This window comes from Oligoflexus sp., from assembly GCF_035638955.1.
Lineage (GTDB): Bacteria > Bdellovibrionota_B > Oligoflexia > Oligoflexales > Oligoflexaceae > Oligoflexus.
Genome location: NZ_DASQYZ010000077.1, coordinates 1 through 53,753, shown reverse-complemented (window position 1 = coordinate 53,753; position 53,753 = coordinate 1). Strand labels below are relative to the sequence as shown.

Genomic DNA, 53,753 nt, shown 5'->3' with positions numbered 1-53,753 from the left:
CGTTTCCATCGCGAGCTTCCTGGTTTGGTGATGAGCCGATAGGGGCCAATCGCGGAGCCTTCGCGAACGGCCATCATCACATCATAGTCATCACCACAAAAGTTTCCGCTGCTGCCGGTCAGGAAGAAATATTCCTGCTTCGCCAGATCCGGGTCATACACATATTCAAGTGCACCGGATTCGGTCCGGTGAGCCCGCCGCGTGATCAGGACGCCGGCTGGTTCCACCTGGGTCGGCCTGAATCCTTCCAGCAATTTCGTATAATTCAGAAGAGGACCGCGGCAGGAGTCGGGTGACAGAATTCCATCTGGGGATTCCGCACTGAGGAGACGGACGCTGTCCAATTCCGCTTCAAAGGGCGAGGTCATACGGCGGGCGAAAATCTCTGTTATCTCCGCCGGCCTGCCTTCGATCATCACCCGCCGGCAAACCTCTTCATGAATCATCCAGAGTTCGGTGCGACCGCTGACGGAAACGTCGGAACGCACCAATTTGAAATTGGGTCCATAGGCATGACCCAGATAATTGCCGGGCAAGGCGGGCAGCTGTCCAAAGCCTATATAATCCGTGGTTTTTGCATGAGCTGGGATCGGATTGAAGGCTGGATTCGGAATCAATTCCAACGTCCCGTCCGGTCGCTCGACAATAGGATGAATCCGACGCCGCCAGTTATCAACGGGGAAGTCACCCAGGGTGCCGTCCGCTTTCAGAGCCACTCCACCGTAATAGATGTCACTGGCGGGTTTGATCCCGTGTCGTGCATAGAATGTTTCGAGATCGGGAAAGGCCTCCTGGAGGTGATGATAGGCAAGGCGAAAAGTATCCCAGATAGCTTCCTTACCCTCAAGCTTGCGGCCACCAGGCAGGTGCACATCGCGGCTGACCCGTTCGTAGTCCTCGCCCTTTAAGAGCGCGCTCAGACTTCGATAACGAAGGAAACAGATCCCGCTGCCGTCGACCTGCGTCCCATAAATACAGGCTTCTCCGGTGTCTTGATCGATAAAGGCAACAGGGTCGGCAGGGGTTCGATCAGGAAACGTGCTTTGATGCGGCCGCAGACTTTTTCCTGTCAGCTGCACAATCCCTGGGTCCGAGAGGGTGAAGGATGTCATATCATGCCCCACGTCGTATTAGGGGATGGAAAGGGATCCCAACTCATAACTTTGCCAGGTTTCGTTCCAGATGGACTGCACGGGAAACCGCAAAATGCGATCGTAATAGGACCAGCGCAGGAAGACTTGGTAATTTCCAGGGGCAAGTGCCGAGGCGTCGGCCAGCATGTGAATAGAGTCCGTCTGCTCGGAGCGCCAGGACCGCGGATCGAGATGTTCGCCGGCCTTTATTTCCAGAGCTCTGGACTCGCCCGCTGCATTGACCAGGAACAATTCAGGTTGAAAGAGTTGATAGGCGGGCGCAAAGCCATCGTTTTGAATGGTCACCTGCAGACTCAGATTTTTATCAGCGGTCAGTGCTGCGGAAGCCCCCTGCAGAATGAAACGATAGCCGAGATGCGAGGCGATCTCCTCATAGCAACCCTCATCTTTCCACCGCTGCAGAACCGCTGTGTTCCAGCCTGTGTTCAGGTAGGTCATGCCGAGTCTTTTCATATCCTGCACGGCTGCCTTGCAGCTGGTAAAGACGGGATCGTCGACACAGGTTTCGCCACCGATGGCTTGGCCCTGACGCGAGAGCGCTCCGATCATATCCTTCCACTGATCCGGCGTCCGGTCCCCATCATACGTTCCCATATCGGTTGCGGAAGCCAGAAAGCAATCATTATGAAAAGCCAGGCGCCTCATATCCGGCTCGGATACTTTGGTTTCCAGTTCCTGACGAAAGCGCGGACGACGCAACATGATCAAAAAATCTTCGGGAAGTTCATCCAAAAGGGCCCGCACCAGATTGAAGCGCAGATCCGGATCTTCCGCATAGCCTCGACCGCTGGGAGCATACTCACTATTCCATTCGCCCCACATGCCGTAGAAACCGGCTTCGAAGAAAGCGATATCCTGCCGATTGGCTTTCAGGATAGGAGCCAGTTGTTTTAGGTGACGGATGGTGATGCCAGGGTTCGCGGCTTCGGTCAGACCACAAGGATTCAGCACACCATCATCCGCATAGATCACTCGTATAATTGCCTGCTTTCCAGGTACAAGGCGCAGATCAGTGAACCGCTTTTTGAGATCATCCGTAACAGCCTTGTCCAGGATCTCCCGGTCGCAATAGGCCGACAGAACAACCCGAATCAAAGTCAGACCTTTATCAGCGTCCGCTGTATTCCAGGAGTAAAAGCCTCGGCCTGGGCTGACCACGCTGCCAGGATTTTCCTGATAGGTCCAACTTGCTCGTGCGGGTGGATCGACCAGTGGCGCCGGCAATTCCACGCTCTGCGGACGCGTGATAGGTTTCCCTGGGCGGTGCACGCGTTGTGTACAAGCCAGAGCCAGCAGACTCGCGATCATGATGATGGTGCTGAAATTGCGCAAAGGAAGGCCTCCTCTGCATGGTTATAACGAACTTTGCTGCCGGTAACAAAACCCCAAAGGCACTAGGCTCCCGATAGCGACAGTGTCCAACAATCGGGACAAGGCGCCAAACCAAATCCAGAAATATGGACAAACCAGCAAGGGGTTCGCCTGATTTTTTCCAAAGAATGTCCTGTTTCGCGCTTGTCTGTCGCCGGCATGTTTATTGCTCACGGCCTCGCTTTATGAAACGAAAAGGTTGCGTGAGACGCGGTGAGGTTTGACTTATGAGTGCGCATGGTAAACGGATGACAGGGTCGTGGGAATGGTTGGTCCTATTTCTTCTTTTCGCAGGTCCAAGTGCTGCGCAGGAGGTCGTGAATCCGCAGGTCGAAATCGATCCGCGATTCGGTTCGGCTTCTGTCACTCTGCCTTTGCCTGAGCTGCCGTCGAGAAATGGATTGGATCCTAACCTTGCGCTTGTTTATCAGCAGAGCCTTACGGATGAAGGACAGGGTTTTGGTCTGGGCTGGGGCCTGACCACTTCGTCCCTGCGCGTGGATCATGAATTCGGTACGCCGCATCCTTACTACAACATGACTCTGGATGCCAAAACCAAGGATACGTTTTATCAGTTATCCCTGGATGGGCAACCTCTGCGCTATGTCGCCCAGAGGAACGGAGCGGTCGAATACTCCACGGAGTCCTTCGAGAGCAAGGTGCAGATTCTGCGTTATGATGCGCCTTTCAAAATTCAGCTGCGTGATGCTGAAGGCAGACTCGAAACGCGAGATATCAGTTCAGGCTTTGAAGTCCGAGCCGCGGATGGCTCGCGCCGTATCTATTCCGGTGACTCCACTGTCGCTGAGGCCTATTTTTATCAGACAGCACCCACCATACCCGAGATTCAACGCAAGTTTGTCTCGCGCTGGCCCCTGGTCTATGAAATCCGGCCGGGAGGCGATGCCATCGAGTATCGGTATCTACAGGACCAGGGCCGTTCGTACCTTAAGGAAGTGGTCTTTGCCAGTCAACGGTCACGCTATGTTTTCCATCTGGATGCTGCCCCCACAGGCCCTGTGAGTTTTGCTGCCACGTTTCGGCAGGAAGCACGACTTTATTATAAGGGTGTGGTGGCCTGTCTGGATGATCAACCGCAAAACACCTGGCTGTTTTCCTATAGCCGTTTTCCCGTCCAAAGTTTTGCCGCTCTGTCCTGCAACGAGGCTCAAAGTCGCAGGCTCGAAGTTGAACCAAACCCAGCCTCCTTGCTGGCCGAAGGTGCTAATGTCGACCCCGGTCTTGCGACCCGAGCCTGGCGGGCTCTCTCGCAATGGTTTTCTGAACTGTTCTCATCCGAATCGGAACGCAACACTGAAAAGGCCGACTCCCTTTACCTGGCCCGTATCTATCGCTTCGGTCAAAAGGTGGGGGACCCCACTGATGTCACCATCGCTCGTGATTCCACCGTTCAGATCTCCTATAAAACCTGGCAAACACCGGCAGGCGATGCTGTGGTCAGCTTTAGTCAGGACGCACCCGGACCCCTGACTGGTCTCGGTTACCAAAACAATGGAGAACTTCTGGATGCCAACCAGGATGGTCTCCCGGATCTTGTTGTTCATGATAAAGCCAAGGGTGTGAACCGCGTATTCTATAATCAGGGTTTCGCCCAGCAGGATGCTCCTTTTGTCGAAGGCCCGGCGTTGACCATCAAGCGCAAGACCTCGACCGGTTCCCAAACTGTGGTCCCCCTGCTCAATGACAGTGCGACCAGGAACGGATTTCTTCATAGTGATTTGAACGGCGATGGTTGGGACGATCTGATCGAAATTGCCGGTGATGGCACCTGGACCGTGTTTTTCAGCCGTCGACCGATGGGCGGCGAGGGCTTTGAGTCGACGACGGCGAAGGCGAAGCTGGAATCCAATGGCCAGCTGATCGACCTGAAAGTCGACAGCAGCTTTTTTACCAATGGTCGTGGTTATCTGCGTGACCTGAACGGTGATGGCCGTCCCGATATTCTTTATCCGGCGCTCGGCACCGATGGAAATGCACAATTTCAAGCCTATATGAATACGAGTAAAAGGGGATCCGATCAAATCTCCTTCGTGAGCCGCACCTTCAAATATCCTTTTGCGACCTCGGCCACGGGCACGCTCGCCCAACCCGAATACCGATTCATTGATATGAATCGCGACGGTTTGATCGACCTCGTCAAAATCGTGGCTCTAGCCACCGGTACCAAGGGCCTATGCCTCTTCGAAAATCAGGGGCTCACCGGCATAACCGGTTCTTACCTCTTCCGACAGGATAAGCCAGCAGCTGGATTGACTTGCGAAAGCCAATATTTCTATCGCATCGATGACCTGGAGATTGAACAGTCTCTGACGGAAACCATCAACGGGATGCTGCTGCTCGATCTCGATAGCAACGGCGTCCTTGACTTTGCCCGTATCAATGACAAGAGCCATGAGCTTGAATTCTGGCTGGGCAAAGCCAGTGAAAAGGGTTTTGCCAAAAAACAGACCATGACCATTCCACAGAGCATCAGTCTCTCCAAGAATAAATACGATACGCTGTCGATGGACGTCGATCAGGACGGCTATGACGAAATCGTGACCTGGAATGCCACGACAAAGAACCTGCAGATCATCGATCTGAATCGGAAAGGGGAGGGGCAGGATCTCGGTACGGGTCTTCTTTCTCAAGTCTCCGTCGAAACCGGTTCGATGCAAGCTCTGGAGTTCACCAGCTATGCGGCCTTGCGTCAGGCTCGCAAAGATCCATCAGGGTCGGCCCTCATGCGTCCTCTTCCGGTTGCCATGACGATCGCTCAGCAACGGGTCACGCAGTCCCGTGATTTTACGGCCGCGGCGGATGTTTTCGCCATCACGAGCTTTGCCGAATATAACTATGAGGACGCCCGTTGGGACAACGAGCGGAATAGCTTCCTTGGCTTCGACAAAGTCAAAATATTCCGGCCTGGCAGCGTGCTGAGTGGACGAGTGGTTGCCGACGCGCAGATGGATACCTTCGATTATGCCTTGGGTCTCACGAGCCTTGACCAGCACCGTTACCTCGGAGCCTTGGTTAAAAAATCCGAAACGATCGAGCTGCCCTGGGACTCTGCAAAAGAAGACAGCTTGCGCCAGCACGTGCAGGTTGATCCGGCCCACACTCGTACCGTGCTTTCGCTTTTTGAATCGATCTATGGTTCATCCGCGCAGACAGGCCTTAGTCTGATCATGCAGAATAAAACTTACAGTTTGCGCCCTCTGCAACCTGAGGTCCCCGCGACCACGCCCAGTCGCGCGGCCCACATCCGACCACGTTACTTTATCAAAAATGATCTTCAGGAAGAGCTTCAATGCAGTGGACTGGAGGCCTCCTGCAGCGAGGCCAGGATGGTGCGAACCAGTCGGACCTATGATGAGGTTCAATTCCGGTTGGCCAAGGAACAACTGGACATGAATGAGATTCAAGGACCACGCGAACAAACTCTGTCGGCGCGATCTTTGGAGACCAGCCTTGAATACGATGTGACGTCCACCCAGTCCGGAATCCTGACCAACATCAGCCAACGCACTGTGAAGAGCCTTGGCAGCGGCAGAACTGTGGCCTTCTATGAAGCCGTTTATCATCCTGTCTGGGGCAAACCCATTCGCGAAACTGAAAGCACTTATGTCTTCGAAGATGACCGTGCGCAACTGCCTGAAGCTCTCGCGCAGTTGATTCCTACCGAAACCACACGTACCCTTATCACCAACTATGATGCCGATGACGCCGGCTTTGGTATGATCACATCCATTCAGGATGATTTGGGTCTGATCGAAAGTTATAGCTATGGACCGGGGTCCTTATTCCGTATTGCCACAAAAAATGCCAAGGAGCACACATCCCACGCATGCTATTCGGACAAGGATTGTCTGGTTCTGGATCGTAAGCCCAAGGCCGGCGCCTCACGTTATCCTCTGCTGACCCAGACACCGCAAGGGTATTGGGCTGAAATGGAACGCGATGCTTTGGGTCGACCTCTGAAAGTCATCAGTGCTTTGGGCGAGGAGCAAACCTTCCGCTATGAACAAGGTTCTGTGCAGCGACCTTCGCTGCAGGAAGTCAGGCTCTTCGATGCGAGTCTGAAATCGATCGTGCAAAGGAAAAGCGATCTGCTCGACGCTGAAGGTCGACTGCTGGCGCAGGTGATCGATCGCGATCAGGAACCGGCCTGGGTCAACGCCCGCATTGCCTTTGACCGTGCGGGCCAAAAGGTCTGGCAGACCAGTCCCTATCAGGTCTCATCGTCCTATGATGTGGTCCTGGCTCAGAGCAGCGAAATTTTCCAACATGCCGGTCCTGCCTCATGGCAGATGTTTGACGGCACAGGCCGTTTAAAATCGCAGTCGTCGGTTGGTGAGGCCGAAACCACAAGCTTTCAATATCCAGCCTGGGGCCGGATTGAAACCATCACGGGAAAAGAAGGTTCCAGGACCAGGCAGATCGTAGCCCGGGATCTCCAGTCTCCTGACGCACTTATCGATGAAGAGGAGCATCTTCATCTCTACAAGCGCAACGAACTCGGCATGCTGCGGGAAATGCGCACGGAAGATGATAAGAAGCCCCGTTCCTATGTCCATGATAGTCAAGGCCGTCTCCTGGCCAGTGTCATTCCTGGTGTTCAAACCCAGGTGATGGAGCGCGATGCCCGTGGGCGCGTCACGCGGATCCATAGTCTTGGCTTCGATGGGAAACAGCAGCGGACCATCGAGCAAACGCACGACAGTTTGAATCGCATGACGCACGTTATCGATCGTTCGGCGGCTGCACCGCAGCTTCTGACCGAGCTTTATTATGATCAAATCACGGATCCTGAAGGAACGCTTCATGAAATGGCCGGGGCCTTGCTGGGTTCACGGACTTATGATGCGAAGGCGAAGCTGGATACCTTTGATGTTTTCCAGCGTGACCTTAAAAATCGCGTGGTGCTTGAGAAGACACTTTATCTCAAAACCGATGGAACGATCGCTCAACGTTCCGAGGAAGCCAGGACCTGGCGCGCCGATGATCAGGAGGTTCAACTTCAGATCAACGGTGAACTTACGGTGAACTATGAATACGAGCGTGCGGGTGGACTCAAGGAAGTCAGAGCTTCCTTGCCGGGAATGGAAACATGGAAAGTCTTTTCAGAAGCCCACTGGGCCCCTCACCGGCAGATCACTCGGGCCCGCCTGGCTCAAGGCGCCATCGGCAGTGCCTGGGGCTACGATGAAAATTATCTTTGGAATGAGGCAAGGGATGTCTGCCTCGCGGGTTCTGGTTCGTCCGTGGACAATGCTTGCGCGACGGGCGAATCTCTGGAAAACGAGTCCTTGGAACGCTATTCCAATGGTTATGTCCAGAGCCGGAATGATTCCCATACTTACACCTATAGCAAGCGCGGCGAACTTACAGGAGCGCGACAGCCTCGACTTCATGAACAATGGAACTATACGGCCGCCAGCCACTTTCAAAATTTTGATGGGCAGTCCGTTCAGGCTTCTGGTCGATCGCCGCTGCTGCCGGCCACGGGTGCAGAGCGTACCCTGGAGCTTGATGAATGGGGTCGTGTGACGGAATTTGCCGGGGTGCGGGGTTTTTACAATGCTGAAGACCGGCTGGTTCGGACCGAAAAAGGTCGGGAATCGATCGAGTATGGTTATCACGCGCATGGTCTACGAAGTTTCAAGCGCATGCGATCCGCCGAGGGTCAGGAATCCACGCTCTATTTTCCCAACACGCATTTGACCCTGGGGACGCAACGTCAGGTGACATTGCAACTACCGGGTCAGCTCGTGGCTCAGATCGATTTGAACCGGAAAAGCATGAGCCTGATCCTGACTGATGGCGTGGGCACACCTCTCAAACGCTTCGATGCGGAGGGACAACTTATCGAGTCCTGGGAACGGGGTGCCTTCGGTCAGCTCATCCAGCACCACGCAGCCGCCGACGGTTCGACGACGCTGCTGTCATTCGGCGGGCATAACGAAGATGTGGAAACGGGCTGGATTCATATGGGGCAGCGAATCTATATCCCGAGCCTGGGGCATTTCGCAACGCCGGATCCCTTGTTTCTGGCTGATCCTGAACGCTGTATCAGCGGCAGCTGGCAGGAGTGTGAACTCTATACCTATGTCGCCAACAATCCCGTGAACTCTAATGATCCCGACGGTCTGACCAAGGGCTCGGGATCAACATCCCCAAGTTCCAAGCCGTCGCACGGGTCGTCTAGCTCATCGTCGAAGACGTCCAAGCCGTCCAAGCCAAGTCCAACGAAGCAGGTCCCCAAAGCACTTCCGGCCTTGAAGGGCCCAGGTGATTATCATATCTTTCGAACAGGCAATAATAACGCGACTGCGTTGACGCCACGACCGCAGGATCATACGGGCTTGTCGTTTACCATGGTGAGGCCAGAGGGGAAATCCTTTCACGTGACGACCATTGTCACAGTGAATGGCACGGGGCACCTGACCGCCGTCAATGATCATGGGAAACATGTTTCCGTGTCAGCGGCCGCCGGGCACGAGGCGATGGCGAGCTGGATCGCTTCGAGACCGACCGCCACGACCAATCCTCATCAACTCACGGTTGTCCTGATGAGCATAACCGAGTTTCACAGGTAGGTAAGACATGAGCCAGGACACGAAAAAGTTAATCGCAAGTCTCGACGCAAATCAGGACCAGGGAACGCAGAATGGTGCCATGACTCAGCTCCTGGCTATGCAGGATCATCTGGATCTGACTCAACTTTGCCAAAAGGGGCCCAAGGCCCTTTGGCAAAACGAGGCGCTGGTCCTGCAAAACATTGGTTTTCCGCGGCTCAATGCCCTGCTGCCCGAGCTGCTTGTTTGGGTTCAGGACATGAACTGGCCGGGCGCATGGACGATCATGCGTCTTCTGAAAGCTGCACCATCAGAGCCTTTTCAAGCGGCTTTGGCCTCTGCCATGAAGATGGCTCAGGAGACAGATGACGAGGAATGGTTGAATCATCTCAACCTCGCCCGGGGGATTCAGCGCCAGGATCCAGAGGCCTTGATCCAACTGCGGGACTAATCGGGCAGGACGACGGCAGTTTCTCCTGCCGTCGCTTCACCCTTCACCAGCCTGGTGCTTTTTCCGCCTGCCATTCGGTGTCCTCTTGCGGACTTCATCGCAGGATGAGTTTGACGTTTTAGGTCCAGGTGGTACTGTCGTTCTGAGGGGCATTGATATCCGATGGCCCCCTCTTCCTGAAAGGACTCACCGTTGAAGCCAGCTAGCACCGAATGGCGCGAAATCATCGCGCCCGATGAACCCCAGCGTTTTAAACTCTATACGCAGCAATTGACTCAACTGCAGAGTAAGCTGTCCAAAAAATTCGGAATCGGCCGGGCGCTCCACCGTAAACAGGTGTTAGCTATTCGTGCAGAATTTGAAGTCCTGCCGCAGCTGCCTTCGTTTGCCAGTCAGGGACTTTTCAAAAAGCCAGGTGTTTATCAAGCCCTGGTGCGTATCTCCAATGGCAGCATGAATATTCAACCTGATCGCATGCCGGACATTCGAGGATTCTCTTTCAAAGTCCTGGGCGTGGAAGGCACCTCGGCTTTAGGCGGCGCCGCCAAGGCTCAGGATTTTCTGTTGATCAATCGCGAATTCTTCGGCCTTAAAAACAGCGATGAATTCATAGGATTGGTGATGGCAGCTACCGAAGGAGGGGGCGCCCTGATCGCGCATTTCTTCAAGCGCTATGGTTTTTTCAAAGGTCTGGCCCGATTGAAGTCCGCGCTTGCGGGCATGCGCCGGCCGTTCACCGGGTTTGCCACCGAGATGTTTTATAGCTGCGTACCCATAGCCTGCGGGCCTTATGCAGCACGGGTTCGGATGCTGCCGGCCAGCCGCAAGCCCAAGCCCGGTGCCGAGCAGGATTGGGCCGCGGATTTGCAGGAACGTTTGGCTCAGGACACCTTGAGCTTTGATATCCAGCTGCAATTTTTCGTTGATGAAACCACCACTCCCATTGAGGATGGAACGGTGAATTGGGAAGAGTCCGAGGCACCGTATGTTACGGTCGCCAGACTTCGCCTGCCCCGGCAAAGTTTCACGAGTGATGCCGATCGCGCGTTTCAGGAATCCGTAGCCCGGAATACGTTTGACCCCTGGTGTGCCCTGGCCGAACACCGACCGCTCGGTGACATTATGCGCGCCCGTAAAGACACCTATTTTGGCAGTCAAAATAACCGTAAATCCTAGGCTTGGAAGACCAACCATGCAACCCAGGTCCATCCCGTCCGTGCGCACGCTGGTTCTTATCCTGGGCAGCCTTACGTCTGGTTCTTTATGTTCTGGCCTCCATCGGATGCTCCATCGCCCGCGACAGTGATGCTTTGATTCTGGCTCGCTTTATTCAGGCCCTGGGAGCCTGCGGCGGCATGGTCGCATCCCGGGCTGTGGTGCGTGACCTCTTCAATGAACGCGACTCGGCCCGCATTTTCTCGCTGCTCATGCTCGTTATGGGTGTGGCGCCGATCCTGGCTCCATTGATCGGTGCTTATCTCAGTCAAGCCTTCGGTTGGCGCAGTCTGTTTCATGTGCTCGCGGGATTTGGCTTTCTGTGCATCGCCGCTGTCCTGGTGTTTTTTCCAGAAACGAAAGGACCGAATCCAAGCGTCCGCATCCGCTCGGCCCTGCAAACGTCCTGGCCAAACGTTATGAAAGTATGCGCAAGGTCATCCTGTCTGGCAAGGAACCCGCAAGCATTCTGGTACTCCAGGAAAAAATTTTCCATAACCTGGATGATCAACGTAAAAAGGGATTTATTGAGTTTAACCTGATGGATTCCGGCTTTGTCGTCAGGGACGATGCTGCTGCAGAAAAATTATACTATCGCATATTTGATGCTGGAGTGGCAAGGAAACGCGATGAAAAAGAGGCAGGGTAGCAGGGCTGCCTTCAAGCAGCCCTTGGAAAGATGACAGCGATCAAGGGGTGAAAGGGAATGCCTTGTAATAATACGTGACTCCCTGACCGGTACCGGCACCGTTTTCAATACCCTCGCCCGTGACTTCGCCCGTGTGTTCCGAGCGCTCGAAAGCGTCGAAGCCATGATCCACAGATTTGATTTTCAGACTTCCATCGGCATTGATTGCAAAGGCTGTGACCGAATTCGCATAACCTGAAACACCTTTATCACCCGAACCATAGTCCAGCGTAGTTTCGGTGTAAGTGTTGCTGAACGAAGCCCAAAAAGGCTTGCTGGCATCATCTTTGATGACTTTCACGAGGACATTGACATCGGCCAGGGCCAAACCTGTTGACGAGGTCTTGGAGTTGGCGACTTTGTAATACTCGACCGTGGGCGTGGTCTCGCCAAAGTAGGGAAATACGCTTGGATAGGAGGCACAGAATCCAGGCCCGCCGGTGGCGCCTGTTGCAATCGCACAACCGCCCATGCCGCCCGAGATGTTCGGACCGTAATAGGTCTGATTATACAGGTTGGAAAAAAGTGTCATCGTCACCGTGGAGCCTTCAGGAGCTCCCTCCTGAGTCTCGCTGCTACTGCCGCCGACCACGAGAGGCTTGGCCAGTGGCATCGTAATCCCGCAACCGGTTATCGGTAGTTGAACAGTCCCGGCCTTGGTGAGATCGGACGTGACAGGGTTGCCATCATTGTCCTCGGGATTGGCCGTATATTTGATATCACCATTGCTCAGGGTCGTCTGACCTTTGACTTTAATATAACCGCCCGAATCCGGGGAACAGGAGAGCCAGACCTTGGTATAGGTTCCTGTCGAGATTTTTAATGCGCTCAGTTTGGCTTCAAAAGCCGCAATCGAAGTCTCATCCGCAAGGTCGACTTCGCAGTCCGTCTCGGAACTTTCGCACATATAGAACTGGTTTGAGAGGCCATCATCGTTTTGTAGGACGACTGTGTTAATCCAAAGCTTATAGGATTCCGGGGTAAAAGACAGGTTACCCGCGATCGAGTCGATCAGCGAAGAACTCTGTTTCAAGCTCTGAGCCGTTGGGCCGGCATTTCGAACTTTCAGTGTGAGTTTAGTCTCTTTTGCTTCATCTTTTTCGCTGCAGCCTGTTGCGGCATGCCCAAGTGAAAGCACAGCCAAAGTCGTCAGTATCTTCCTTGCGGTCGTATGCATAAGAGGCTCCACCACTGATTGATTTTCTCTCCTAGTTTAACAGTGTGAAGCCTCTTTAAGGTCAGGCAGACTTTGCCGGGTCAGCCGGGTGCAGATGCCGGAACGCCGGCATCCAGCTCTTTAAAGGACGGCCGGCGCCGTGAAGGCGAAGACCGTGCCCTGAGGATTGGCTGGAGTTTTATTATAAATGATCTGCAGCTTGCCGCTGACAACGTTCAGATCACAACCCAGCTTCCGCCAATCTTCTGTATAAGGATGTTTAAAGGCAATATTTTTGCAAAGGAAGATCAATTCTTTGGCCTGCGAGGTTGATTGCGACTGATTGGGGCTTTCCGCAGTGGCCGGGTCGCCTGGATGCCCGCTGATCGCCATCGGAACCCCGTCCTTTTCACCTTGCTCAAAGGAATGGCCCTGATAGACCTCGGGAAGACCGCTTCCTATTTTATACTCAAGCGTATCGCCCGAATAAAAAATGGACGTCAGCTTGAAAACCGATCCTTCCGTAACGACATCGCTGTATTTCAATCCCGGAGTCGAAAGGAATTCGACATATTCGCCTTCCATATCGATGGCCCCGTAGAGCTGCAGGCTCAGTGTCTCCGCCAGCCCAGCCGCCTTGCTCAACAATCGGAATTGCCGTTCCAGGTTTTCATGATTTTTGAATCCTCCCATGACCTCCAAGGTGCGTTTGGCAGGATCAACGTTTGTCCCAATATCATGCAGCTGACTCGTCGACGGAACTCCGCAACTCACAGCCGTCAACGCAAGCGTAAGGGTTGCCACAGCTCGTAACATCCTGGTTCTCCCATCGTTAAAAATATGCAATTGATCAAGGTCAACCTTGTTATTGAATGCATGTTTCAAGAAAATGAGGCGGCTGTCAAGGTGGGTGAGGTGACCGGTGGAAGCAACCACCGGTCTCGTCTCTTTCGAGTGGGCGTTTTGATCAGATCGTATTAATTGAACTGAATGGTGAGGGATCCCGGAATCACGGCCGTCTTCGTCAGCGAATCCATACCGCCTACGAGGTGTGCGGTCACGGGTGCCAGAGGTTCCCGATCGGTTCTCGCGAAGTGGTATTCGCAATCAAATTCGGTCATATCGCAACTTACCGCTTTGACTTGCAGCAGTTGAGCATTCTCCAGGCGCAGTGCGAAGTGCTTCGAGGCATAGAAATAGTAGGCGAGTTCCGGCCCACCTGAAGGCAGCGCATTGAAGTGCTCGGCGTAGTTCAGTTTTAAAGTATAGTTATCTTCTGAGCCGGCATCACGAACGGCCTTGACCACAAGATTCTTTTTAAGGCTCAAACTTGGAGCGGCACGCAGAATAATCTCGGCTTGCTGGGACGTCTTTTCGCCCAGTTTGACCTTATAAGGAAGCTTCAGTTCCTGGCCCGCGGTCAAAGCTTTGGGGAGCTTAATCTTCACCTTGAAAACGTTGAACAGTGAAATGGCGTTGGCGGTCACGCCTTCCGGTACTTCGATGATGATCTCCTGCGAACTTGACGACTGACTATTGGCAGGAATTTCAAATTCGAATTCTGCGAAATCTGCAGGGATCGAGACCCGGGTGTCGATAGCCAGAGGCTCAGGATAGCGGACCGAGACAGGTGTCGTGATGCTTACCTTGCCAGCGGCATCGATGAGCTGGTAGCGGAACGTATCCTGGTAGGATAGGGCTTTGATTTGAAAACGGCAGCGACCCTGATCGCATGGGACATCCAGAGTTGTGGCCGCGGGCGCATCGGCAAAAAATCCTGCAATCGCATATACACGCATTGTGCTGGCGGGTTCGTCCGCATTGTAACCCTTGGCATCCCCGCGCTCGATAACAACTTCAAATCGACTGGAACCATTGTCCTGCAGCGCATAAGCCACAAGATTGGGCTGGAAGGGAGCGAACTTTTCACGAATCAATCGAACGGTCCTGGCCTGGCCTTCACCGAATGGGTTCTTCAAGACCACAGCTATGTCCACGTACCCTTCCGGGCTGGTAAAACTGCCTTCGACCAGGCAGCTGCCGGTATCATCACAGGGAATTTTATTTCCTGCGACAAAGGTGACGCTCGCCGCACCGATGACACTCACGCTGACTTCCTGAGCTGGGAATGCAGAATCGTAATCTTTACCGTGCTCCAGACGTACCGAAAATTTGTCGACCGTCGCATTCGATTCCTCACCGAAGCTCATGGTGAAGGGGTTGGGATCTTTGAACTTGAATTTGTCGCGCGAGAATTGCAGTTTCTTTTCGATAGCGCCACCCTTGACCGTGGGCGTCACCACTTTGAATCGCAGGGTCGTTTCTGTGACGTGAGAGTAAGCCCTACTGATAAGGCCCCGACAGACACCCTGCTCATCACAGGTAAAGATTTTGGAGCGGTTGGTATCATCCAACGCCTCTGCCTCGGGAAATTTCAATTGCCAGCTGCTGCTTGCGACTTCGATCGAAGTCGCCTTGGATGCATCGATGGTTTGATAATCACGACCAGGACGGATTTCCACAGTATAGGTTTCTTTCTTATCATCCCAAACCTGAAGAATCGAATCCGTATTGGAAACCTGAGCCATTACTTTAAGAGTCTGCTTGGGGCTGCGGTACGTGCCAGCAAGGAGGGAATAGTTCAAGAGGACGAAGGGCTGCGCACCAGAATACATGATCTGAACCTTGCAGGTCCCAGCAGCTGAACACGAGCGAGTGCCCAGCGAGAGCCCCGCAATGCCGGAACCCGTTTCAATATCGATCGCACTGGCTGGTACGCCACCTTCACTGGTGTAATCTGTTCCCGCTGTGAATGTCACGTCTGTGTAAGTGTCGCTATTCAAGACTACTTCCTTGGCCGACGGCGTGATCAGTGGCGTAATCAAATTCCAATCGACTCGACCAACAGTGGTGTTCTGACCAATCTTATAGGTCAACCACATGGGTTGCGTTGGAGAAAACTTGACATAATCAGCCAGACAGCCCGTCTGCGAGCACGAGAAAGAAGGGTGTGATAGACCGGATACCGATACGGTCTGGACATATGTTGCGGGTCGCATCCATGATGACGTGTAATCGATACCGTGCACCAAAGCTATGGACGTCATGCTTTCATAGGCGGACTTTTTGGATGGCAGATACTGAATGACTTCCGCTGCCGGTTTCAACTGAACCTGAGCGCCGATGGCTTCAGGCGTACTGAATTGAAACGTGATCAAAGGGTTCAGGGACGAGGTTTTGTAGAGATAGTCGAATTCGCAGGCGGCCGTTGTGCAACTCGATTGGACAACCTCACCGCCTTGGGCTGTCACAGACATGATTTCCGGGGCTGTCGTCAAACCACTGCCGTCACGATTTTTGATCGGAACAGAAATTTTCACGGTATCGCCGAAGCGCGGCGTGAACGTGAAGTCAGCAGGAATCTGTGGTTCCTGGGCTTTGACGGTCAGACGACCTTGAGCCCAGTTGCGACCCTGATCATCCGTCAAGTGGTAGACAATGACAGCGGGCGCTGCCACAATTTTTTCGGTCTGAACATAATCAATCGTACAAACGCCATCGGCGCATTGAGCGTTGCTGACTTTGATGCGAGCGGCATCATCAATAAACACGCGAACCGGCTTTCCGTCCGCCGCATAAACCAGGTTCTGTTGATTGTGCGCAGCGGCCACAGGCGTCAGGGCCAGGGTCTGCGGAAGGTCGACGCCACCTTTAATGTCTCCACTCGGGCTCCGAGGTCCAGGAGGGGACTTTTTATCGTTTTTGCGGTCACAGGCGGACCCTAAAACGAGAGCAGGGAGCATGGCAAACATGGCTAATGATAAGTTATGTTTGGACTTTTTCATTATTTTCCTCAGCTGAAGCCGTTTGAGCGGATGGGATTCCGCGCGGGAAAGACGGTCTGAGGACAAAAATATTGCAGTATTTGATGCCAGACTGGAGCTCAGCTTTCTTGCGCCACTCCTTTCCAGGTCTCGAGACGAACCATGGCTTCATCCGCACGCAGTTCATAACCATGGGCACGCAGAATGCCTTCAGCTTCCTGGACGCGCTTGCGCGCTGATTCCTTCCGGCCCAGAAACCACTCGGCAGCCGCGACATCCATATTCTTCGTCGCTTCATCATAAGGCGACGTTTCGATTTTCAAAGTCCGCAGAGCCACCTCAAGCGCCACTTCACCCTGCCCCAGATTCAGCAAGGCAAAGACCGTGTACTGGCAAGCGTCAGGGTGGTGACCCAGGGCCTCGATTTCGCTCAGATAGCGGAGAAGTTCTTCACAGCAACCCTGCCGAGGCGATGGCTGCAAACTCTCGGCATAAACTCCGAACACCAGGGACAGCAGTTCGCTAAAACGATATTTTAATTCCCGGGCCATCACCAAACCGCGCTGAATGTAGTCCTGGGCCAGCTCGTTTTCTCCGAGCGAAAATGCAATCAGCATGGCCACGCGCAGTGCCGTACAGTTGGATGTATCCGTACGGCCGGTCGAGGCCCGCAGTCGGTCGTGAATGAGCAGAGCCTCATCCACCAGCAGGCGCGCGTCTTGAAAATGGGCCATCATGAAAAGGGTATGGGCGTGATTCGAGAGGCCCTTGGCCAAAAGCAGTTCGTCATCGCAAGCCCGGGCCAGCTCGACCGACACTTCCATGGAATCCAAGGCTTCGCGCGGTTTGGACTGCAGGCTCAAAACATTCGCGAGGGCCATGCGTGCGCGCGAGCGCAGGGCGAGATCGGACGAATTCATCAGGAGCTTCAGGGCCTGCTGGGCGTTTTCTTCGGATTCCTTGTAACGATGCTGGCGAACCTTGGCATGCGCCAGATCCAAAAGCAAAACGGCCAGCGTATCCGGTGGCAGATTCGGATCGATCGAGGCACTGACCAGCGCCTCCAGCAACGCATGGTTGTGGGTGGGTTCCAAAAGGTCTTTCAAACCCTTCTGTCGGATCAACTCAGCCGCCATCGCTTTCGGTTCCGGGACCGCGACCGGCGCTGGTTCCTCCTGCAGGCACAAATCATCAAAGGCGCATTCCAAAAGATCAGCCAAGGCCTGAATATTTTCCCTGGCTGCCGCCTTCACTGTTCCCGCCAGCCACCGCGAAATCGTTTTGCGATCCACTTTGATCTTCTCAGCGATCCACCAGATCCTGAGTTCCTTCGTTTCGATTTCGCTTTCGAGACGCCTGCTGTTAATCAGGAACTGACGACGTTGCCGATTCATGACTGCGCCCTTCTTTCCACCAGTCTTCTCTAGACCGTCAGTCTTTGTCATTCCTGTCCAGCGCTGTTTTTCTGACACAGCTCCACCTTTGTTGTAAGCCATAGAGTCCCTTTCTACAGGACCTTATCTTTGGCCTCAATCAAATAGGGGTTGGCCAGCCGGAACCTGTTCTCGCCAGACACCTTAGGGCGATCGAATCTTTGGGCTGTTAACTATACATTTATATGGTATATATAAGTTTATGATTTCGTGAGGTGATTTTATGCAGACCGACCTTCAAAAACGCATCCTGGCCAATGTCCTCATTGATTCGCGACCAGAACATGTTCTGACGCCCCAAAGGCAGCGGATTTCCATGAGCACCCTGGTGTCGATGGCTTTTGCCGTCACTGCTGCGATGGGACTTGTGCTCCTCCTGATTTCCAAGCTGCAGCTCCTGCACTGATTCTCATGGGGAGACCGCAAATGTGCAGTCTCCCTCAGCCTCGTTCGAGGCCTTGATGGCGCGAGGGCTTAATCGTTCACGGCTGCCAGTAGAATATCTTCAATCGACCGTGTTTCCAGGTCCTCAAAGGTTTTGGTATCGACGATATCGAATTTCGCACCTGCTGATTGAAGCTCGTCATCCAGCTTTCTTAAAAATGCTGCCGCCCCTTTATCCTGTCCAATTTGAAAAAAGCTCACAGCCAGTTCTGCATCACCTTCCAATCGATTCGCCGTGCTGACCAGAAGTCGTGCCAAGTCTTTCTGACCTTGAGTCCCTGTGCTGGGCTCGCCATCCGTCACGATCAGGATCGTCGAGGGGCGATCAGACTGAAAATGTTTGTCAAAGGCATCGGCAAGGACGGGAATGAAATCTGTTCCACCCATCGGCGACACCTCGCGGAAAATTTGGGCGACCTTTTCAGCTGTGGTGTTCGGGAAAAATTGAAAGCGCGTGTTAAACGTATAGAGGTCGATTCCGTCCGGATCCAATTCCTGACACTTGCGCGCTACCGCGATAACGGATTCGCGAGCTGCATCCCAGCGTGCTTGATGGCTGCCGCCACCCACGGCCTCGCCCATGGAACCGGATCTGTCGATGATAAGAATAAAATTACGCATGAGTCATCCTTATGAGATTAAAATCGACTGTCTCGATCAGGAAAAGAGAGAGTCGATGGAGGGATGGGCTGACTGTTTTTGGGCCGTTCCAGGTTCTTTAAGAAGCTCCTGGCCCTGGGGTTCAACAAAGATACGATCCAATTTCACAGCTTCATCAAACGACTGCAGATGTTTCGAAACACGGCCAGCTGTTGCGATCCGATTTTCCAGTTCCTCATGGGGCGGGTGCGTCAGTTCATTGGAAAGGCGGGCGACAGAACGCGCTTTTTTGCGAGCCTCACGGATAGCGTCCAGATTCCTGCCTTGAGTGTCCACGGCCAGGCCTTCCAGACGGCTATTCAGTTCGGCAATCTTGCGGCTGGACACGATTTCGGCAACAGTCTCAGATTCCTCTTTTTTGAGGTTTTCGATGCTCTGCTGCAGGCTCCGGAGCTTGTCCTTATAGGTTTGAATCAGCTTGTCTTGATTTTGAATGTCGATTTCGAGTTCATCCACCCGCTCTTCCATAGCCTCTTTTTCTTCGGCAAGGCGGGCGTAGGTTTCGCGCAGACGTTCGTCGTGAGACGTTTTATACAGCTCGATCGCACCCTTCATGCTGGCCATCTTCTGATCGAGATTTTTTTGCAGCTGGATCATTTCCTGGGACCTAGTATCCCGGATGGTGCAGAGGTCGGCGACCGCGGACTTCATCTGGTCGTAATCGCGTATCCAGTCCTCCTTGGTTTTCCGGAACTGGTTGCGAATGGCTTCCGGAGATGACGTGAGGATGGTATCCGTCGCTCGTTCCGTGCCACCTTCCGCCAAACCAAAGACAGTTTGAACCAATCGAATCAGGCTCCGCATCAATCCCACAATCAACCTCCCCACTGTTTCTGCTGACCAACAGCCTAGGCTGCTGGCATGTTTGTAAAGAAAAATTATCTTTTCTGTCAATCAAGGCTCGCCTGCTGAAAACAAATATCGTACTCAGACCTGGGCCCGGCAACATCACCCAATGACCTGTGAAAAAATAATCTCCTGTGGACTTTTTGTTATGCAGCCTATCAATACCTATGGCTGTTCGCTTTTAACCCGTGACACCAGCTCCTGCGAAGCATCCCGCACCGCCCAGGGTCTTTCCGGCTACTGGCTGAAGTTTTCCTGTCGGGTCACGTTGACCAAATCCGGATCCAATGTCACGGTTACCACAGATAGTCAGCCTGATTATAAAACCGCTTATTTCGGCAGCACCCATGCCTGCTATCAGACTCTCACCGCTACCGGTCGAGGCACCAACCCAAGCACACTCTCGGCTCAGTCCATTGCCATGACCGTCCCTGTTGCGGCGACCAAGGCAGCCTCCACGACCACAGTATCGGGTCAGATCATCGGTTTGACATTGAACGGTATAGCTGTCTTCGGTAATTACGCCGACAGACGAACGGAACGGACGTTGCGTACTTTATCACCGCAGGCAAATTTGCCGGCACACTGGGCACCTGCACCGGTTGCAACTGAGCCATCGACGGCCTGCGCTGATCTGAAAGAGGGCCTGTGTGGCCCGGGGACTCACACGGATGCACTTCCTGATATTCCTCAGTTGCCTGGTCTCGTCTTCCGCTTTATCTCTGACCTTGGTGGCCCATCGCGGGGTTCACCAGGGTTTTTCCAAAGTGAATCTTACCGCCGATAGCTGCACAGCCCTCCAATCCGTGCCCCCTGAACATGAATATCTCGAAAACACAGTATCCTCTATCCTGCGAGCCTTTGAGCTCGGGGCCGATACCGTGGAAATCGACGTCCATCCTACAGCACCATCGGATCCTGATGGCGAGCGGCTGGTCGTCTTTCACGATTGGACTCTGGATTGTCGGACGGAGGCACGCTGCGAGAATGGTTGCCAATGCAGCCAGGAGAAAACCTGTGTCACGGATCAGCAAACCTGGTCTTATATGAAAAATTTGGATGTGGGCTATGGCTATACTGCAGATGGAGGGAAAACATTTCCTTTTCGAGGGAAAGGCCGCGGCCTTATGCCAACATTCATTGAAGTTGTCAGCCTCCTGCGCGATCAGACCAGCAAGAGTCTCCTTGTTAACGTGAAGGATCCTCACACGCGGACCCAGGAACTTCTCCTGAAGGAACTTGGAACGTTTGACGAGAGTGTACGCTCCCGTGTCCTCGTGGAGTTTCCGCCCGCATTTCGACAACGCTTCCATGAATTGGGTACCCCCGAAGCGATCTGGCAAGGCTCCGGCACGAGGCGATGCTTATCAAAATACATAGTCCTGGGTTGGAGCGGCTATGTGCCCGAAGGATGTCGCGATACGCGATTCTTCATTCCCCTGCATCAGGATCTTGGAATCCTGCACAGCTGGCTCTCCGGCATCAGCGTCACCGACCTGATCTGGGGCTGGCCGGATCGCTTTCAGAAGCGACTGCAGGGCCATGGGAGTCAGGTTGGAGTTTCTGAGGTGGATAGCCCAGAGGACCTGATCTGGGCTCAGCAGCAAGGCTTCGAGTTCATCATGACCAATAAAATCGAACTCATTGGCCCCATTGTCACAAAGAAGCCATAAATGCTGACACGGCCTTAAAACAGTTCGGCATAATGCCCCGTGGCTTTATTCGTAATGGTCGTATCATCATGCGACCAATCCGTCGGATCAATATTGAGCGCCTTCAAGGCTGTCAACGCAGATCGTACCGGCGTGGAAGCCGCGGCATCAACGTGATAACCCGTCTTGAAGGCCGTATTGCCAGCACCACCAATCATGATAATCGGCACGCGTGTGAAGCGGTGGAAGGGAAAGGTTTCCTCGGAAATCGCGTAGACCAAAGTCTGCTGCAGGAGTTTATGATCCCCTTCAACAGCATTGGCGAGCGATGAGACGAGCATACCCAGGTGACTCATAATAATTCCGGAAATACCGGAAACTTTCACGGCATCACTGCGATGTGTCAGTTCATGATGATGATTGACCGGGTCGATCGTTGGGTAAATCTGGCTGCTGGCCGGCGCCGAATGCAGAATGGAAACAACGCGGGTTAAATCGCATTGAAACATATGCGTGGTGATCGCTGACATCAACTGCATGCGTTCATCCAAACTATTAACGTCGACCTTGGCTGGAACCCTGATTGCATTGGGATCACAGGTGCTGTTGTATTTGTCGTCGATCACCTTGCCAATATCGTTGATCCGACCCAGGAATTCATCGATGATATACTTGTCGTTTTTGCCGACCACGGACATCAGTCTTTTGCTGTCTTCCTTCAATGCATTTATCATCAGCATTTTGGCCATGAACTCCCGCTTGTCAGGAACACCACCAAAAATGCGGTTGAATGCCGCCGCAGGATCAATCTCGGGCGGCAGGGGCACAAGTCCAGTCTGTCCGGGAATCCTTTGATAGGAAAGGATATCCGATCGCTCGACGATGCCATCGGAATCGGTTGAATTACTGATCCGCAGCTGGACCGATTTATAGGTTTGCTTCGCGGAAATCTTCTCCGCAATGTACTGATCCAGCGTTGCATAGGAATGAGCTTCCGTACGCGGGCTGCTGCCGGAAAGCTGCATAAAGTATTTGGTGGCATGAGGGTCCAGGCCACGATTGGGAACCGACACGTTAGACATGATATTGATTTGAGCCTTATGAGCGGCGAGGGCCTGCAAAGGCGTGGTCATTTGCCAGGTGTTGCCAAAGGCCGTCGGGAAGAAATCGTTGGAAACGCCAGCCCCAAAAAAGAAGAGGACAAATCTTTTGGGTATTTCCTGACCTTGGGCCAGAGCCGTGCCGTTATCGTTCAGCATCATTTCAAGAAGGGGCAGGCTCAGGGTGACCAAGGATCCGTTGATGGCGCCGCGTATGATTGTGCGGCGATCAAGTCTTTTTTGCCGTAAAAACATAGTGTGCTCCTGCCTTGGCTTACATGATGCCGTTTAAAAGGTGAAAGATAAGTTCATTGAGAGATTTGCTCGTGCCGGCCTGAAACGCTTCAACAGCTTTTTCAATCGCTTCCTGCTCTTCGGGCGTTTCCTTTTTGCCAAGGCCTATGCGCAAAGCGTTTTTGGCAAAACAGGCGAGAACTTTCTCGTTTTTAACCAGCAGATTGCTCAGCTCGGCGCCACCGCTATAGGGCTGATCGAAGACGCTGGCCGCCAACTGATAGGTTGCGATATTGGGGAAGGCTATCGTCTGTCCATTCGGGCCGTAACCCTCCAGCCCGATACCGAGAGGATCGAGCTGGGCATGACAGCCTTTGCAATTGGGGTTGTCCAGACGCGCTTTGATAATTTGATATTTATCATCGGTATTGGGCACGCCATTGGTCAGATCAAGGCCAGGCGGTGGAGGCGGAATGTCCTCGCAGAGAAAGTGGCCGCGAATATAGTGGCCTCGCTTGGTTGGCGACGTGGCTCCTGTACCGGCTCGCAGGAGAAAGGCGGAACGGGTCAGAAATCCGGCGCGATCGGTGCCCGACAGGGTCGTGGCATTGGCGGCGACGCCGTACACCGCCGCGAGGTTTGCATCGAGAACGGTCGCGTTGGAAGTCAGAAAAGTGCCGAGGAAATCGGTGCTTTCGACGCTCTTGCTGACCAGGAAATCAAATTCAACCAAGGCAGCCTTGGCGATTGTTTCCTGGGCGTTGGTCGAGCTGGCCACTTTTTCCACCGCATGCATAGCCAACCAGTCATCAAAGAGGGCCTTCATCCCGGCCTTGAATCGGTTGGGATTGTCGACCATGGAGCGGATGAGTTTGATCCGTGCTTCAGGATCTGCAAGAGCCCCTGATTCTGCCAGGTTCATCAGCTCGCGATCCGGTGGGCTATTCCAAAGGAAGTAGGACAACTGATTGGCCAGGCTGGTACTAAATTTTTGTTTCTGAATATCTGTGGCGAGGTTGCCTGAAAAAGCCAGGAGATTGTCGTAGTAGAAGCTCCGGGGTGAACCTATCAACGCGGCCAGGACTGTGCGGACGCCTTGGCAATTCATTTGCTGTGGAGTCAGGCCGCCGACATCTTTGGTGAGTTTCGCCAGGACATCGTCGAACAGCTGCCCATAGAATGCGCTATCCTCAAACTGCCCATGGAACAGCACCGGACCAATTCCATCCAAACCCTTGCTCAAGCAGGCTTTTGTCATGTCACCGCAGGCGCATTCGAAGCGTGTGCTGAAAAGAGTCGGGGAATCCACAAACTGTCCCGCCATATCCCAGCCGGCATTGCTGTAGAGTTCCGCATCGCGCAAAGAAAACACGGAGTCTCGTGTGGCGATCGCAATGAGTTCATCTTTGGTCGGGTCATCCGGTAAAGGGGTCCTGGATGTAATGTCGGCACCCAGTGCTGCACGCACCGTGTTGAGGTACTGTGACTTGGTGATGCGCCTCAGGGTGGTTGGAACTTCATTGGCCAGGCTTTCGGCCGTTGATGTGCCGGCCTGTGAAAAGTATTTCTTTTTTCCATCCCATTTCATGCAGCTTGCCAACATGAAACTCAGTGCGAGAGTAACGATGATTCTTATCATGTGCGACCTCAGGATTTGAGAGCGCCTATGCAACTAGAACGCCAGAAATTAAAATTTGAATTTTCGCTGTGATTCCAGGCAGGCTTTGGCATTCGTTCGTGGTTTTAGCGGGGCGAGCGGCGTGAAGTCTAAAGAGAGAAGGCCGGATTGTTTAGCAGTTTTAGTGGTTTACAAAGTAATTTTCAATTTTTACCGGAGGGAAGTATTGTCCAACTTCAGGTCACCTGGGGTTTGATAATTAAAACCAGCCTTTGAGAGAAAAAGGCCCGGCCTCCTGGTTTCCTGGTTCACACCTAAGCCGAGCGAGAGGTGGTCACGTCTCGAACAGAATTCCGACGCGACCCGCCCTATTTGAATTACGGCAGGCGGTTCAAGAAATCACGATGATTTCTGGAGAACTCAAAATTATTCTTCGCATCCCAGTTAATGGACCAGGTCATGAGTCCCCGCAGTGCTGGATAACCCGAAGGTTTCTTAAGCACGTACTGGCCACCGAAGGATTGTCCTTTGGCCAGGTAGAGGAAAGCCTTCTGAACATCCGCGACAGACGTGAAACCACCGGCTGGGGCCGCAGGACCAACTGCAGGAAGTCCAAGGGCAACCTGCTCGGGTTTAAGAGGCGGGAAGACAGCGTTGGCATTGCGGCCCACGGGAAAGCCGGCGAGCAGCATCTCGGCCATGGCCACCTGAAAATCAGCGGTCCCCTGCGTATAGGCCCGATCATCCAGGCCGATCATGGAGCCCGTGTTGTAGTGCTGAACATGAATGAAGGTCAGCAAGTCCCGAAGGCCGTGGATGACGGGCAGGTAAGCGCCCCAGGCCTGAACATAGTTACCATAACCACCTTGCACGTAGGCTGTCTCCGGTGCCATGGTCAGAATCAATTTGCCATTGAGGCGAGTGTGGAGTTCCTTAACGGCTGCAATCATGTTCTTGACGCCAGGTGTCGTGGGATTGCGAAAATCGGTGTCACCCGCAGCCAGAGTGAAGGAACCACCTTCCAGGTCGAGGTCCAAACCATCAAAGCCATAGGTCTGGATGATGCTGAGCATACTCTCGACGAAGTCCTTTTTCATCTCGTCTGTTTTCAGTTCAAGATGAGAGTTGGCCCCACCAATGGAAATCAGAACTTTTTTGCCTTGGCTCTTCAGAAAAGCAACATCGGATTTAAACTGTTCGGTGCTGGTCAGGCGCCCATCAGGAACGAAATTCATCTTCGCCGATCCCGGTGTGATGGGTTCCGCAAAGGCAATCTGAATCACATCCCAGGCTGTGGCCACATCCTTGAGTCGAATGAATTTGACTTCAGGGATATCCCAGTTATGCCAGTAACCAATCAGCAGACGCGCTCCAAGGTTGGCACCTGTTCCACCGCCAGGAGCTGGGGTGGGCGAGGGCGTTGGAGCGGGCGTGCCAGGTTGGGGTTTATCCTTATCACCCGGTACGGGCGTGATCGTGACTTCGCTGGTTGGCTTGATCTCGACCGAGCCGCCTGGAACGGATCCCTCTTCGAGGCAAATTTTAATTTGTGTGCTGTACTGAGGTGTCTGGATATCGTGGATTTTCTGGTCTTGGTCGGCACAGGAGCGATAGAGGATTTTACCGTTGTCGTCTTCATAGGTCAGGCGCAAGGTATAGCCACCATAGGGCACTTTAAGAGCGAGGTCTTCGGCTTTGCCTCCATCAAAAGCGGATTTTGGAAAGGATTTTTCCAGAACATCCTGCTTCGGCGTCTTTTGATCGAAACGAACATTCAGCTCCGCCCAGGAGGGCTTACCGGGAGCAGGGATGTATTGTTCGATCGTGAGGCTGGCAAGTTTGCTGGAATTGTCCACCTGCGGTGATCGGTTAGGGCCGCAGGCACTGAGCAGGACAAAAGCAGTCCAAAAGGATAATGGAATAGGTTTCATGTTCACTTCCGCACAAGGGGTACACATCAAGAGCCACAAGGAAAACAGATTCGACGCCAGGGGCGCCGATTGAGTGAAATTATGGCAGAAGTGTGACGAGAGAACGTCGTTGAGCTTGCGCGCAAACCATTAGTCTGTTTGGAGAGTCTCACTTTGAGGGGAGGCGGGGGCAGGGAAAACCCATGGAGTTTTCCCGTTCCGAACATGGCGGTTCCATCAAAGACCGGTTGAAGGTTCCTGCGAAGGTGTTTGTTCCAGCGACTCGGCCGAGAAGTTTTTAAAGGCTTCGAACGACCGTCGATCTGTGACGGGGTTGTAAGCGGAGCCTGTGCTTGGATCACTGCCCGCACTCTTGTCTGTGAAACTGTGTACAGTTCCTCCGTATTTCACAAGTTGCCAGTCGACCTTATGCATCCGCATTTCGTTCTCAAACGCAGCAAGGTTGGTTGCGCTGACAGTCGGATCATCTGCCCCATGCAGAACCAGAACCTTGGCTTGAATCTGGGCGCCGTCATCGGGAGTTGGGCTGTCAAGCCCGCCGTGGAAACTGGCAACTCCCACAATATCGGCGCCGCTGCGGGCGAGTTCAAGCACACCGGTTCCGCCGAAGCAGTATCCTACGGCAAAGAGCATGTCTGTGTTCACGTGCTCCTGCTGCTTTAAGATGTCGAGTCCCAGATTCAAACGCTCGCGGAACAGTTTGCGGTCGCTGCGGTATTTGGTCGTCAACACTCTCGATTCTTCGACCGTGGTGGGGCGAGAGTCGCGACCATAGATATCAGCGGCAAAGACGATGAAACCGAGATTGGCCATTCGTTCGGCCTGATGCTGGGTCTCGGCCGTGACTCCCATGCGGCTATGGATCATGAGAATAGCGGGGGTTTGAGGCTTGATGTTTTCGGGTGAGACCAGCAGGCCCTCAAAAACTTCGGCATTCTTTTCATAGGTCACGGTTTGAATTCGATTCGCGCTCAACGCGACGCTACTGACCATAAGGCTTATGCAGGCGATCATACGAGTGGTCGTGAGAAACACGTCTGGACTCCTTATATTGCAGAACAGATGGCGTTCGCAGAAGGTTCGCACAAACCCGCGTCGGCAATCAATCCTTAAGTCGCCTCGATCCGTCTTTCGGCTGATGTCATGAGCTTGATTTCACCCACGGCTGTTGCTTCTGGAGTCGTCCGATGGGGGAAGATTTGCGTGGAGATCGGTGTTATGAGGGGGGACGAGCTGAATCGCGGAGCCCAGACGCGCAAACAGCGCCAGTGTTCATTCCTGGCGCTGCAATTAAAAAATAGAGACTAGCCTGCTTTGCGAGGCTGTTCCTGAACGGAGGACTCTACAGTGTCCGTTTTCTTTTGAGCTTTTTCCTGCTTCACTCGATTCACATCGGTAGCGTGCTTGTCATGTTGCTTTTTTTTCTTTTCTCGATCTTTGGGACTTTTGTCACCCATATTGAATACCTCCTATAACATCATTAACGAGTGTTTGGGTGACGGTCTTGAGATATTCCTTTAAATGGCTGAAAATTAAGGGAAAATTGCTGTCCATTTCAGCAAGGGTTTGGGCTCGGCAGCTGGCAATTTGGGCGAACAGGATGAGGATAGGTAGTCGCCTTACCTCGCCTGGGAAAAGCCATTCGCAAGAAGCGGAATTTTAATCGTAAAATTGCGCGGGATCAACCCGTTCTGTCTGATGAGACTGAGACTCAGGTCGGGATTGAGGGCATGCAGGCTTTCCACGCTGACACCAAAACGCTTGCTCAGATCGCGGATGCGCATGGGTCGGTCCAGTGTCTCGTTTCTGAAGTTCAAGCTGGCTAGAATCTTTGCGTCCGGAAAATGCTTGTCGGCATGTTTCAATGCGTAAAGGATCGCTAAAAACTCGGCGTAGAAATTCTGTGATGCGAATCCAAAACCACGGCCATTGTAGGAATCGATCAGAACCGCGATATCGCTACTTTGAGCCTTTTTCACAGCTTGTTTGATTCCATAGGGACCATGATTATAAGCGGTTATGGCCAAAGGCCAGCTGCCCAGAAGCTCATAGTTGAACTTTAAAATCTGGGCCGCTACGGCGGCTGACTTGATAGGATCGCGGCGCTCGTCGATGGCTGCGGTCAGCTTCATATACTGCCGGGCGATAAACGGCATGATCTGGTATACGCCTGAGGCTTTCACTTTGGACACAGCCTTGATGTTGAAAGTCGACTCGACAAAGGCCAGGAGTCCCAGCTCAGGGGGGATGGATCGGGTTTTGAATTCCTGCTCAATGTGCGTGAGGTAGAGCGAAGAATTCTCCAGCCCCTTATGCATGAGCTCCCGCTGCCCTTTTTGATTGCGAAGATCAAGGGTAGCCATCCTAGACTTGCCGGGGATCGCTTTGAGCGCAGTGCTCAGCCGCGCGGCCTCGATATGCTCGCTGGCCAGGGTTTTACCCTGATCCATGCGTCTGAAAATCTCTTTGTAGTGCCGTTGACGGGCTTTCAGAATGTTCCGGGCTCGACTATCGATCGTGCCGAGAGCGTTGAGCCAGGGAAAACGCACGACTTCCAGGACGATATGAGGATGGTCGCTCACATGGATGACATAATCTTTCACAGAAAGCTGCACAAAGACCTGATGCCAAAAGCGAACCCGAGCAAAAAGCGAGGGCGGAATGGAAAAATCACCTGTCAGTGGAATATCCTCAACGGACGGCTCCGGGCAAAGGATATGATGGATTTCTGCATCCTTGATCTTCTGAACGAACTTGATCTCACAGGGCTCCATTTTGCGTGTATCGGGCTGCCCTTGAGCCTGGAGGGCCGGCGACAGGAAGTAACCGAAGGCCAGAAAAAGACAGACGATAAATCGATGTGTGGCCGCGCGGCGGCAAGCCTTGAGATTCAGTTCAAACATTGTATGCACCCGCAATCAACTCAGAAGTTTATCAACAGCAACAGCAGCAAAAGGTCTTTACAATCGAGCAGCGAACATCATTCTAAGGTTTCAATGGAACCTCAATATTTTTATGGCAGCCCATGGGAGGACTGCGGAAAGCGATGGACTGGCTCTGGCTTGTCACGAAATCGTCTTCGCCGATCAGCTCTTTATCATACATAAGCTGAAGCAGCTGGCGCAAACGCTTGTCCCATTCCTTGGATACATTGCCCCGGCAGTAGGAACCGAAGTGACGCCTGGGGCTATAGATAATCGAAGCCAGATAAACAGATTCCAGCGGGCTCAGGTCGGCGGCCCGCTTGCGGAAGTAGTGCTCCGCGGCGGAACCTATGCCGAAGATTCCTGGCCCGAATTCAATCACATTAAGATAAATTTCGAGAATACGTTCCTTGCCGAGAGTACGCTCGGCATAATCCGTCAGGAAGAGCTCTTGAATCTTGCGTGATAGCGTCTTTTCATGGCTCAGAAAAACATTTTTGACCATTTGCATGGTGATCGTCGAGCCGCCCATGGCAAAGCGATTTTCCAAAAGATTTTGACCGATAGCCAGGGAAAGCGATTCGGGCACAAAGCCGTGATGTTGGAAAAAAGAGATATCCTCGGTCGCGATGAAAGCACCGCGGAGTGCATCGGAAAATTGGGTGAATGGGACGTAATGAGGGTTTTGCGGTCCCACCTGAAAGGTCTGGTTGATCCCAACCTCCAATCGGGTCCTATGCTCAAAGCTGCCTAACAGATGTTTTTGGCTCAGATGAGATGGAGCTTCGGTCGTCTGGCAATCACGAAAGCCACGATAACCGGTCAGCTGGGTTTCCTGCAGCTTGTCAAAATCTATCGCGAGCTTGTATTCTGCCGCAAAATTTCCCGCAAGCTGAAAACCTTGCAGGTCAGGGATCAATCCCTGGGGCAGAGCGTTGAAGAGTGTCTGGCAAGGAACAGTCGGAATGATGAGTGCCAGCACCAGACGCGGTTTGGTTTTAATCTGCTCGATCTGACCCGATAGGATCCCGTCCAGGCCTTGGGTACTTAATTTGACTTCATCAATCTGCAGCCTGGCGTTGGCTTTATCGTAAAGACCAGCAAACTTGAGGCTGGCGTGGATATTATCCAGTGGCAGGCTGGCTATCTTCGGGTGAAAAAAATGGAGACCCTCGCCTTGGATGGCGCCGCGCATGTGAACGAGTGAGGGCTGTTGGTCCAGTTCAATCGTTCCTGACAGTTGACCTGGATTGGACTGACCTTTGAAATGAAGCGCGAGGCCGGAATCTTTCATAGGCTGAATCGAGGCTTCGATGCTGCTTAAAGCTGGCTTGAGATGGGGAAGCACCGCTGCCTGGTTGATGGTCAGCTGATCCACCTGCACCGACCCACGGATCAAGGCTGCAAGGTTGGGTTTTGCCTGGACACCGCTGAGAAGAAGTCCGAACCCGTCTTCCTGTCCCGCGGGCCGAATTGTTATCTGATCGATATGAACGCCGGCCAGGTCCATTGAGATGTGACCTATTTTAAAAGACAGGCCTTCGATTTGCGCCAGTCTTGCTTCAACAGCCGACACCAGACGTTTTTCAAGTTCCTGGGAAGCCGCGATGAGGACGAGCAGCACCAGGACGATCACAGCCCCGATACTGAGAATAATTTTTTTGGATTTTGATACGGGCGAGGACTTTCCAGCATCGACTGTCATAAACCACCTAGGCAACAGGTCCACGAACGCCCCGTCCATTCTGCAAATCTCATCCCCTCAGGATCGCGCCAGCGGTCCGGGAAAAAATGACTGAAGATCAGAACGTTAGAGCTTTGCAGCGTATGAGTTTCCTGTGCAGTTTATCAGGTTCATTGTTGGAAAGCCCGCAGCTGTCAAATTTTTTGACAAGGTTCGCCTAGCGGAAGTCGACTCCATTAAGGTATTGGGATAGACCCAAGGGGGCCCGGGTTGACCCTGAATCATGGCATTGGTATCAGGACTTACCTGCGCTAATTTTGCATAGCAATGAAGAAGAGAAGAATGCGTGCGATCAGCCTGAATTCACGACGGAAGCTCAAGGCAGTTGATGCAGGTCGTTTCACAGATGTGGAGCCGCCTCTCTTTGCCGAACTCGCGAAGGTGGTCTGCCGAGCCGGAATGCTTCCGCAAAAGGAACTGCATGAGTGCTGGCAAATGGCCAATATCGTGCACAAAGCGTTTCCGAAAAATCTTCATATCGCTGACCTCGCAGCAGGTCACGGACTGCTGGCGTGGATCCTTGTTCTTCTGGCAAGGACGAGTGAGGTGCCGCTCCTTCGAACAGCTGTCGCAGTGGACATCAAGCGTCCAAAGTCAGCGGATGCTTTAGCTGCGGTGATGACGGAACACTGGCCCAATCTTACAGATTCTGTTCAGTATGTTGAAGGAAGCATCGATGCCGTCACGGTTGAGGATGGCCCTAAGACTTTGTTCGTCGCGGCCCATGCCTGCGGCAGCCTTTCGGATCGGGTGCTCATGGCAGCCATCACCAGCCGAAGTCCTTTGGCGATCATGCCTTGCTGTCATTCGTTTCGTAAACAAGGTCCCACATTATCGGCCCTCGCCCATGTCTCCAACCTGCCGATCCATTCCATCGATAGCATTTCGGTTTCGGCAGCATCGGTCGGTCAGCCGTCAGCCATTGACCAATTCCGCATAGATGCCTTAACGGCCCTTGGTTACCAAATCAGTGAAGGCTTCATTCAGAAAGAAATCACAACGTTCAACCGTATCATCATGGGCCTGCCTTCCGAGGCGAGCGATCGTATCCCGAGTCATGACCATGAAACATTCCCCAAGCCTTCCGTTGGAGGTGCCTTCAAGCGCATCGGAGAAATTCGCGCCTATGAAAAGGTTCAGTCGTTGAACGTTGCCGATATTCAGGAAGCGCAGGTTTTGTCCCGGCGACCGTCTCGCGAATGGGTTCGTACCTTTGACCTAAGTTTCTGGGTTGAAGATGCCTCCGTCGGTCATCGCCTTGCTAATGATCTTAATGGTCTTACGCGGCAATTCATGGCCTGTGACCCTCACAATGGAATTGAAGCCAACATCACGGTCCGTGATCGATACACGGATCCTGACACCAGCCAACTGGCTTTCACCTACCGGATCGAAATCAAGAGTTCCACGGTCAGTATCGCCAAGGCCGATGCCATCCTGTTACGAAGCCGCCTATGCCATGCCTTGAGTGAACTCTCGCCAGGTCCTTCCGCAGATTTTGCGCTACGAGGAAATTGATAAGTTTTTTCCTGACGTGCGACATCATGGCGATATCCGGGGTGCAAAAGCCCGACAGAGATTTCATTGAACATGGATCTTGCATAGGACTCTGAAGGTAATGGATGAACGCTTGAATAAGGAGTTTGGCATGGAACTTAGAGATATTATGACAAAATATGTACACGTCGTTTCGCCTGCAACCACCATTCGCGAGGCTGCCCGCAAAATGCGCGATCTCGATACGGGGATCCTTCCCGTCTGTGATGAGCAGGCCATTATTGGTCTGCTCACAGACCGGGATATCGTTGTGCGGGCTATTGCAGAAGGCAAGGATTCCGCTGATAGCCTGGTGACGGAAGCGATGACCGGCGATGTGGTTTGCATGTATGAAGATGACGATGTGGAAGAAGCAGCCCAGGTGATGGAAGAGAAGCAGATCCGCCGTCTGATCGTCCTTAGCCGCGATCAGGAATTGGTCGGCATCGTCTCGCTCGGCGACATCTCCCGGGAAACAGGCGATGATGAACTTTCCGGCGAGGTTCTGAAAAACGTATCCGAGCCCGCAGGCAGCCAGCCCTCTTAACAGTCGATTGATTTCCCAGGCCGGCAGCCACGTCTTTCGCCATTGCTCGCCGGCGTCCTTGCCTATGACTTGTCTCTGTCTGTAGCCATGGTTTGGGGCCAGGTCTCAGGCAGCAGAAAGCCTCGCGTCACTTCCAGCCAACCGCCATGAGCGCCCGCCCGAACATAACCTACGGCAAGTATAGCCCGCCCTGTCTCTTGAATTTTGCGTCGGGATATGTCCCAAAAATGTTCAGCGTCTTGAAGGTCCGGGTCATCACGATCTCGGTTTTGCCGGGATAGCCACTCGAGTCGTGGCAAGTCCGACCATTGATCAGCAGGCAGCTGCGACCAATCGCGCGGCGGCACCTGGTCCATGCGGATCCACCAGCCGATCGGTGCTGTGCTCATGAGTCCTGCAGGAACACGAGGTGCCTCCGATCCAAGCCAGACCTCGAGCGGATAGAAGAGCCCGCCTTGGACAAAAGCCTGCGATAGGATCGGTACGTTTTGCAGCTCGCGAGGGATGGCGCGACGCCCCGCTTCCGTTTCCAACAGCCGAAGCTGCTTTTGAAAGAGCCGATCGAGTTTGATATCTAACCGATCCTGAGCCTTCGGTCCTACAAAATCGCAAGGCTCGACTCTATCCTTGGCAACTTGAAGATAAAACTTGATCGCCAGTTCAAAGTGGAAGCCTTCGCCTGTATCCTGATCGAAACCAAGGATATCCAGTTCACCAAGAGTCCGATGATTCTCAACAACGGGTCTGTGCCCATGGAGCGAGGTTATAGGACCAAGGTGACTCAACCAGAACAGAAAAAGCTGTTCAAAATAATAACCAAGCCTATGCGACGGCCGATGAGCCACCCAATCCAAAAGGGGAGAGGGATCATGAACGAGCTGTTCCAGGAGCGTCACCGACCGGTCATGCATGGTCCGCTGCCAGGCCGAGGAAACTGTTCGGCCGGCGAAGGTGGGAAACCGTTCATCAAGCAGAAGGGGATTTGTGATCAGCGCTTGAAGATCCTGAAATGGAAAGCGTGACGGACAAGTCTTGTGTTCCATGAAAGCATACCCCGCGGGATAAAGGGTCATGGGAAGTCCGACCCCTTATCCTAGCACAGGGCAAACCCACTTCAAGGCCGCGATCCCTATGATTTTGAAACACGCGTTCTAAGACTTATTTCTCACGTCGATCCCCCCAGGACCTTGCTGCTCGCCTTATTGACTTCGCCGAAATTCGTTTTTCTTGACGTTGCTCATCGTTATAAAATTTATTAAAGTACTCATCAGGTCAAAGAGGCCGTGATAATCAGGTAGGAATATATGGGAAGAAAGTCTGCTAAAATAGCCGTGCGCAAGGGGGCTGCCGATAAGGCCCGGGGACAAACTTTCACAAGGGCGCTCAAAGATGTTTTTAAGGCATCCAAGGGAGGCAGTGGCGAGCTCGCTAACAATTTTCTGCTCCGAGTCGCAGTGGAGCGCGCCAAAAAACTGAACGTGCCAAAAGATAATATCGAAAAAGCGATAAAAAAAGGCCAGGGCACCGAAGGCCCGGGCTATGAAGACGTCTGTTATGAGGGCTATGGACCGGGTGGTGTGGCCATATTTGTTGAAACGTCCACGGATAATCCCACTCGGACAGTCGGCAATGTTCGGAGCTATTTCCGTAAATATGACGGTTCGCTCGGAACCACCGGTTCTCTGGAGTTTGTTTTCAGTCGTATTGCCTTGTTCGTTATCCCCAAAGAAGCGGTTCAGTCTGAAGATGATTTTACACTCGCAATGATTGACGGTGGCGCTGAAGAAATCGAACGCATCGATGACCATTACGAAGTTTCGGGGCCCATGTCGGAATTTGGCTCAATCCAGGAAAAGCTTATGGAGTTGGGTGTTACTCCTGACGAAGCCTCCCTTGTTAGAATTCCTTTAACGAAAAAAGAAATCACAGATGAAAGCATCCTAACTAAATTGGAACATCTGATTGATGTTCTTTCGGAAGATGACGACGTCGCGACTGTGTATCACAATCTGCTGGATAAAGAGGACGAGTAAGGCCTTTTCTGAAAAATAGCCCCTGGAGCGACAGATTGCTCCTCTCCAGCGGGCTGAAAACCGGGTTGGTTTCACGTTTGCACGCGACACGGCGTGGCCCGCGTTGATGTCCACAAATTTGACAATTTGTTCCATGATAGACACTTTAACCCCAAAGTTATTGGTTAAAGTGACGGAATTGATCCTGCATATCAGCCCCGAACTTTGCTGAGGAGTGTTGGTATGAAGTTCCTTTTCTGTATCTCGATGGTGTTCTCTCTTCTGGCTACTCGTGCCCTGGCATTCGATGTCACCTTGAAAAAAGCAGACAATAGTAATAATCGGATGCTTGTGGAAGGTCGTACGGATGATACTCAGTTTTTAAGTGACGGTGATACACTGTTCCTGACCGACGGCACCCGCTACCTCAAGGTCAAGGTGGTGAGGGTCATCAATCAAAGTCTTATTCTTTTACAGTGCCCCGCTGGTCAAGGCTGCCAAACCATAGCAAGCGAGAGTCTCGCCCTGTATCAATCCAATGAGCTGCCAGCCGCGGTGAACCCCATGAAAGAAGATCAGGAAGTCTTTCATGATTCTCACGCAGTCCAGGTGTATGGAAAAAACTTGCGAGAGATTGGTCGCTATATCCAAAGTGAAGTTGATGTTAAGTTACCTGCCGGTAAAAACCTCCAGGACCGCTATCATCATCTCGTCCGTAAAGAGGATTTCGGAAGAGTGGTGAGTTATCCGCTTATTGGCGCAGGTTTTGTGGGTATGCTCCTCTACGGTTTGGTCTCACCGAGCTCCAATGAGCAAGATGATCGCACGGAAAAGCAGAAGGATAATGCCTTTAAGCTCGGTATGGGAAGTCTGGCGAGCATCGGTCTGGGTTTTGGTCTGTATTTTACCTTGCGCCCGAGCGATCAGGAGATTGAAGGGTTAATCGATTCGATCGAGGAAAACGAGTCCCGGGCGAGGAAAGTCTCGGTATCGTCATGGAACCTGCGACCGCATGTTTCCTTCGAAGCGCGACAGTCGACACTTGGCTTAAATCTGAATTTTTAAGCTGGCCTACTCGGGGCTGACCCGAGTTTATCTTTCCAACCTCGACCGATCTGCATGACGAAAAGTAAATTGAGTTCAACCTACCAGTGCGAAGTATTAATAGACAGGACGATCATTAAAGTCACAAATTCTCAATCTTTCATTTCCCTTCGCAGTGGAGACTCAAAGCTATGCGCCTATTTTTAGAAGCGAGCGTTGTTGCTGCCTTATCCCTGGTGAGTGTGAGTGCACATGCGGAAAGTGCTGAAGACGTCAATCGTGCCGCCAATGAAACTATAATCATTGGCGACAGCATCTTCGCTTTGAACGGTGTTATCAATAGTGAGTTGGAAGAGATCTCATCCCTGGACATCGATTCCTATGCCCGCAATGGAGCCATCATGAGCGGCATAGTTCGTCAGTATCAGCAAGCGCGAGCGAACGGCATTGCGCGGACCGTTATCATGAACGGTGGAGGCAATGATGTTCTAGCCAACATGGGGAATTGCCGAGCGTTCAATCAAACCTGCATTAACGTGATCGAGAAGGCTACGAGTCAGGGCTTGGATTTGGTCAATCAGATGGAAGCTGATGGCGTTGAACGCATCTTTTTCCTTGGCTACTATTACACGACCTCGCTTGCTTCGGGCCTGGAAAAGGCCGTTGATTATGCGATGTCCCGCGCTGCGACGCTTTGTGAAAATACAACGGTTCGTTGCGAAGTGGTTGACACGCGAGACATTATGCAAGGTTCTGGCAATCTAAGCTGGGACGGCATTCATCCGAGCCGGACCGGGTCAATTAAGATGGCCCAGTTGCTCTGGGAGAGAATGCAAACCATCGACTGATGGCTCCATCGGATGGAGATACGGGCCCGCACTCAACCTTGCGGGTCAATGTAACAAATTGAAAATATAAATTTTTTTAAGCCTGGAGGACTCGAGAGCCTGACGGAAACTCAGCAATGGCCGCAAGTTTGGACCGGTTGGTGACGGTGCGGTCCTGCACGTCGGCGGTGATGAATTCCTTCCATACTTCAGCTCCACTGCAATAATAATTGATTTCGAAGCTCTAGAGCTGATCAAGTGCGGATGTCAGTGAAGGAACCCCGTCATGAAAATTAAGGCTTTTGCGATCCTCGTCCTTTTCAATCTTTCCATGCCCGTGTTGGCTCAAACCTCCGGTGATTCCGGTCGAGACGAAATCACTGCTTTGAAAAACATCGTCGCTCTTCAGGCTGCGCGTCTCAGTGCCCTGGAAAAGAAGCTCGAAGGTTTAAAGACTCAAGGCGATGCCCTTTACTTTAAAGACCAAGCTTTGGCCTCTCATGAAAATGGCAACATTATCTGGAAGGGATCCCCCAGTGGCCTTAAAGGTGACAAAGGCGACAAAGGCGATAGGGGTTTGGATGGTGCACAGGGTCCTTTGGGTCCGCAAGGCGCCCAAGGCATCCAAGGCGCTCCAGGACGTGACGGTATGGAGATTTGTGGTCGCATGATCCGAATACGTACTGGCGTTCAAGATGGACGGGGTCATACCTGGCTTTCGCTAGGTTGGGGCATCGCGACGACCGATGCCCGCGCTGACTGGCCTTATCTGAACAACTATCTCGAATGCCTATAAACGCATCAACCCGCATGATCAAAGCTTTCCCCCTGAGAGGGTTCCATGAAGAAGCAGGCTTCACCAGGCAGCCTGATGTCCATATGGAATGGAACGAAATCAAGGACGGAAGGATTTTCCTTCAAGAGTGTCAGGCCGATCGACCCTTGCAAGCGGCTCAAATATTGCTTCACGGCATCCAGACCCACGCCGCGGCCCGAGAATTCTGTGAGTCTCGAGGCCGTTGAGAAGCCGGGTTCAAAAATCATCGACGCGATCTCCAGGACGTTAAGCTGATTGTGCTCGTCAATTAATCCTTGGATGACGGCGATTTCCCGTATCTTGCGAATCGCAAGACCGCGACCGTCGTCGGATATGATGAGCTGAAGGCCATCGGATCCGTGGAGCGCCTGAATTTGCACTGTACCTTTCGAAGATTTGCCAGCCGCCACCCGCTCAGCCGCGGTTTCGATGCCGTGATCCATTACATTTCGCAGGATATGAACGAGGGAACTGCGCAGTGTTTCTGCCGCCTCAAGCGTGAGGAAAAGCCCGTCGGCATCGATGATGCGAAGGTGAGGTTCCTCTTTCATCAGATCCTTGGCAAGCTTTGCGAGAGGTATCTGGTTTTCGAGCAGAAGTGCGGACAATGGCACAAAGAGTTGATGCACGAGCTGCTCGTCGAGGCTTTTAAGCACTGAATGAAACTGTTGTACGGGGAGAACCCGCAGGATCCGTTGAATTTCCCGATGCCACTGCATGAGTTCCTTGCGGCTTAGGTTGACATAATTGTTTTGATGATCCTGCCGGTTCAGTTTTTCCTTATTAACTGTCGCGTACCGATCGAGGATTATCACAAGTTCCCGATGAAGCTCATCCATGCGATTTTGATTCCAGGCTTGCTCATCGTGCTGGGTCAGACCGAGCTCGGTTTCCAGCTTGTGGCTCCTGTCCGTTAACTCCGTCAAGCCCAGGGTTCTGGCCGAACCTTTGATCGTATGAATATTTATGAAAAGCACCTTGACGATTTCTGGAGCGAAATTTCGGTTGGTGAGGATCAGTCGGAGGTTCTCATCAAGGAAATGACGGCTGCTGTGATAAAAGCGCTGGAACTGATCCGCTGCTATATGGATCAGCTGCGAGATGATCTGCAGTTCGGCTTCCTGCACCTCCGCATGAATCCGAACAGCCTCGATTTCGGTGACATCACGGCAAGTGATCAGGATCTTGGCGACCTTTCCATGCCGGTCCTGGACCGCTGTCCAGTCAAGGTCGATCGAACGCTGTCTCTCATCGGGCCATGTCAAATGCATGCGATTCGGAAAGTTGCCACAATTCATCTCGAAGACCAGAATATCCTCGTTCATACTCGCGAGCATGGTCTGCTCCACTCTGGCCATGGTATCGATGCTGAGGCTGCTGTAGCGAAACAGGATGGTAAGGGCTTTCTGCCCTTCCAGTTCGCGTTCAGCCAGTATGTCCTCCAGAAAAGGCGAGTACTCACGATCAATCACGAGGTTGGGTCCAACGACCGCCATGATCCCCAGGTGACTGCTTTGCAAGAGAGAGCGGATATCGCGCGTTTTCTCCTGCACCTTAAGCTCGAGATTGGTGAAGTAGGAGATATTTTCAAGCGCCATCGCTAGAGACTGCAGAACTCCAGAAAGGGTAACCTTATCAAGATCAACCCAGCTGAACGGCTGATCGGCTTCCAGAACCAGCCAGCCTTCCGTCCTTTCCCGGCCTTCCACTTTAAAAAACCAGGTCCTGTCATTATCCTTGTCGAGATCACTGGCAACCAACGCCACTGGCAGGCGAGGAGTGGGACCCTTCTCTGGACCTGATGGCTGGGATAATTGTAAAGCCTGAGATTGCCCATCCTCGTCAATGAAGAGAGCCCGATGCAGTCTAAGTTGCGGCATCACTTTCTCGACGAGGTTCAGGGCGATCTGCGCAGCTTCGGTGGCCGATCGTGTGTGGGCAACCTTGCGGGTGAACTGAAGCAGAAACTCTAAGCGGTCCTTCAGCGAAGAAATCTGTGTCCATTGCTCGGCGATTTTCTGTGATTGCTGAATTCGGGTCTTCTGCAATTGATTGATGCGGTCGGCCAAACCCATGGCCAGTACGATGCTCTCCAATGCAGATCCTATCTGACTTCCGTACGTCGACAGAGCGATAGGAAGGGGCAGGCCACCGAGTGTGATGGCTGCACCCAGGGCGATGAACATCAGGAAAACCGACCATCCCATAAGAAAAAATTTCGCCTGTCGGTTGCCTCGAACGGCCAACAGAAGGCTGATTGTGAAAGCTGCGACGCAACCAAAGGCGCCCGCCATAAACCCGAGTTTCTGAACAAGGTGAAGAGGAAGGCCGAGACAGGCGATAAAGACGAGAACATGAAAGACGATGATCCCTCTCCAGATTTGGAAGACGCGGGGCATGGTCTGTTTCAGGCCGAAGAAAAAAATCTGGAAGGCATACATGGAAGGGGCGAACAGATTTCCAGCCAGGGACCAGCCTCTTTGAGCCATGAACTGCGAATTCCCCCAGAAAACTTGCATGCCAAAGCCGGTCCAGGCCAGGTAGAACAGGATGCTGGATGCCATGACAAGCAGGTAAGCGGCATAGGAACGGCTGAATCCGGTCGAGACGTAGATAAAAGAATTGTAGAGGAAAAGGGCTGCGAGCGCCCCGAAGTACAGGCCGAAGATGAGTTGCTCCTGCGCCACATGACGAACGAGCGCATCTTTTTCCCACAGAGCCAAAGGCAGCGTCAAGGCACTGCTGCTATGGGTTTCCATAAAGAAAGTTCGGGTCGACCGTGCCGGAACCTCGATGGCATAAGTAAAGTGCCGACCCGGCAGGAGCCTGGAGGCATAGGGAAAAACATCGCCGCCCTCCTGTTTGCTGATAAGCTGCCCATCATGCACTGTGTAAAGTCCAGCGTAATCGAGCATGGGGTAGGTGAGCGCAAGAATCAACGACAGGGGTTTTTCATCGGGGTTCCTGATTTCCCATTGGATCCAGAATCGGCTATGGGTGTAACCAAAAGCGAGGCCTTTCTCAACGCGCTTGAACGGATGGGCGTCCTCGCCTTTCTGTAAGAGCGCTTCAATTTCAATGCTATGACTGGGATCTTCCCGATAGGAGGTGAATTTCTCGATCGAAAATCCTGTGTCCATGGCATCAGGATTGGGAACAAGGGGAGGGGCCTTTTGAGCCAAAGATGGGCGACTCCAGAGCAGGAACACGATAATGATGATCATCGGCCATGACTGGGCTTTTCGCATGGGTGGCGTTCTCCGAGTTTGCTTTCCTTTATGTTACAACGTTTTCAGAAAGCAAAACACGGTATGTTCCCCCATTCCCTGCGGTAAGGAGGAAGTAAAGGCCACCTTGGCAGCGGACTGATCCTGGTTCGTTCTCAGCGAAGCCGGCTGTTTACCAAGAGGCTATGACCTGCACGCGTTCTGGACTCTGCCTCCAGTACTTGATGGCGCCCGGATGCACGATCAAGTATCCATTGGCCGAACCACCCGGTGCGGTGATGCTGATGCCGTTGTCATAACTGATATAAGCATCTCCCGCAGGCCCAGAAAATCGCAAAGAGCTCACGATCTCATGACCGCTGATAACATTTGAAAGGCGATCGTTCACATTGGAGCTTTTCGTATCAACAGCGCTAATTTTTGTCTGAAGGGTATCGTGATTTGAACTGACCGTCTGCTGAAGCTCCGTCTTCGCGGCAAGGATCTTCTGGTCCGTGGCAGCAGTATTCGCCATGACCTGCTTCTTAACGTCTTCCAAGGCTGTACTGAGCCTTGCGATCTGTGCTTGCTGCATCGTTATAATCTTCTGCAATTCGTCCACTGTGGCTGCAGAGCCGAGGGTGCTGGTCAACATCATTGCAAGGCCGAGCATGACAGATATCCGGGAACGAAACATTTTTGACTCCATAAAGATTTGAGGGATCGCGTACGCTAGACTTGGTTTACTTCCAGTCTTCATTGAGCTCGGATGATAAACTGAGCGGCAACATTCGTAGGGCGGGTCTCAGGTGCTCCGTTGAGAACGGTCTTCCAGGTGCCGCTTCGAACATGGAAATAGACATGCCGCCCTTGGCCGTGATTGAGATTTTCTGTTGCTCCACCCCAAGGGTAAGCTTGACCATCATTCCCAAAACTCCCATGTCGTACAGAAGGAATACCGACGGTTCCGCCCTCGGTCGACCATTGGTGTCCGCCGCTATTGACGCTATACCAGTTGTTGCCATCAAAAGCCTCGATCGCTGCAGGGCCTATGAGGTCCGTTCGCGTGTCAATCCCGCTCGCAGATGTTGCGAAGGGTTGCGTCGTGCCTAAACTTCTATTGGCATCAACCGTCGCTGTCGGGCCTGCGCCCATTCCTGACCATCCGCGGAGAAACTGCCCGCGCAGGTCGGGAAGACGGAAGGAGTCGGCAGTGCCACCGTATGTATAACCCAGCTTCGCAAAGAGAGTCGGATACGATGCTTTCGTCACCATGCGGCCATCACAAGGAAGGTAACCATTCGGAACGGCAGTACCTGCAAAGGTTTCAATCAAACCGATTTGAGACGCTTTCAGCCCCTGAACTTCTGCGTGCAGCAAGGTGACCAGTTTTTTCAACTGCTCGACGTCGTTGGCTGCACCAAACGCATCGGAGTGTGAAGTAAGCAGAGCACCCACCAAAACCAGATTTTTGACCCACGCGTGTTGAATCATGATGCCTTTGCATTGCCTTTCGATTCCAAATATTAAAACCCGGAGCACAAACCTTGAGGTCAAGGATGGGAAGGGCTGTGAAATGTTGCAGGTATCGTTGAAAAAAATTCTGCCATGCCAAAGTGGTTGTGGCGTGCCATTTGTGTAGGGCATTCACGATGTTCGAGGACCTGAATGCGCAGGAACCGAGTGTGTTTCAGGGTGTGTAAGCTTGGAAGCATGCGTGACGAATGGCCGCGGGACGGCCTAAGATTCTCAACTCACCGGACGCGTCCAAGAGCTTGGCGTGTACGCGGCCAGCGCAGCTCGCGGATCTCCCATTTATTCATGGGATAGGATTTCACTGAAACGCGGTTGCTCTGATTGCCGCCTAGGATAATAAGGTGCTCCTGATCGTCCTCGACTATGCGATCCAGATAGAATCCGACATGATACCCGGACCGGGTGTCTTCGCTCGTCCGTTCGGTATCGTAGATCACGATGATGACGCCGGGAACCAACGCGTCTTCGGTGAGCTCCTTACCGTATAACTTCCATGTCTGCGCGCTTATCGCTCGAAAACTTCCCATCCTGGGCTTTGCAATGGGCTCTCCCGATTGCAAGAGGCTCCAGCCCACGAAGGCTCCGCACCACGGAGTTTCGTCACTCTGGATCCAGGAGTCGCCGACTGAACGGAAATACTCAAGGATGCGTTGATTGTGCTGACCGCTCCCTCGCTGCTCGCTGACACCTAATTCAGCCTTGGCCACCTTGAGCCATTCGGGATCGGCTTCCTGGGGGATCGTGTAACGAGAGTCTCGAACTTCGTAACCGCCGGGATCGAGGCCGCAGCCCTGCAACAACAGGAACAGGACGCTTGCCATGGGAAGCATCATTGGTTTTTTCATGGGGTAGCTCAATGAAAATGGGATGCCCGGAATGCAGGATCCGCTTGGGTGTTTGCTAATTCGCGAACCGAAAAGCGCCTGAAGCACTTCGGTCCAAGGGTAATGGCAGTCGAGGTGAAAGTCACGCTTTTCCCGGCATGAGGGTTCATTCTTCGCATGTGAATGCCTTGGTGTTTGGGCTGGCAATTCTGGTAGTGGTCCGGCATTTTCCCTTTCGATGGCAGGCTGCCGGATCCTCATTACAACCATTCACAGGTCTACGTAGACAAAGGACCTGTTGCCTCGAAATTGGGTGTAGCAAGTCTCCGTTATCAGGTTTTCGAGGTCAATCCGTTTTTCGAAGACGACTCGACGGACGCAGACGATAATACGATCGCATTCCAAGAGGGAATTTTTCAGCATTTATGTGGCTCCTTGCCCTCTGTATGAAACCCCATGAGCATTAGGAAATTCCGCTTCCGGTCACAATTCCGAGTCAATTTATGCCATCATGGCAAAGTGGCATATATAAAGCCTAACAGTAATAATATATCGATAAACGATACTTTTTTATTGCAACTTACAGCTGACTCCTGATACACCTGGATCGTGGTTCTTATCAGATCCAGGAGTCAAACATGTCACCGACCGACCTCGCGACGCTCAAAAAATACTTCAAGCGAACCCGTTTTCTGCTCCGGATTGTTTCTGGAGTGCTGACCTTTATTGTGTTGTCTGACATTTTTTCCGGTATGGTTCAGGGCCTTCTGGAATCCAACTCGGTGGCAGGCAACGGCAAGGATATCCGAGGAATCCTGTCTTATCTGAATGCGAGCATGTCTTTGGAATTCAACCTGCTGCTCGTTGCTATCATCAGCTATTTGATGATCGATATCCTGAAGGAATTTGAAAGCGGTCGTTTTTTTAACGCCAAAGTCTTGTCCAATATGCGGAAGATTGGCATCTATACGGAAATCGCCTGCTATTTCTTTATTCCTTTGGCGGTCGTGGTCGACATGCCGAATCTCGCAAAGAGCGATATGCCACTGCAGTTTGTCTTCAGCATCAGTTATGCCGGGGGCGCTGCGGGGACATTTATCCGTTATTTTTCCAAATTGATACCAATCGGTCGAGCATTGGAAGAAAGCTATGAGCTCACAGTATGATTATCGTGAACCTTGATGTGATGCTAGCCCGACGCAAAATGAAGTTAAATGAACTCTCGGAACTGATCGGCATTACGCCGCAGAATCTTTCGGTGTTGAAAGCAGGACGAGCCAAAGCCATCCGTTTTTCAACTCTGGAAGCGATCTGCCGACATCTCGACTGTCAGCCGGGCGATATTCTGGAATATACGGCTGAAGCGTCCCAAGATGCCGATGATGGATCTCAGCGCGAAGATTCCTGAAGGTAAAAGACGCCGCCTTAAGTTCCCAAAGTCGCAGCCATTCACCTATGACAAAAAAGCATTGAGTCTGCAATAATTGAAAAAATTTGCAGTTTAGAATCGCCACTTCAAGCTCCGGGATTTTATAAAGGATGCTCCATGCATTGGAATCGAATGATCGCTGTGGCTTTCATACTGCTGCTGCAGGCCTGCAAAACAACCCACAGTTCGGTGTCGGCGCAGACAGGTTGTCAGGATGCAGGCTTGCTGGAAAGAGTCCTCAGTCTAGTGGATCCAGAAGCGGTTCCGCCCGATCGAAGAACCTGCATTTTGCAAACGTTTCAACAGGAACTCGATCGGGAAAAAGCCACAACCCAGGACAAAGCAGTCCATGATCGATTCGATTTCGCGGAATTACAGCAAAGCAGCAGCCAGCTGCAGGGATATCTTTACACCAAGGACAATATTTTCGATCGCAAAACCTACATCAAAGGTCCAGATAACTTTCAAGCCCATAGACGTCTGATTGGTCAAGCGCAGGAAGAGGTTCTATTTCAAACCTACGTTTGGGAATCGAAATCTGATTCAGCCAAGGAAATCATGAAGGGATTGCAAGACCTGGAACAAAACCGCAAGAAGTTCTGCCCGGACTGTCGACCCGTTGTGGTGCGCATTGTGGCTAATTTCGGACCGACGGCTTTGGATGTGATTGGAGCGATGACCAAGGGTGAGCGCGTGGTTGATTACGGTGCGGATGCCAGGAATGCTATCAACGCCTTGGGATTGGATCCCAAGGTGCTCGATATTCAAGTGCTGACCTATACGCACAAAGCCTTTGGAACCAATCATGTCAAGTCCATGGTCATCGATGGGCAGATGGCCATGATCACCGGAGCCAACGCTCAACGATTCAATGATGTAGATGTGAATTGGTACGATGTTGGCTATATGATGGGAGGTGCTGTGGCCCGGGGACTGCGCTATGATCTGATCAATAACTTGATCAGAGCCAGTTCTGGAACCGAGAAGGATGCGAATACCAAGCTTGCCGATGGTTTGGGCACTCCCTACAACAAAGTTTTCAATACGATTTATCCTATCGAAAAAATGATGGCGGATCCCTTTCAAGATAAAGCCGGAGTGCCCGTGGTGATCACCAGTCGCAACGGCAATGGAATCCCTTCACAAAGCAATAACAACAGCCAGAACCGCGCGTTTCAAGCGATCATGCAAGGGGCACAAAGGAATATTCGCATTCAAACACCCAATTTCAACGATGATGCGGCCGTCCGCAGCTTGGGAGCAGCCGTCAAGCGTGGCGTGAAATTGGAAATGATTAACTCCAAGCTCTTCAATTGTCAGAGCGAGAACCAGGTGGGACAGGGTGGACAGAACGAGAGAGGGATCCTGCGCCTGGTCAAAGAGATAGGCGCACCAACTCCCCAAGGTCCGAAGCATGAACTTCGCTGGTTTGCCATGATGAAAGACGGTCAACCCACGCGCGTCGTGGACAATACCAAAGGGAAAAATCCAGAAGAACGGCCGAACAACTCTCATGCCAAGTTTATGAGCGTGGACGATGCTGTGGTGGTGGTAGGAAGCGCAAATATGGACACGCAGTCCTGGAATCAGTCGCGTGAATTGAATGTTCTCGTGTTTCACCCGGAAGTTGTGCGTGGCTGGCAGGAACAGGTCTTTACGACAAATTTTGCGATCGCTGTTCCCGTTACGGCGGATGAGATCCGGGACGAGTCGATCAGCTGTGACATGACTTTTTGAAGATAAGGATGCCGGGATAGCCCATGTGAGGAAAACATCCCGGCATTCATCTTATCGCCTAGAGTTTATTGCGACAAATAGGAAGATTGTAATCCGCCTTCGACGCCTGTGCGCCCGAACTGGGAAACCATTGACCTGCCATGATAAAAGCCAGGGAATCAGCCTGCAAGGCTGGGACCCAATAGGGGTCGAGCTTGGGTGCATCGGATTTGGGATTGATCATGGAATGGGGGACGCCTTTAGGATAGAGACAAATGCTGGCGTTGGTCGCAATTTTTTGAAAGGCGGCGTGGATGGCTCCATTGTCAGCCGTGGGATCCGCCTCGGCGCCTACAAATTGAACGGGGATTTTGATACTTGCAACGCGCTGCGCAGCGTTCACTCCATAGTTTGTCATCGCGCGAATGGATCCAATGGTCAAGGAGCAAAGCCCTGCACGGCCACCCTCCACAGCGCGATTGGCCCGACATTCGGGGCCCCAGTCATTGACAAACCCCGGCATCACCTTGTCCAGGACCGCAGAACCGACACCACTAATTCCGGGATTTTTATAATAAGGAGCGTAAAGCAGGAGACGAGTCCAGATGTCTGGACCCGCTTCGACTGCGCCCGTCGCCAGACCGCCCCCTCCGGAAAGGCCAGCCAATATTTTTTCACCCTTGGATTGTCGGGCCATCTCATTCATGCTTTGGACAAAAAATTGCAGCCTATCGTTTTCATCATCACCTGGCTTGTACTCAGCTTTATTCTCGGTGGAAGGAAGATCCTTGTGATTGTCATCCTGTCCCTTAGGGCCATCAAAAGGCTCACGGCTTTGACCTGGCATCAGGGGAAGATAGACGTCGTAGCCCTTGGCCGCGAGCAGCTCACTGATGGCAAAGTATTGCTGAGGGCAGGCGGTGAAGCCATGAAAGAACATGACCATACCGCGATGTTCAACCTGGGATGAAGCCGGGTAAAACCTAGGCATGCACTCGGGTTGAATTTTCTTTCCGGTCGTCTCCAGTTTGATATGAGCTTGCCAGAGGCTGCTGGCTGCATTCGATGGTGCTGACTCGTGCAGCCGACTGCCGGTAGTTTTACAGCCAGCCAGTAGGCTCCCAACGACGAATAGCTTTCCAATCGAATGCATAGGTGTGGCCCCAATTTATTGGTAATTTGTAGGAGTATGGTAAGGGCAAAGGAGCGGTCAAGCAACTCTTATCAGACGTCGACCGGGTGGGCTCTAAAGGTGAGATGCGATCTCAGGCAACGCCTTCTTGAGGTTCTTCGATATCGGAATCGCATCCATGCGAATGAGAATGGATCGGTCCACGATGCTATTGGACGATAGAAAAATCCTACCCGCGTAGCCACTATCCCGTAGCCATTGGATGCAGGAAAGTCCATCATTGGTACGGTCGTTTTCAAAATGCCGGTCCACGACCAGAAAATCCGCAGACGTCACCTCATCCTGGTTGTCGGCAAAGGCTTTCATAAATTCACTCGGGCAGGCATAGGCCCGAATAAGCTGGGCTTCCTTAACCAGGGACCATTGGTAGCGTAGAAGCGGACTGTCTTCAATCAACGCAAACCTTGGAGCATCCGTCCGCTCGGAACGCTGCGATGCTCTCAAACCTGGAAGCGTTTTCGTATCGCCTGGAATGGATCGCAGCATATCCGGAATGCTGACGGTCATGCGCTTGGAAGGAATGCAGGTGGTTTTCAATGTAAAGAGGATCCTGGTCCCTGTCTCAGGGTCGGACTCGCACCAGATCTCGCCACCATGGGCTATGACGATTTTATTTGCGATCGCGAGTCCCAGGCCTGTCCCGGATGCCTTGCCATGGGTATAAAAAGCAGTAAAAATTCTCGTTCTGCGGTCCGCTGCGACAAAGCTTCCGCTGTTGCCGATGACAAACGTCAGGGCGTCGGGGCCTTCATGGGTTTCTACCCAGAGCCGCCCTCGGCCATGCATGGCCTCGACGGCGTTTTCTATGATATTGACCAGGACTCTTGATACTTTATGTTGATCAGCCAACACCTGATGCTGGTGATGGAATGCATAACTCAGGACGACATCGCGCGCCTGGACGCGGCGGAGCCCAACCCTTACGGCTTTCTCGATGAGCTCGGCAGGTTCCACCGCTGCCAGGCAGGGCTTGGCGAGACCTCCCACTTCCAGGACGTCCGCAATCATGCTGTTCACATCGAAGAGTGAACGATCAATCTCGGGGCCGAACTCCTGAATGAGGCAGGCTATCTCCTGTTCACCTTGCGCCTCGCGGAGCAGCTCCATCAGGGATTGGGTCAGGGAGAAAGGCCGCCTGACATCATGGGCCAGCATCTGAGCCGTCTGAGCGATGGTGGTCATGGTCGAGATCCCGCCGATCCTTTCGTTCATGTCACGGATCTGCTTTTGGGAATTCTCCAGACTGATAATATATGGGCGCAGATGGGCCAGGATTTCCCTGATAAAGGAGGCACGATCATCAGGCAGACCTTGGAAGACAAGAAAGTGATCATCCACCTTAAGGATAGGATCGGAACCGCAGATCAACGGATCGTCTTTCTGAATGATGATGTGGGGCCAGGAAAAATGCGTCATCAGGATTTCGCGGAGATTGTCCTTGAAATGCTCCGGCTCCGATATGAAATCCTTAAGGCTGAGAATCAAGCGGGTCAAAAAATAATTGACGTGAGGCCCCGCATTCTGCTGGTTAACATAGGGCCTCTGCAAAGGCTGCTGGAAGTCGAGCATGGTTCGGCTTTGGGCATGCCGCCTGATTTGATTGTCAATCTTCTGCCAGGAATGGAAACCCGACTGCTGACGGTATCGGCTGGCCCGGTCGATGCTGATGAGCGCTTCGTCGTATCGATGCAATTGCAGCTGGATGAGGGCCGCAACGCGGAAAAACTGGGAGTTGATTGCGGGGTCGCTGGCCTCAATTTCGTGATTTTTAAAAATCGTCTCGAAACGCTCTTCGATCATGTAGGCGTAGCCCCGCAAAGCGAAGGGCAAAAGAGCGATGATCAGGGCGATGGGTCGATATCGAAGAAGTTTCTTTTCCTGATTGAGTTTCTGAAAGTGGCTGCTGAAAATCTCACAACGCACGATATCCCCTGAATACGCGAAAGCATAGAGGCAGGAGACCTGGAAAATGGCGTGATAGTAAGGGTCCGAAGGCATGATGGGCTGAATTCTATCCAGCAGGCGGGGGATGTTTTCGAGGCGACCGCAAACAAAATTCGTATAAGGAAAGGCGGCCACGATGATGTTTTCGGCAAACTTCGGCAGCTTTCTGCCGGAACTCCGCCTTTGCATGGTCAGGCGGAACATAAGGCTCGCCACGGCAAATCCCAGGCGCGGCAACCCACTGATGGCGCTGAGGTGTCCGAAGAGGAAAATGCCCGTGATCCAGGCTTTGGAGTAGGGGAAAAAGAACGAGATGCAGGTCATGCGCCAAAGGGCGCGATACGCTTGACGGTGGTCGACCCAGAAGTAATAAGAAAAGAGCGCATAATTGAAGACGAGGTTGGCGAAGCTGTTCCAGGCGAAGCTCGCCTTGGTTTGAGGCAGACCCAGACCGATTTTAACGCTCAGCAGGACGCGATCGGCCTCGACCAGCTCCTTCAAGGGCCCCGGCAGTGCCCCCACATCCATCGTGGCCCCATACTCCTGAGCTTCCCGCAGCTGCCCGGACCAGGTCAGAGCCCAGAGTTTCTTGAGCGGCTCAGGCACCGAGGCATCGGGCAACGCTTCCAGGTCCTGAGCCAGATAACACTCATAAGCTGCGCGCGGCTGATGCCCGGGTTTCATGGCAAAAGGCTCGTTCGCAGCGCCTGCAGCAGCTGAGCTTTTTTCTCAAGGTAAGGCATATGCTCGCAGTCTTCGATTTCAATCAGGCGACTTCCCACAAAATATTCACGGAGTTTAAGGGAATTGCCGTGCGGCATCAGCCGATCATTCCTGCCTGAAATGATCGTGATAGGAGGACGTGCGCTTTGATCCTGGAAAGCCTGCTCCGTGGCAAAGCCGCGAAAAGCCTTCATCTGTCCGGCAAAGGTTCGCCTTGGGGTGGCCTTTTCCATCTGCTTATCATGCAGAAGCTTGAGCCGTTCCCTATGCTCGTCCATGGCTGCATCCGAGATGCAGAGCCTCCACATGGAGAGAGCCATCTCAAAAGGGCTGCTGCCTGTTGGGTTTTGCAGATCGGCAAGAAAGGTCGCACCGGGTGGAACATAGAGTTTGCCACCGCCTGTTGTCGACAGCAGCACGAGATGCTTGACTGTTTCTGGATAGAGGGCCGTATACTGCTGCGCAATGCAGCCGCCCAGACTATATCCCAAAAGGTTGAAATGCTTCAGGCCCAGATGCTGCACCACTTCCCTGACATCGCCTGCCATGGCAGGGACAGTGATATCGTCAATGGACTCGGGATGAAAGCTATAACCTGTTCCTCGATTGTCGAGAAGAACCAGATCGAACGAAGGCAGGAGCTCATGCAAAAACTCGCTTGTCCATGAGACTATGCTGCCCGAATAGCCCATAATCATCAGCAGAGTTTCCTTTGGCTCTGTGCCGCCGCGGAGTGTCTGATAATGTATGCCCCCAGGGGTCCTGCCTTTGATGTCTTCCATGAATTTATTCTCCCTTGGTCTCGAGCACCCAACCCCTGCCAAGCAGAGTCTGGCTGATCATCCGTTGGTCTGCCATTTCATCGTTTCCCGATACTATAAAGAAGAGCCGGGGTCCATAGCTATAAAGAGTCATCGTGAACCGGCTCTGCGGGACCCGGCATGGAAACATATACAAGGCCTGGACGGCCTTCGAAAGGGATGGCAGAGGAAGCGCTGGTCCAGGAATTCTGCCAACACTCGTAAGCAGGGGACGGTCAAAGGCTGGAAGAGGCGTCTCATGCATCTTGATCTCAGCAAGCAGCCGGCCCGAAGTTCGCAAGAGATACCTTTTCCAGATGGCCTTGTCCGTTTGAGCCAATTTACTCAGCTGCTGCTGGTCCAAATCGAGAGTCGCGAAGCCATTCCCCCAGCCCGTCTCGAAGCTGTCCGCGCGATCCAGGTTCTGCACGAGGCGGATGCCATCCGGCAGCAGCGGTGCAAGCTCATTCAGGATGGATTGCGTCAGCGTTTGCTGGGTGGACAAGGGGTGAGCGGACAGGTCCTTGGAGAGGACGCAAAAAGCTTCCCGGGATCGCGTGGAAGCAAAAGAAATCGAAGGTTCCATCGGGCCAGCTCCTTCACGAAAGGCATGATCCAGGCAGAGAAGACCGCGCTGCGCATCGACCAGAAAATGGGGGATGTCGATCAGGAGACCTGGACCAATGGACTCGTCCAGCGGCTCAACCAGGATCCCGGCCCACAGATCCTCGATGGAAAGCTGCCAGCCTTGGGCTTTCAGATACGCAGAAAGGCTCTGTTCCTGGCTCACAAAGAAGTTCTGAATGACTTGAGCCTGTTTCCTGCCATCAAAATCGCCCCTTAGAAGATACCGGCAGCTGGCCTGCCGACCTTGCTGAAAGAAATACATATTGGTGGCGTTCTGTTGGAGAATCAAGGTCTCACCCCTGATGAGGCCGCACGCATGAATCGTTTGAACTGTTGCAGCCAGATCCTGTTGCAGGCCTCGCGGTAACTTTGGATGGCGCTCTCGTTCAAAAGGCACGATGAGCCCAGACGATTCTGCAGCTGCGTGGCAATGCCATCGGCTTCGAAGATCTGATGAACCTCCCTGGCCAACGACGTCAGCCGTTCTCGAGATACTGGAGGATGCGTTTCAAGCGTGCAGGCCGCGAGCAGTGGCCCAAAATCCAGGTGACGTCTTTCGTCAGCTTCAACCTCTGTGTCGAGGTCCAGCGTCTCAGAGTCCAAGCACACGGAGCGCCTATAGACAAAAGCCCCCATAGCAAATGATTCCAGGCATACGTGCAAGATCGCCAGCAACTCCTGGGGTGAATCATATTTTTGAACAAGTTTCAGAAGCTCGACATAGTAAGAGGGAATGTCTTCCTGAGGAAAAGGCCCATCCAAAGATTGAATCTGTTTCCAATACAAAGACTCATGGCGCTGCTCATCCTTCAACTGGCTATCGATGATGCGCAGAATGGGCTTTTGGGTAAAAAGTCCGCGCAATTTTTCCAGAGCAGGCTGGATGATAACCTCACCCCAGGCTGTTTGGGCCAGGAGGAGTGCAAGTTCCTTGGCATGGGCGCTCGCGACTTGAGGTTTGACAGGATCAGGGGAGACGAGGGAGTGCCGGAGCATAATATTTCTCGTGTCTGGGAAAGCTGACGTTAAGGAGCAAAAGCCGCCACCAGGTCGTGTTCATAGGTGCGGTTGGGCACGTTGAACAGCAGCAGCCCAAAATCGAGAAACATGGCCGCCTTCTGATAGGAATGTCCAAAGCAATTCACAAAGAGCGTATTTTGATTCAAACCCGAGCGCCATGGCGTTGAGACAAGAGTGGACTCTGAACTTCGTGTCAGAGAGGAAAGCTTAGGCTTATAGCCTGAAGCAAAAGCTGCATCAAAATAAGGTGCGATGTTCGAGGGCTTGCCATAAAAGGCGGGCACACAGCAGGCAGCCATCAGCAGATCCCTGACCCTGCTTCCCGCCGGCAGGACTCGACAGCCATGGGCAAGCTCTTTCTGCCCTTTGACACCGACATAGGGGGTGAAATTCGCAGCTATCGAACTCAGGTCCTGATCCAGATAATCACGGGAGAAAATGGATTCGATGACCTGAGCCAGAGCCTCGCGCTCAAAGGCACTGGTTCGCTGTATGGCCAGCTTATGAATAGCCTTCAAAGGAGACAAACGATCGGCATGATGGCAGGAGCGAAAAATCCTGTCGAACGAGCCAAAAAAATCAGCGATCGGCATGGCCAGGGCCTCGTGCTGAACGGCATGGAAGCCGAAATAAGCCAGAGCCCCTCCCGAAAATCCATGAATTTCCTGCATGCGCTGCAGACGATCCCAGCCGATCGCGCGCAGGACGAGATAGTGTTTGGTCGCACTTGGACCTGTGCTGTCCAGCACGAGTCGGGTCTCTTCAGGTCGCCTGGTGGCAAAGAACCCGTCGAACGGCTCTGGTTTCCACCATGGCCGTGGGTATTGGGGCAGACTATGGAATCTATATGTCCTATCGCTTACGTGAAGAGTTGGCCTATGGCATGGACGAGTACACGTCCGTGAAAAAGGCCTTCCTATCAGCAGGCAA

The 53,753-nt window shown here is 52.8% G+C and carries 43 protein-coding genes; 17 read left to right on the top strand and 26 right to left on the bottom strand.

The annotated features are described in order from the left end of the window. Positions 1–1,112: hypothetical protein (locus VE954_RS07450; RefSeq protein ID WP_324951240.1), on the bottom strand; the 1,112-nt coding region annotated here is incomplete at its 3' end. Between the two features lie 18 nt (positions 1,113–1,130). Then, a complete protein-coding gene (locus tag VE954_RS07445; RefSeq protein ID WP_324951238.1) occupies positions 1,131–2,486 on the bottom strand; it encodes a DUF4832 domain-containing protein in 1,356 nt (451 codons plus the stop codon). Positions 2,487–2,842: 356 nt separating this feature from the next. On the opposite strand from VE954_RS07445, the gene VE954_RS07440 reads away from it, so the two are divergent. The 4 genes from VE954_RS07440 to VE954_RS07425 all read left to right on the top strand — a co-directional run bounded on the left by VE954_RS07440 (position 2,843) and on the right by VE954_RS07425 (position 11,311). After that, entirely contained in the window at positions 2,843–9,124 is a 6,282-nt protein-coding gene (locus VE954_RS07440; RefSeq protein WP_324951236.1) for an RHS repeat-associated core domain-containing protein, read from the top strand. Between the two features lie 7 nt (positions 9,125–9,131). Beyond that, the gene (locus tag VE954_RS07435) at positions 9,132–9,554 is read left to right on the top strand and encodes a DUF5071 domain-containing protein (RefSeq protein WP_324951234.1); all 423 of its coding nucleotides are present in this window, start codon (positions 9,132–9,134) and stop codon (positions 9,552–9,554) included. 192 nt (positions 9,555–9,746) lie between these two features. Continuing rightward, positions 9,747–10,730, top strand: a complete 984-nt coding sequence (locus VE954_RS07430; RefSeq protein WP_324951232.1) for a hypothetical protein — start codon at positions 9,747–9,749, stop codon at positions 10,728–10,730. A gap of 2 nt (positions 10,731–10,732) precedes the next feature. Next, positions 10,733–11,311 (top strand): MFS transporter, encoded by a 579-nt coding sequence (locus tag VE954_RS07425; RefSeq protein WP_324951230.1) that lies wholly within the window; start codon positions 10,733–10,735, stop codon positions 11,309–11,311. Between the two features lie 147 nt (positions 11,312–11,458). On the opposite strand, the gene VE954_RS07420 is transcribed toward VE954_RS07425, so the two are convergent. The 4 genes from VE954_RS07420 to VE954_RS07405 all read right to left on the bottom strand — a co-directional run bounded on the left by VE954_RS07420 (position 11,459) and on the right by VE954_RS07405 (position 17,831). Further along, positions 11,459–12,634 carry a hypothetical protein gene (locus tag VE954_RS07420; protein WP_324951228.1) on the bottom strand — a complete coding sequence of 392 codons (1,176 nt, stop codon included), beginning with the start codon at positions 12,632–12,634 and terminating at the stop codon, positions 11,459–11,461. A 120-nt stretch (positions 12,635–12,754) separates the two neighbouring features. Then, positions 12,755–13,429 (bottom strand): hypothetical protein, encoded by a 675-nt coding sequence (locus VE954_RS07415; protein ID WP_324951226.1) that lies wholly within the window; start codon positions 13,427–13,429, stop codon positions 12,755–12,757. 161 nt (positions 13,430–13,590) lie between these two features. Next, positions 13,591–16,458, bottom strand: coding sequence for a hypothetical protein (locus VE954_RS07410; RefSeq protein WP_324951224.1), 2,868 nt, complete (start codon positions 16,456–16,458; stop codon positions 13,591–13,593). 98 nt (positions 16,459–16,556) lie between these two features. Next, positions 16,557–17,831, bottom strand: coding sequence for a tetratricopeptide repeat protein (locus tag VE954_RS07405; protein ID WP_324951222.1), 1,275 nt, complete (start codon positions 17,829–17,831; stop codon positions 16,557–16,559). Between the two features lie 262 nt (positions 17,832–18,093). Here VE954_RS07405 and VE954_RS07400 point away from each other — a divergent pair, with 262 nt between their 5' ends. Beyond that, the gene (locus VE954_RS07400; RefSeq protein WP_324951220.1) at positions 18,094–18,276 is read left to right on the top strand and encodes a hypothetical protein; all 183 of its coding nucleotides are present in this window, start codon (positions 18,094–18,096) and stop codon (positions 18,274–18,276) included. A gap of 68 nt (positions 18,277–18,344) precedes the next feature. On the opposite strand, the gene VE954_RS07395 is transcribed toward VE954_RS07400, so the two are convergent. Both VE954_RS07395 and VE954_RS07390 read right to left on the bottom strand, forming a co-directional pair. After that, positions 18,345–18,935, bottom strand: a complete 591-nt coding sequence (locus VE954_RS07395; RefSeq protein ID WP_324951219.1) for a VWA domain-containing protein — start codon at positions 18,933–18,935, stop codon at positions 18,345–18,347. A gap of 36 nt (positions 18,936–18,971) precedes the next feature. Then, on the bottom strand, positions 18,972–19,787 hold the full coding sequence (locus VE954_RS07390) for a hypothetical protein (protein ID WP_324951217.1): 816 nt from the start codon (positions 19,785–19,787) through the stop codon (positions 18,972–18,974). 181 nt (positions 19,788–19,968) lie between these two features. On the opposite strand from VE954_RS07390, the gene VE954_RS07385 reads away from it, so the two are divergent. Continuing rightward, entirely contained in the window at positions 19,969–20,607 is a 639-nt protein-coding gene (locus tag VE954_RS07385) for a hypothetical protein (protein WP_324951215.1), read from the top strand. Further along, the gene (locus VE954_RS07380; RefSeq protein ID WP_324951213.1) at positions 20,588–21,493 is read left to right on the top strand and encodes a glycerophosphodiester phosphodiesterase family protein; all 906 of its coding nucleotides are present in this window, start codon (positions 20,588–20,590) and stop codon (positions 21,491–21,493) included. The genes VE954_RS07385 and VE954_RS07380 overlap by 20 nt, the downstream gene beginning before the upstream one ends. 14 nt (positions 21,494–21,507) lie before the next feature. Here VE954_RS07380 and VE954_RS07375 read toward each other — a convergent pair whose 3' ends face one another. The 7 genes from VE954_RS07375 to VE954_RS07345 all read right to left on the bottom strand — a co-directional run bounded on the left by VE954_RS07375 (position 21,508) and on the right by VE954_RS07345 (position 30,984). Next, the gene (locus VE954_RS07375) at positions 21,508–22,827 is read right to left on the bottom strand and encodes a DUF1552 domain-containing protein (protein ID WP_324951211.1); all 1,320 of its coding nucleotides are present in this window, start codon (positions 22,825–22,827) and stop codon (positions 21,508–21,510) included. Positions 22,828–22,846: 19 nt separating this feature from the next. After that, positions 22,847–24,445, bottom strand: coding sequence for a DUF1592 domain-containing protein (locus tag VE954_RS07370; RefSeq protein ID WP_324951210.1), 1,599 nt, complete (start codon positions 24,443–24,445; stop codon positions 22,847–22,849). Between the two features lie 356 nt (positions 24,446–24,801). Beyond that, positions 24,802–26,355 (bottom strand): chitinase, encoded by a 1,554-nt coding sequence (locus VE954_RS07365; protein ID WP_324951208.1) that lies wholly within the window; start codon positions 26,353–26,355, stop codon positions 24,802–24,804. A gap of 216 nt (positions 26,356–26,571) precedes the next feature. Continuing rightward, on the bottom strand, positions 26,572–27,390 hold the full coding sequence (locus VE954_RS07360; RefSeq protein ID WP_324951206.1) for a dienelactone hydrolase family protein: 819 nt from the start codon (positions 27,388–27,390) through the stop codon (positions 26,572–26,574). Positions 27,391–27,659: 269 nt separating this feature from the next. Then, a complete protein-coding gene (locus tag VE954_RS07355; protein WP_324951204.1) occupies positions 27,660–27,812 on the bottom strand; it encodes a hypothetical protein in 153 nt (50 codons plus the stop codon). Positions 27,813–27,974: 162 nt separating this feature from the next. Further along, positions 27,975–29,258, bottom strand: coding sequence for a lytic transglycosylase domain-containing protein (locus VE954_RS07350; protein WP_324951203.1), 1,284 nt, complete (start codon positions 29,256–29,258; stop codon positions 27,975–27,977). Positions 29,259–29,340: 82 nt separating this feature from the next. Beyond that, on the bottom strand, positions 29,341–30,984 hold the full coding sequence (locus tag VE954_RS07345) for a biosynthetic peptidoglycan transglycosylase (RefSeq protein WP_324951201.1): 1,644 nt from the start codon (positions 30,982–30,984) through the stop codon (positions 29,341–29,343). Between the two features lie 321 nt (positions 30,985–31,305). On the opposite strand from VE954_RS07345, the gene VE954_RS07340 reads away from it, so the two are divergent. Beyond that, entirely contained in the window at positions 31,306–32,541 is a 1,236-nt protein-coding gene (locus tag VE954_RS07340) for a methyltransferase (RefSeq protein ID WP_324951199.1), read from the top strand. Positions 32,542–32,671: 130 nt separating this feature from the next. Further along, positions 32,672–33,106 (top strand): CBS domain-containing protein, encoded by a 435-nt coding sequence (locus tag VE954_RS07335; RefSeq protein ID WP_324951196.1) that lies wholly within the window; start codon positions 32,672–32,674, stop codon positions 33,104–33,106. Between the two features lie 62 nt (positions 33,107–33,168). Here VE954_RS07335 and VE954_RS07330 read toward each other — a convergent pair whose 3' ends face one another. After that, a complete protein-coding gene (locus tag VE954_RS07330) occupies positions 33,169–34,149 on the bottom strand; it encodes a DUF1853 family protein (RefSeq protein WP_324951194.1) in 981 nt (326 codons plus the stop codon). Between the two features lie 261 nt (positions 34,150–34,410). Here VE954_RS07330 and VE954_RS07325 point away from each other — a divergent pair, with 261 nt between their 5' ends. The 4 genes from VE954_RS07325 (at position 34,411) to VE954_RS07310 (ending at position 37,785) form a co-directional block, all read left to right on the top strand. Beyond that, a complete protein-coding gene (locus tag VE954_RS07325; RefSeq protein WP_324951192.1) occupies positions 34,411–35,139 on the top strand; it encodes a YebC/PmpR family DNA-binding transcriptional regulator in 729 nt (242 codons plus the stop codon). Positions 35,140–35,361: 222 nt separating this feature from the next. After that, the gene (locus tag VE954_RS07320) at positions 35,362–36,183 is read left to right on the top strand and encodes a hypothetical protein (protein ID WP_324951190.1); all 822 of its coding nucleotides are present in this window, start codon (positions 35,362–35,364) and stop codon (positions 36,181–36,183) included. 170 nt (positions 36,184–36,353) lie between these two features. Next, positions 36,354–37,010: an SGNH/GDSL hydrolase family protein gene (locus VE954_RS07315; protein WP_324951188.1), complete on the top strand. Its 657-nt coding sequence runs from the start codon at positions 36,354–36,356 to the stop codon at positions 37,008–37,010. Between the two features lie 265 nt (positions 37,011–37,275). Continuing rightward, positions 37,276–37,785 (top strand): collagen-like protein, encoded by a 510-nt coding sequence (locus VE954_RS07310; protein WP_324951186.1) that lies wholly within the window; start codon positions 37,276–37,278, stop codon positions 37,783–37,785. Positions 37,786–37,790: 5 nt separating this feature from the next. Here VE954_RS07310 and VE954_RS07305 read toward each other — a convergent pair whose 3' ends face one another. The 4 genes from VE954_RS07305 to VE954_RS07290 form a co-directional block, all read right to left on the bottom strand. Further along, positions 37,791–41,054 carry a 7TM diverse intracellular signaling domain-containing protein gene (locus tag VE954_RS07305; protein ID WP_324951183.1) on the bottom strand — a complete coding sequence of 1,088 codons (3,264 nt, stop codon included), beginning with the start codon at positions 41,052–41,054 and terminating at the stop codon, positions 37,791–37,793. 151 nt (positions 41,055–41,205) lie between these two features. Beyond that, positions 41,206–41,709, bottom strand: a complete 504-nt coding sequence (locus VE954_RS07300; RefSeq protein WP_324951181.1) for a hypothetical protein — start codon at positions 41,707–41,709, stop codon at positions 41,206–41,208. A 59-nt stretch (positions 41,710–41,768) separates the two neighbouring features. Next, a complete protein-coding gene (locus VE954_RS07295; RefSeq protein WP_324951179.1) occupies positions 41,769–42,506 on the bottom strand; it encodes a phage tail protein in 738 nt (245 codons plus the stop codon). Between the two features lie 260 nt (positions 42,507–42,766). Then, positions 42,767–43,393, bottom strand: coding sequence for a TIGR02594 family protein (locus VE954_RS07290; RefSeq protein WP_324951177.1), 627 nt, complete (start codon positions 43,391–43,393; stop codon positions 42,767–42,769). 617 nt (positions 43,394–44,010) lie between these two features. Between VE954_RS07290 and VE954_RS07285 the strand changes: the two genes are divergently transcribed. The 3 genes from VE954_RS07285 (at position 44,011) to VE954_RS07275 (ending at position 46,538) form a co-directional block, all read left to right on the top strand. After that, positions 44,011–44,538, top strand: coding sequence for a hypothetical protein (locus VE954_RS07285; RefSeq protein ID WP_324951175.1), 528 nt, complete (start codon positions 44,011–44,013; stop codon positions 44,536–44,538). After that, positions 44,535–44,780 carry a helix-turn-helix transcriptional regulator gene (locus tag VE954_RS07280; protein WP_324951173.1) on the top strand — a complete coding sequence of 82 codons (246 nt, stop codon included), beginning with the start codon at positions 44,535–44,537 and terminating at the stop codon, positions 44,778–44,780. Before VE954_RS07285 ends, VE954_RS07280 begins: the two co-directional genes overlap by 4 nt. 138 nt (positions 44,781–44,918) lie before the next feature. Further along, positions 44,919–46,538: a phosphatidylserine/phosphatidylglycerophosphate/cardiolipin synthase family protein gene (locus tag VE954_RS07275; protein WP_324951171.1), complete on the top strand. Its 1,620-nt coding sequence runs from the start codon at positions 44,919–44,921 to the stop codon at positions 46,536–46,538. Positions 46,539–46,596: 58 nt separating this feature from the next. Here VE954_RS07275 and VE954_RS07270 read toward each other — a convergent pair whose 3' ends face one another. The 6 genes from VE954_RS07270 to VE954_RS07245 all read right to left on the bottom strand — a co-directional run bounded on the left by VE954_RS07270 (position 46,597) and on the right by VE954_RS07245 (position 53,572). Then, positions 46,597–47,670, bottom strand: coding sequence for an alpha/beta hydrolase (locus VE954_RS07270; protein ID WP_324951169.1), 1,074 nt, complete (start codon positions 47,668–47,670; stop codon positions 46,597–46,599). Positions 47,671–47,763: 93 nt separating this feature from the next. Next, on the bottom strand, positions 47,764–50,337 hold the full coding sequence (locus VE954_RS07265) for a HAMP domain-containing sensor histidine kinase (RefSeq protein ID WP_324951167.1): 2,574 nt from the start codon (positions 50,335–50,337) through the stop codon (positions 47,764–47,766). After that, a complete protein-coding gene (locus VE954_RS07260; RefSeq protein ID WP_324951165.1) occupies positions 50,334–51,158 on the bottom strand; it encodes an alpha/beta hydrolase in 825 nt (274 codons plus the stop codon). Before VE954_RS07260 ends, VE954_RS07265 begins: the two co-directional genes overlap by 4 nt. 4 nt (positions 51,159–51,162) lie before the next feature. Beyond that, a complete protein-coding gene (locus VE954_RS07255; protein WP_324951163.1) occupies positions 51,163–52,092 on the bottom strand; it encodes a hypothetical protein in 930 nt (309 codons plus the stop codon). Next, complete coding sequence (locus VE954_RS07250; RefSeq protein WP_324951161.1) at positions 52,089–52,799, bottom strand: hypothetical protein; 711 nt, start codon at positions 52,797–52,799, stop codon at positions 52,089–52,091. The genes VE954_RS07255 and VE954_RS07250 overlap by 4 nt, the downstream gene beginning before the upstream one ends. Before the next feature lie 29 nt (positions 52,800–52,828). Continuing rightward, the gene (locus VE954_RS07245; protein WP_324951159.1) at positions 52,829–53,572 is read right to left on the bottom strand and encodes a hypothetical protein; all 744 of its coding nucleotides are present in this window, start codon (positions 53,570–53,572) and stop codon (positions 52,829–52,831) included. Here VE954_RS07245 and VE954_RS44135 point away from each other — a divergent pair. Then, a partial coding sequence (locus tag VE954_RS44135) for an MMPL family transporter (protein WP_414698980.1) occupies positions 53,551–53,753 on the top strand: 203 nt, incomplete at its 3' end. The genes VE954_RS07245 and VE954_RS44135 overlap by 22 nt on opposite strands.

Coding starts and splice junctions, on each gene's coding strand:
- VE954_RS07340 (WP_324951199.1), top strand. CDS start 31,306: ATGCGTGCGATCAGCCTGAATTCACGACGGAAGCTCAAGGCAGTTGAT.
- VE954_RS07350 (WP_324951203.1), bottom strand. CDS start 29,258: ATGTTTGAACTGAATCTCAAGGCTTGCCGCCGCGCGGCCACACATCGA.
- VE954_RS07250 (WP_324951161.1), bottom strand. CDS start 52,799: ATGCTCCGGCACTCCCTCGTCTCCCCTGATCCTGTCAAACCTCAAGTC.
- VE954_RS07285 (WP_324951175.1), top strand. CDS start 44,011: ATGTCACCGACCGACCTCGCGACGCTCAAAAAATACTTCAAGCGAACC.
- VE954_RS07325 (WP_324951192.1), top strand. CDS start 34,411: ATGGGAAGAAAGTCTGCTAAAATAGCCGTGCGCAAGGGGGCTGCCGAT.
- VE954_RS07260 (WP_324951165.1), bottom strand. CDS start 51,158: ATGGAAGACATCAAAGGCAGGACCCCTGGGGGCATACATTATCAGACA.
- VE954_RS07410 (WP_324951224.1), bottom strand. CDS start 16,458: ATGAAAAAGTCCAAACATAACTTATCATTAGCCATGTTTGCCATGCTC.
- VE954_RS07300 (WP_324951181.1), bottom strand. CDS start 41,709: ATGTTTCGTTCCCGGATATCTGTCATGCTCGGCCTTGCAATGATGTTG.
- VE954_RS07400 (WP_324951220.1), top strand. CDS start 18,094: ATGCAGACCGACCTTCAAAAACGCATCCTGGCCAATGTCCTCATTGAT.
- VE954_RS07295 (WP_324951179.1), bottom strand. CDS start 42,506: ATGATTCAACACGCGTGGGTCAAAAATCTGGTTTTGGTGGGTGCTCTG.
- VE954_RS07305 (WP_324951183.1), bottom strand. CDS start 41,054: ATGCGAAAAGCCCAGTCATGGCCGATGATCATCATTATCGTGTTCCTG.
- VE954_RS07370 (WP_324951210.1), bottom strand. CDS start 24,445: ATGATAAGAATCATCGTTACTCTCGCACTGAGTTTCATGTTGGCAAGC.
- VE954_RS07395 (WP_324951219.1), bottom strand. CDS start 18,935: ATGCGTAATTTTATTCTTATCATCGACAGATCCGGTTCCATGGGCGAG.
- VE954_RS07355 (WP_324951204.1), bottom strand. CDS start 27,812: ATGGGTGACAAAAGTCCCAAAGATCGAGAAAAGAAAAAAAAGCAACAT.
- VE954_RS07280 (WP_324951173.1), top strand. CDS start 44,535: ATGATTATCGTGAACCTTGATGTGATGCTAGCCCGACGCAAAATGAAG.
- VE954_RS07375 (WP_324951211.1), bottom strand. CDS start 22,827: ATGTTTTTACGGCAAAAAAGACTTGATCGCCGCACAATCATACGCGGC.
- VE954_RS07330 (WP_324951194.1), bottom strand. CDS start 34,149: ATGGAACACAAGACTTGTCCGTCACGCTTTCCATTTCAGGATCTTCAA.
- VE954_RS07415 (WP_324951226.1), bottom strand. CDS start 13,429: ATGTTACGAGCTGTGGCAACCCTTACGCTTGCGTTGACGGCTGTGAGT.
- VE954_RS07270 (WP_324951169.1), bottom strand. CDS start 47,670: ATGCATTCGATTGGAAAGCTATTCGTCGTTGGGAGCCTACTGGCTGGC.
- VE954_RS07405 (WP_324951222.1), bottom strand. CDS start 17,831: ATGAATCGGCAACGTCGTCAGTTCCTGATTAACAGCAGGCGTCTCGAA.
- VE954_RS07315 (WP_324951188.1), top strand. CDS start 36,354: ATGCGCCTATTTTTAGAAGCGAGCGTTGTTGCTGCCTTATCCCTGGTG.
- VE954_RS07275 (WP_324951171.1), top strand. CDS start 44,919: ATGCATTGGAATCGAATGATCGCTGTGGCTTTCATACTGCTGCTGCAG.
- VE954_RS07365 (WP_324951208.1), bottom strand. CDS start 26,355: ATGAAACCTATTCCATTATCCTTTTGGACTGCTTTTGTCCTGCTCAGT.
- VE954_RS07435 (WP_324951234.1), top strand. CDS start 9,132: ATGAGCCAGGACACGAAAAAGTTAATCGCAAGTCTCGACGCAAATCAG.
- VE954_RS07290 (WP_324951177.1), bottom strand. CDS start 43,393: ATGAAAAAACCAATGATGCTTCCCATGGCAAGCGTCCTGTTCCTGTTG.
- VE954_RS07320 (WP_324951190.1), top strand. CDS start 35,362: ATGAAGTTCCTTTTCTGTATCTCGATGGTGTTCTCTCTTCTGGCTACT.
- VE954_RS07310 (WP_324951186.1), top strand. CDS start 37,276: ATGAAAATTAAGGCTTTTGCGATCCTCGTCCTTTTCAATCTTTCCATG.
- VE954_RS07265 (WP_324951167.1), bottom strand. CDS start 50,337: ATGAAACCCGGGCATCAGCCGCGCGCAGCTTATGAGTGTTATCTGGCT.
- VE954_RS07420 (WP_324951228.1), bottom strand. CDS start 12,634: ATGCATACGACCGCAAGGAAGATACTGACGACTTTGGCTGTGCTTTCA.
- VE954_RS07335 (WP_324951196.1), top strand. CDS start 32,672: ATGGAACTTAGAGATATTATGACAAAATATGTACACGTCGTTTCGCCT.
- VE954_RS07385 (WP_324951215.1), top strand. CDS start 19,969: ATGCAGCCTATCAATACCTATGGCTGTTCGCTTTTAACCCGTGACACC.
- VE954_RS07345 (WP_324951201.1), bottom strand. CDS start 30,984: ATGACAGTCGATGCTGGAAAGTCCTCGCCCGTATCAAAATCCAAAAAA.